This window comes from Streptomyces bullii (genome assembly GCF_042657145.1).
Lineage (GTDB): Bacteria > Actinomycetota > Actinomycetes > Streptomycetales > Streptomycetaceae > Streptomyces > Streptomyces bullii.
The window spans coordinates 387,208-443,912 of sequence record NZ_JBHSNY010000008.1 but is presented as its reverse complement, the minus strand read 5'-3'; the positions used below and the strand labels follow the sequence as shown (position 1 = coordinate 443,912).

Genomic DNA, 56,705 nt, shown 5'->3' with positions numbered 1-56,705 from the left:
CGGATTCGCCGTGCCTGTGGACGACGTTGCGTCAAGGGTCTCCTACGTCACGTGAGTTGTGTGTAAACAATGTGCCCGATGGGGGAGATTTTTCAGCTGAGGATTTGATCTGATCGCGGCCGGGTCACTAGGGTCTGCCTCCGAACCTCCGCTCGGTGTTCGCTCGCAAGGGGTGAGTGACGGCGGAGGGTACCGCCCACCGGCGTGTCGGTAGGCGGCTGGAGGAAGAAGGAGCTCGCCTCCGTGGCGTCCCACCGTCGTCCCAAGCAGCCGAGCCGCACGCGTGTGACCGTGCTGTCCACCGCTGCCGCCGCTGCCGTCGCCCTTGGTTCGCAGGCCGCCAACGCCGCGCCCAGCGAGAAGCCGAGCAAGGACGAGGTCAAGGCCAAGGTCGACAAGCTCTACGAAGAGGCGGAGCACGCGACCGAGAAGTACAACGGTGCCAGGGAGAAGCAGGAGAAGCTCCAGAAGGAGATCTCCACGATCCAGGACAACGTCGCCCGCGGCCAGGAGGAGCTCAACGAGCTCCGCGACAGCCTGGGTCTGGCGGCCGCCGCCCAGTACCGGACCGGCACCATAGACTCCTCCGTCCAGCTCTTCCTGTCCTCGGATCCGGACGACTACCTGGACAAGGCCTCCACCCTCGACCAGCTCAGCAGCCAGCAGGTCGAGGCGCTGAAGAAGGTCCAGGAGAAGCAGCGCGAACTCGCCCAGCAGCGCGCCGAGGCCTCCGAGAAACTCAAGGACCTGGCCTCCACCCGCACCGAGCTCGGCAAGAAGAAGAAGGAAGTCCAGGGCAAGCTCGCCGCCGCGCAGAAGCTGCTCAACACCCTCACCGCGGCGGAGAAGGCGGCCCTCGCCGCCGAGGAGGACCGCGCCAGCCGGGCCAGTGAACGCGACGCCCTCACCGGCGACGTCCCGCCCGGCTCGGGCCGTGCCGCCGCGGCCTACGCCGCCGCCCAGAGCAAGCTCGGCTCGCCCTACGTGTACGGCGCCACCGGCCCGTCCTCCTTCGACTGCTCGGGCCTGACCTCGTGGGCGTACGCCCAGGCCGGCGTCTCCATCCCGCGCACCTCCGAGGCCCAGTCCCAGATCGGCACGAAGATCTACTCGGTCAGCGACCTCAAGGTCGGCGACCTCGTGTTCTTCTTCAACGACCTGCACCACGTGGGTCTGTACGCGGGCAACGGCCAGATCATCCACGCCCCCCGCACCGGCACGGTCGTGCGGTACGAGTCGATGAACACCATCGGCGGTCCCTTCATGTGGGGCGTCCGCGTCTGAGCCGAAGGCCGTCCCCTCCGGGCGGCTCCCCGATCAGGACACCCGGTGCGCCGTTCGGGCGAATCCCGCTGTGGCGCCGTGATCCCACGCCCCGCCGATGACCTGCGTCAGCGGCGGGGCGTCACCGTGTGTACGCACCGCGGTCTTTGGTCGGAACCCCACGGCGGGGCTACTGTCTGCCGCGTTTCCAGTCCGTCAGCGAAGGGGAGCGGCTTCCGTGGGGTGCCATCGCCGCCGTGAAACGTCCGGTTTCGACCGGGGCGCCAGTGTCGCGGCCAGTGTCATGTCTCTCGCGACCGCCCTGCTGGGCGCCGTACCGGCGCAGGCCGAGCCGTACGACGACACCCGTGCCGAGGTGGACCGCCTCTACGAGGAGGCCGAGAAGGCGACCGAGGCCTACAACGAAGCCGACGAGCGCGCCGACGCCCTGCGCGAGCAGGTCGGCGTCGCCCAGGACCGGATCGCCCGCCAGCAGGAGCGCATCAACACCATGCGGGAGTCGCTGGGTGCGCTCGCCGGTGCCCAGTACCGTGCCGGCGGCATCGACCCCGCCCTGGAGCTGCTGTTCTCCGACGACCCGGACGACTACCTCGCCAAGGCCTCCACGCTCGACCGGATCAGTGACCACCAGGCCGGTGCGCTGCGGGACTTGCAGACGGCCATGAGCGAACTCGCCGACGAACGCGCCGAGGCCACGCGCAAGCTGGAGGAACTGGAGAAGAGCCGCCGGGCGGTCGCCCTTCACAAGGAGACCGTCGAAAGCAAACTCGCCGAGGCCCGGCGGCTGCTGAACTCGCTGCCCTACGCCGAGCGCGCCGCTTACGACCGCGTCACCCGCTCGGGCCGCACCGACCTGCCCGGCCTCATGGGTGCCGCCCCGGCCTCCGGCCGCGCGGCCGGTGCGATGGCGGCGGCCCACTCCGCACTCGGCAGGCCGTACGTCTGGGGTGCCAACGGACCCGGCGGCTTCGACTGTTCGGGCCTGACACAGTGGGCGTACGCGCAGGCGGGGGTCTCCCTGCCGCGGACCTCGCAGGCCCAGCGGTACGCGGGACGGCAGGTCCCGCTGTCCGAGGCGCGCCCCGGCGACCTGGTCTTCTACGGGGCCGACGCCGACCACGTGGGGATGTACGCGGGCAACGGCCAGGTGATCCACGCGCCGTACCCCGGAGCGCCCGTGCGCTACGACCCGGTCGGGATGATGCCGGTCTCCTCGGTCACCAGAATCTGACCTGCCCGTACCCTCGAGAGGTGGCTGGTCGAGGGCGGGTGTCGGGATCCGGAGCGGCGGCGCTGTGCCTGCTGCTCGTCTCCCTCGTTTCCCTGGTGTCCTGCGGCGGGCGGACCGCCGCCGGCGGCGCCACCGCCGAGGTGCAGCGCACGCTGGACCGGCGGGCTGCGGCGGTCCTCGACCGCGACCGGGCGGCCTTCGTGCGCACGGGTGCGCTGAGCTGGTTCGGCAACCTCGGCGACGTCCCGCTCGCGGACTGGTCCTACCGCCTGACCGCCCTGCACCGCACCGGCGACCGGGCGACGGCCGACGCCGAACTGCGCTACCGCATCGAGGGCTACGACAAGGCCCCGGTCACTGTGGGCCGCACCCTGAGCCTGAGCCGGGGCGAGGACGGCCGGTGGGACGTCGACGCCGACCGGCCCGCCGAGAAGTCCGCGCAGCAATTGTGGGACCAGGGCGAGGTGGTCGCCGTACGCGGGGCGCGCAGCCTCGTCCTGGGGGTGGGGCAGTCCGGTGAGGCCCTGCGTGGCTACGCGGACCTGGCCGACCGGGCGGTGCCCGCCGTGTCGGACGCCTGGGGCACCGACTGGTCCCGGCGGGTCGTGGTCGTCGTACCGAGATCGCTGGAGGGGATGGCGGGGCTGCTCGGCTCGCCTGCCTCCTCCTACCGCGGGATCGCCGCGGTCACCACCGGCGAGGTCGGCGCCCCGGCGCGGGCGCCCGCGGACCGGATCATCGTCAACCCGGACGCGTACGGGCTGCTCGGCTCGCTCGGCAGGCAGGTCGTCCTCACCCACGAGGCCACCCATGTCGCCACCCGCGCCCACACCGGTCCCGCCACTCCGCTGTGGCTCTCCGAGGGGTACGCCGACTGGGTCGGCTACCGGGGCAGCGGGCGGGCACCGGCCGAGGCCGCGCCCGAGCTGGCCCGCGCGGTGCGCCAGGGGCAGGTGCCGGCGCGGCTCCCGCAGGACCGGGACTTCGGTTTCTCCGGCGACGCGGGCCGGCTCGCGCGGGCCTACGAGGGTGGCTGGACGGCCTGCCGGCTGATCGCCGACCGCTGGGGCGAGGCGCGGCTGGGCGAGTTCTACCGGGCCGTGGGGGCGCACGGGAAGCGGGCCGGGGCGGTGGAGGACGCGATGCGGGAGGTGCTCGGCACGACGCCCGAGGACTTCACCGGGCGGTGGCGGGAGTACCTGCGGACGCAGCTCGGGTGAGTCGACCCGCCTGTTCCAGGTGGTCGATGGCCTCCCTCAGCCACGCCCGCTCCGCCTCGCCCGTCGCCCGCGCGACCCGCTGATGGCCTGCTTCATCGCGCTCGGCGGCGTCTTCGAGGGCGGCGGGGGCCCCGGCGCTGCTGCGCGTGACACTGCTCGGCATGGCGGTCCAGCTCCCGCTGGCGCATGGCCTGACAGGGCTGGGGCTGCCGGGCGTGGGCTTGGCGCTGGCGCTGGCCATGGGGGCGCAGTGCGCGGCGGCGGGGTGGCTGTTCCGGCGGGCGGTGCGTCAGGAGGAGACCGGGGTCTCGCTGGTGCGGGTCGTCTGAGGGGGCAGGGGAGCGGGGGCCTCGCGGGGAACCGTGGCGCGCCACAGCTCTCGGGCCGCGGCGACCGTGGCGGCCATCAGGAGGCCGTTGCGGACGACCAGGAGCGTGATGCCGAGCGGATCGCTGGCCACCACGTGAGCGAACCAGATCGGGAACTCCAGCACCGTCACGAACGCCGCCGCCAGGACCAGACCGACCGGCAGCCGCATCCGGCTGCTCCGGAAGCCCAGGCAGACCGCCGCCAGGCCGACCAGCCACACCATGTACTGCGGGCTGATCACCCGGCTCGTGGTCGTGAACATCAGCACCGCCACGAACGCCGCGTCGGCGACCGTGTGCGCCTCGAAGCGGGTGGCCAGCATCCGCCACAGCAACAGCCAGCCGAACGCCGCCCCGGTGAGGAACAGCGCGGCCGTGCTCACCACGCTCACGTACGGGCCGAGGAACTCCACCGAGCCGTAGTTCAGCAGCACCTCGCCGTCCCAGCCGTGGTGCCGGGCCACGTGGAAAACCAGTGCGCCCAGCGACTCCACCTCGGTGCCCCGGTCGCGCTGGAAGGTCAGGAAGGCGAACGCGCCCGGCATGACCACGGCGAACCCGGCCGCCACAGCGACGGCGGTCACCACCGCCGCCAGCCAGGAGCCGCGCCGCCGCGCGGCCAGGAGCAGCAGCGCCGGCCACACCTTCAGCAGCGCCCCGAAGGCCGCCAGCGCCCCCATCGCCCGGGGGCTGCGGGCCCCGGCGAGCAGCGCGGCCACCGCCACCGCCGTGACCATCACGTCGTAACGGGCGTACACGGTCGGGCCGAGCAGCGGGACCCCCGCGACCCACACCCAGGCACCGCGCAGCGTCCTGTCCGGGCGCCGGCCCGCGGACAGCAGCAGGGCCAGGACCACCAGGTCGGCCAGGAGGGCCAGGACGTAGAAGGCGGTCGCGTAGTCCAGGAAGGGCAGCAGCGCGGGGGAGAGGATCGCCAGGGCGGCGGCCGGCGGGTACTGCCAGGTCACGTCGTTCCGCGGGAACGTTCCGGTGCGCAGGACGTCGTACCAGCCGTGGTAGATCACCGACACGTCGCTCGTGACGTCCGGGCCGGGGAAGACGTACACCTTGAGGACGAACAGCAGGAGCAGCAGTCTCGTCAGCCCCCAGGTGACCAGCAGCCATGCCAGGGACCGCCCCGCGCCTGTCGTCTTCACGTGATCCCCGCCCGTCCGCCTGCCGCCTCGATGGGCCCATGATGTCCCGGACGGCTGTGCGCGTGCCACAAGGGCTCCTGCCCCGGGCGGCGCACGGCGGTTTCGGTAGGGTCGGCGGCGATGCACAAGACCCTGATCGTGACGAACGACTTCCCGCCCCGGCCGGGCGGCATCCAGGCCTTCCTGCACAACATGGCACTGCGGCTGGACCCCGACCGGCTGGTCGTCTACGCCTCGACGTGGAAGCGGAGCCGGGAGGGCGTCGAGGCGACCGCCGCCTTCGACGCCGAGCAGCCCTTCACCGTCGTCCGCGACCGTACGACGATGCTGCTGCCGACACCGCAGGCCACCCGGCGGGCCGTCGGGCTGCTGCGGGAGCACGGGTGCACGTCCGTGTGGTTCGGGGCGGCGGCGCCGCTCGGGCTGATGGCGCCGGCGTTGCGCAAGGCGGGCGCCCGCCGGATCGTGGCCACGACCCACGGGCACGAGGCGGGCTGGGCCCAGCTGCCGGCCGCGCGGCAGCTGCTGCGGCGGATCGGCGAGTCGACCGACACGATCACCTACCTCGGCGAGTACACGCGGTCCCGGATCGCGACCGCGCTGACCCCCGAGGCCGCCGCGCGGATGACGCAGCTGCCGCCCGGGGTCGACGAGAAGACCTTCCACCCGGGGTCGGGCGGTGACGAGGTCCGGGCCCGGCTCGGTCTCACGGACCGGCCGGTGGTCGTGTGCGTGTCCCGGCTGGTGCGGCGCAAGGGGCAGGACACCCTCATCCGGGCCATGCCCCGGGTCCTGGCGGCCGAGCCGGACACCGTGCTGCTGATCGTCGGCGGCGGACCGTACGAGAAGGAGCTGCGCAGACTCGCGCACGAGACCGGCGTGGCCGGTTCCGTACGCTTCACCGGCCCGGTGCCCTGGTCCCAGCTGCCCGCCCACTACGGCGCCGGGGACGTCTTCGCCATGCCGTGCCGGACGCGCCGGGGCGGGCTCGACGTCGAGGGCCTCGGGATCGTGTACCTGGAGGCCTCGGCCACCGGGCTGCCCGTGGTCGCCGGGGACTCCGGCGGCGCGCCCGACGCCGTGCTCGACGGGGAGACCGGCTGGGTGGTGCGCGGCGGCTCCGCCGAACAGGCCGCCGACCGGATCGTCACCCTCCTCCAGGACCCGGAACTGCGCCGCAGGATGGGGGAGCGGGGCCGGGCCTGGGTCGAGGAGAAGTGGCGCTGGGACCTGCTGGCGGAGAAGCTCCGGACGCTGTTGTAGGGCCACTAGGCGGAACCGGGAAATCCGCACATGCTGCGCACATGGCACTGAAACTGATGCAGCGTCAGCTGACAAGGCGTCACATCCTCGGTACGGCGGCCCTCCGGACGGCCGCCGCCCTCGGCTTCACCCGGATCGGTCTGCAGTCCGCCCGCGCCGCCGAGCCCGACCCCGTCGACCGCGCCCCCGCGATCGTCGTCGGCTCCGGCTACGGCGGCGCGGTGGCCGCCGCGCGCCTCGGCCAGGCCGGCATCCGCACCCTGGTGCTGGAGATGGGCCGGCTGTGGAACACCCCCGGCCCGGACGGCACGGTCTTCTGCTCCACCAGGGCCCCCGACCAGCGGTCCATGTGGTTCCGCACCCGGACCGAGGCACCCCTGGCCACCTTCCTGTGGCTGGACGTCGTCAACCGGGACATCAGCCCGTACCCGGGCGTACTGGACCGGGTCCACTTCGACGCCGTGTCCGTGTACGTGGGCCGCGGCGTGGGCGGCGGTTCGCTGGTCAACGGCGGCATGGCGGTGACACCGCCGAAGGCGTACTTCGCCGAGCAGTTCCCCGGCGTCGACGCCGACGAGATGTACGGCACGTACTTCCCGCGCGCCCGCGCCGCGCTCGGCGTCAACACCGTCGACCCGGCCTGGTTCGAGGCGACGGAGTGGTACCGCTACACCCGCGTCTCCCGCGAACACGCTCGAAGGACCGGCCTGCGGACCACCTTCGTGCCCAATGTGTACGACTTCGTTCACATGGCGCGCGAGGCAGCCGGCACGGCGACGAGGTCGGCCCTCGCCGGCGAGGTCGTCTACGGCAACAACCACGGCAAGCGCAGCCTCGACAAGACCTACCTCGCCGCCGCGCTCGGCACCGGGAACGTCACCCTCCACACCCTGGAGCGAGTGCGGGCGATCAGCAGGGCGCGCGACGGCACGTACGTCCTGACCGCCGACCGCGTCGACCTCACCGGCAGGGTCGTCGAGACCCGCGAGTACGGCTGTACGTACCTCTTCCTCGGCGGCGGCAGCCTCGGCACCACCGAACTCCTGCTGCGGGCCCGGGAGACGGGCGCCCTGCCGGACCTCGACGCGAGCGTCGGCGCCGGCTGGGGCACCAACGGCAACGTGATGCTGGGCCGGGCCAACCACCTGTGGGACACGGTGGGCGAGAACCAGTCGACCATGCCGGTCATGGGCATCGACGACTGGGCGAACGCCTCGAACCCCGTCTTCGCCGAGATCGCCCCGCTGCCCACCGGACTGGAGCACTGGGTCAGCCTGTACCTGGCGATCACCAAGAACCCGGAGCGGGCCTCCTTCTCCTACTCCGGCGGCTCGATGAGGCTCGGCTGGACCGCCGCCCAGAGCGCGGTGTCCGCCGCCATGGCCAGGAAGCTGTTCGACCGGATCAACGCGGCCAACTCGACGATCTACCGCTACGACCTGTTCGGCTCCTCCAGCAGGGCCTTCGCCGACGACTTCACCTACCACCCGCTCGGCGGCTGCGTCCTCGGGAAGGCGACGGACGCCTTCGGACGGGTCAAGGGGTATCCGAGGCTCTACGTCACCGACGGCTCGCTCGTGCCCGGGTCGATCGGCGTCAACCCGTTCGTGACCATCACCGCGCTCGCCGAACGCACGATGGCGCGGGTCCTCGCCGAGGACACCGCGCCATGAGACGGCCGTGCGCTACTTCGCGTAGATCGCCTCGATCTCGTTCGCGAAGTCCTTGGCCACCACGTTCCGCTTCAGCTTCAGCGACGGCGTCAGGTGGCCCGACTCCTCCGTGAACTGGGAGGCCAGAATGCGGAACTTCCGCACCGACTCCGCCTTCGACACCGCGGCGTTGCCGTCGTCGACCGCCGCCTGGATCGCCGCGAGCAGGTCCGGGTCCTCGCGCAGCGACGCCGCGGTGGCTCCGGCCGGCTTGCCGTGCTCGGCGCACCAGCGGCCCAGGAACTCCTCGTCGAGGGTGACCAGCGCGCCCACGAACGGCCGCCCGTCACCGACCACCATGCACTCCGCGACCAGCGCGTGCGCGCGGATGCGGTCCTCGAGCACGGCCGGGGCGACGTTCTTGCCGCCCGCCGTCACGATGATCTCCTTCTTGCGGCCGGTGATCCTGAGGTAGCCGTCCTCGTCGAGGGTGCCGATGTCACCGGTGTGGAACCAGCCGTCCGCCAGCGCCTCCGCGGTGGCGCCGGGGTTGTTCCAGTACTCCTTGAACAGGTGCTCGCCGTGCAGCAGCACCTCGCCGTCGTCGGCGATGCGGACCACCGAGCCGGGCAGCGGCTGGCCGACCGTGCCGATCTTCTGCCGGTCCCAGGGGTTGAAGGCGGTGGCCGCGCAGGACTCGGTCAGGCCGTAGCCCTCCAGGACGGTGAAGCCGATGCCGCGGAAGAAGTGGCCGAGGCGCTCGCCCAGCGGGGCGCCGCCGGAGATGGCGTACTCGCCGCGCCCGCCGAGCACCGCGCGCAGCTTGCTGTACACGAGCTTGTCGAACGCCTTGTGCTTGATCCTCAGGCCGAGCGACGGTCCCGACGGGGTGTCCAGCGCCTTGCTGTAGGCGATGGCGGTGTCCGCCGCCTTGTCGAAGATCCTGCCCTTGCCGTCGGCCTGCGCCTTGGCGCGTGCCGAGTTGTAGACCTTCTCGAAGACACGCGGCACGCCGAGGATCAGCGTGGGCCGGAAGGTGGCCAGTTCGTCGGTGAGGTTCTTGATGTCGGGAACGCAGCCGAGCTTGATCGGCGCCATCATCGGCGCGATCTGCACCAGCCGGCCGAAGACGTGCGCGAGCGGCAGGAAGAGGAGCACCGAGCACTCGCCCGTGCGGAACAGCGGACGCAGCCGCTCCACGATGTTGCCGCACTCGGCGAAGAAGCTGCGGTGGGTGAGGACACAGCCCTTGGGGCGGCCGGTGGTGCCCGAGGTGTAGACGATGGTCGCCGGGTCGTCGGCCTTGGCGATGTCGCTGCGTTCCTCGACCGTCGCGTCGGTGACGTCCTGGCCGAGCCGGCCCAGCTCCTCCAGCGCGCCGGCCTCGATCTGCCAGACGTGCTTCAGGGCGGGCAGCCGGTCGCGGACCGACTCGACGGTGGCGGCGTGGGCGCCCGTCTCGACGACGCAGGCGGTCGCGCCGGAGTCCCCGAGGATCCACTGCACCTGCTCCGGCGAGCTGGTCTCGTACACCGGGACGGTGACCGCGCCCGCGCTCCAGATGGCGAAGTCCAGCAGCGTCCACTCGTAGCGGGTACGGCTCATCAGACCCACCCGGTCGCCCGGCTGGACCCCGGCCGCGATCAGCCCCCTGGCGGCCGCCCGCACCTCGGCGAGGAAGGCCGTGGCCGTCACGTCCTGCCAGGTGCCGCCGACCTTGCGGGCGATGACGGCGACGTCCGGGTGCTGCGCGGCGTTTCTGCGGACGATGTCGGTCAGATTCCCGTCCGCAGGGACCTCGTACAAAGCCGGAAGGCTGAACTCGCGCAAGACTGCTGCTCCTCATAGGGCGCCGGCGCCACGACGTTGTGTGATGCGACGGTGCGGTCCACGGCTCGGGCAAGTGCTCCGGGATTCACATGTCGCTTCACATGTTGAAATCCTGAGCACGACTGGACTGCCCGGACGTTACCCGCCGGTATGGCTTCTTCGACAGGGGGTCCCGGCGAGATGTTCGCTGCGTCACACAGATGGGTGTTCCTTCGCGCACAGTAGTCCAGGGCCCCGAAAACTGGCCAGTAACCGCAGGTCTCGACGGCTCTGTTCACGTTTGGCGCACACGCCTACCCTTGATCGTCATGGCACCCACACCAGCCGGAAACCGCAGGACGCGCGTACATGTGGTCAGCGACGTGCACGGCAACGCCCGTGACCTGGCCAGAGCCGGCGAGGGCGCCGACGCCCTGATATGCCTGGGCGACCTCGTCCTGTTCCTCGACTACGCCGACCACTCGCGCGGCATCTTCCCCGACCTGTTCGGCGTCGAGAACGCCGACCGCATCGTCGAACTGCGCACCGCCCGCCGCTTCGAGGAGGCGCGCGAGTTCGGCAGGCGGCTGTGGTCCGGGATCGGACAGGACCGCGCCGCCGTGATCGAGAAGGCCGTGCGCAAGCAGTACGCCGAGCTGTTCGCCGCGTTCCCCACCCCGACGTACGCCACCTACGGCAACGTCGACATGCCGCCGCTGTGGCAGGAGTACGCCGGGCCCGGCATCACCGTCCTTGACGGAGAGCGCGTGGAGATCGGCGGCCGGGTGTTCGGCTTCGTCGGAGGCGGGCTGCGGACACCGATGCGCACGCCGTACGAGATCAGCGACGAGGAGTACGCGGCGAAGGTCGAGGCGGTCGGGGAGGTCGACGTGCTGTGCACCCACATCCCGCCCGAGGTCCCGGAGCTGGTGTACGACACCGTCGCGCGCCGCTTCGAGCGCGGCAGCCGGGCGCTGCTGGACGCGATCCGCCGCACACGGCCCCGCTACGCGCTCTTCGGCCACGTCCACCAGCCGCTCGTGCGGCGGATGCGGATCGGGGCCACCGAGTGCGTCAACGTCGGGCACTTCGCCGGCACCGGCACGCCGTGGGCGCTGGAGTGGTGACGGCGGCGGTGACCGGACCGGTGACGACCGCAGGTGGGGGTGGAGTCGGCCGGTCACGTGCGCGGTAGCCTTCACGCTGCACCCACGCGTGCACCACGACCTCTTACCGGCCCGCATCTGGAGGAGCCACGGCGATGGCGGAACACACCAGCTCGAGCATCACGATCGAGGCGGCACCGGCCGACGTCATGGGGGTGATCTCCGACTTCGCCCGCTACCCGGAGTGGACCGGCGAGGTGAAGGAGGCCGAGGTCCTCAAGACCGACGGCCAGGGCCGCGCCGAGCAGGTCCGCCTCGTCATGGACGCCGGCGCCATCAAGGACGACCAGACGCTGGCGTACACCTGGACCGGTGAGCACGAGGTCTCCTGGACGCTGGTGAAGTCCCAAATGCTCCGGTCGCTGGACGGCACGTACCTCCTCAAGCCGGCGGGGCAGGGGACGACCGAGGTGACGTACCGGCTCACCGTGGACGTCAAGATCCCCATGCTCGGCATGATCAAGCGCAAGGCGGAGAAGGTCATCATCGACCGGGCGCTGGCCGGGCTGAAGAAGCGGGTGGAGTCGGGCGGCAAGTAGCCGCCCGGGCCACGCCCGGTGCGCGCGGGTAGCGTTCACCCTCATGCGCACCCTCCTGATCACCGGCCCGGGCGGCTCCGGCCGTACGACCGTCGCCGCCGCCACGGCCCTGCGGGCGGCCCGCGAGGGCACCGCCACCCTCGTGCTCACCGCCGACCGCACCGACACCCTGGGGGCGGCACTGGGCGTCGGAACGGGGGCCGCCCCGGTGCGTGCCGCCGAGAACCTCACGGCCTGGCGGCCCGACGCCACCGCCGGGTTCCGCGACGACCTCGCCGCCTTCCAGGACCGCGCCACCGCCGCCCTCGACCTCCTCGGCGCCTCCCGGCTCGACCCCGAGGAGCTCACCCCGCTGCCCGGCGCGGAGGAACTCGCCCTGCTGCGCGCCCTGCGGGACGCGGCGCTGTCGGAGGCCTACGACCTGCTCGTCGTCGACCTTCCGCCCGTCCCGCAGGCGCTCGCCCTCCTCGCGCTCCCCGAAGAACTGCGCCGCTACCTGCGCCGCCTGCTCCCGCCGGAACGGCAGGCGGCCCGCGCCCTGCGCCCCGTCCTCGGCCGGCTCGCCGGAGTCCCCATGCCGGCGCAGTGGCTGTACGAGACGGCCGCCCGCTGGGACGTGGAGCTGGCCGCCGTCGAGGCGGTCGTCGCCGACCCGGGCACCGTCGTACGGCTGGTCGCCGAGCCCGGCCCGGCCGGTGCCGACGCCGTGCGCACCGCCACCCTCGGCCTCGCCCTGCGCGGCCTGGCCGTCGAACGCCTCGTCGCCGCCCGCGTGCTGCCCGAGGACGCCCCGGACGGCTGGCTCGCCGGGCCCGTCGCCCAGCAGCGCAAGGTCCTGGAGGAGTGGCGGATGGCGTACGACGTCCAGCCCGTCGCCCACCTCGGGCGTGACCCGCGCGGCCTCGACGACCTGGCCGCGCTCGCCGTGCCGGGCGTCGACCGGGACGTGGCCCCCGTCGAGTGGCCGGTCACCGACCGGCTCGCCGAGGACGGCGTGCTCGTCTGGCACCTTCCGCTGCCCGGCGCCGTCCGGGACGACCTCGACCTCGTCCGGCGCGGCGACGAACTCGTGGTGACCGCCGGGCGGTTCCGGCGGATCGTCCCGCTGCCGTCCGCCCTGCGCCGCTGCACCGTCGCCGGGGCGGGCCTGCGGGAGGGCGAGCTGCGCATCCGGTTCGCACCGGACCCGGGGTCGTGGCCGCGGCCGGCCTGACCGCGCCGGGCTGCCGCCTCTCTGCGCGGCCGGCAGCGGCGGCCCGGCTCCGGTGACCCGGCGCGGGGCCCGCGGACACGGTGAATCCCGCAGGACCGTTCGGGTAACGTCGTAGGGACGAACCGTAGTCAGGAGTCCGTCATGAGCGAAGAGCTCCCTCCGTCCGACGCCGTCGAGCCCGACGCGGACGACGAGGTGCGTGCGGCGAGCGATCCCGACGCCTGGTCCACCGCGTGCGCCGAGGACCTCGAGGCGGAGAAGGCCCGCCGCCGCACCCAGTACGGACCGCCCCCCGGCTCGGCCGCCGAGGAGCTGAAGAAGCTCGTCGACGCGGTCGCCGACAAGCTGTCCGGGGTGCAGTCGCCGCTGCTCGGGGCGGTCGCCGGGCCCGCCGCGCAGGAAGTGGTGCGGCAGGTCGTCCAGCAGGCCAAGGCCGCCGTGGAACCCGTCATCGAGCGCAACCCCGACGTCTTCGACCACCTCGCGGCGGCCGGCAACGAGCTGCTCGCCGCCTACCGCTCCGCCGTCCAGGCGCAGGAACAGCGCTGGACCGCCCGCCGGTACGACACCGACGAGCGGGACGGGCGCGACGACCGGGGCGAGGGCACGGGACCCGGGGAACGCATCGACCTGGACTGACCCCGCGCCTAGACCCGGACCGACACGTCGACCTGGCCCTACACGTCGACCCGGACCGCCGTCTCCGGTCCTCTCGGTCTCCCTCCGGCAGGCGCGTCCCATGACGCCGCCGGGCCCGTCCACCGGGCGGACGACGGGTACCCGAGGGCAGGGCCTCGGGTACCGTTGGCCGTAGCGGGGCTCGACCGAAACTGAGGGATTCATGGGACTCACCATCGGCGTCGACATCGGCGGCACGAAGATCGCGGCCGGCGTGGTCGACGAGGAAGGCAACATCCTCTCGACCTTCAAGGTGCCGACCCCCACCACGCCCGAGGCCATCGTGGACGCCATCGCCTCGGCGGTGGAGGGCGCACGCGCGGGACACGACATCGTCGGCGTGGGCATCGGCGCCGCCGGCTACGTCAACCGCCAGCGCTCGACGGTCTACTTCGCACCCAACATCGACTGGCGCAACGAGCCGCTGAAGGAGAAGGTCGAGGCCCGCGTGGGCCTCCCGGTCGTGGTCGAGAACGACGCGAACGCGGCGGCCTGGGGCGAGTACCGGTTCGGCGCCGGCAAGGGCCACCGCAACGTCATCTGCATCACGCTCGGCACCGGCCTCGGCGGCGGCATCATCATCGGCAACAAGCTGCGCCGCGGGCACTTCGGCGTGGCCGCCGAGTTCGGCCACATCCGGATGGTGCCGGACGGCCTGCTGTGCGGCTGCGGCTCGCAGGGCTGCTGGGAGCAGTACGCGTCCGGCCGCGCCCTGGTGCGGTACGCCAAGCAGCGAGCCAACGCCACCCCCGAGAACGCCGAGATCCTGCTCGGCCTCGGCGACGGAACCCCCGACGGCATCGAGGGCAAGCACATCTCCATGGCCGCCCGCCAGGGCGACCGGGTGGCCGTCGACTCCTACCGCGAGCTGGCCCGCTGGGTCGGCGCGGGCCTGGCCGACCTGGCCTCCCTCTTCGACCCGTCCGCGTTCATCGTCGGCGGTGGCCTGTCCGACGAGGGCGAGCTGGTCCTCGGCCCGATCCGCAAGTCCTACAAGCGCTGGCTGGTCGGCGGCAACTGGCGCCCGGTGGCCGACGTCCTGGCCGCCCAGCTCGGCAACAAGGCGGGCCTGGTGGGCGCGGCGGACCTGGCCCGGGAGCCCGACCCGATCATGTGACGCCCGTGTCCGGGGCGCGGGGACCGGCGCGACGAGCCACGACGAACGGCCGGTCGCGCACGAACCTCGCGCCCCGAGCGCTTGGGCGGCCGGACCCGGCTCGCGTCGTACATTGACGGCATGCCAACGCTCCCGCCGCTTCCCAACTCCCGCACGGAGCCCGACGGTTCCGCCGTCATCCGGGTCCTCGGCTACAACATCCGTTCGATGCGCGACGACACCGCCGCCCTCGCCCGCGTCATCAAGGCCTGTGCCCCCGACCTGGTCCTGGTCCAGGAGGCCCCCCGCTTCTTCCGCTGGCGCAAGAAACTCGCCCGGCTCGCCCGCGCCGCCGACCTGGTCGTCCTCACCGGCGGCGCCACGGCCGCGGGACCGGCCGTCCTGTGCTCGCTGCGGGTCACCGTCGAGCGGACCGAGGACGTACTGCTGCCGCTCACCCCCGGCCTGCACCGGCGCGGCTTCGCGACGGCCGTCGTACGGTTCGGCGATGCCCGGCTCGGCGTGCTCAGCTGCCATCTCTCGCTCCAGAAGGACGAGCGGTACGAGCAGGGCGGCATGCTCCTGGACCGGCTCGCCGGGATGGGCGTGGAGCACGCGGTCGCGGGCGGCGACCTCAACGAACGCCCGGACGGCCGCACCTTCCGCCGCCTGGCCGACGGGCTCCAGGACTGCTGGGCCGCCGCACCCTGGGGCGGCGAACACACGTCGACGCCCACGGACCCCCACCAGCGCATCGACGCGATCTTCGCGACCAAGGGCATCGAGGTACTCGGCTGCGGAGTACCCCTCGGCCACCCCGGCGTGACGCTCGCGGACCTGAAAGCGGCCACGGACCACCTGCCGGTACTGGCCGCCTTGAGGATCCCCGCCGCGTAGTCAGACCACCGCGCCCCGGCCCGGGTCGTCGTCGTCCTCGTCGTCCGGCTTCATACGCATCACCAGGGTGGCGATCCCGCCGAGGAAGCCGCCGATGCACACCGTGGCCAGCCACCAGGTCATGTCCCAGCCGAGCAGCACCGCCAGCAGGAGCAGCACGGGCGCCCCGAGGACCCCGAGCCAGGCGAACTTGGCGGTGGCGTCGGCCTCCGGCAGGGGCGGCGGCTCCGGCGGTACGAAGTGGCCCTCGTCGTCCTCGGAGAAGTCGTCGTCGGACGGCTCGGGCGCGGTGTAGTCGCGCGGGCCGACGCCGGGCGCGAACGCGATGGAGCTGCCCAGCGGCCTGGCCGCCGAAGGCGTGTCTCCCGCGCGCCCCTTGTCCCCCTTGTCCTGCCCGTTGCGGCTGTTGTCGCCGTCCTGCCCGTCCTGATCGCCGGTGCCGGGGCCGTCGTCGTTGGTCTCGGCCTCCAGCAGCGCCAGGTCCTCGACGGACTTGAAGGGCTTGGCGCCCGGCGGGTCCGGCGGTTCCTCGCCGTACCCGGCGACGATCGCCGCCCAGGCGGCCTCCTCGTCGAACGGGACGCCCTTCTCGTCCGGCTCGCGGTCCTCGCGGTCGGAGTCGTGCTCAGCCACCTGCGGTCGTCCCTTCCATGCCGAGAGCGGGCTCTGTGCCGAAGCCGGGTGCGAGCCGGCCGATGAACGCGAGGCTCTCCTCGAAGATCCGGTCCGCGTCATGGTCCAACGTGGCGACGTGGTAACTCTGTTCCAGCAGGATCTCCGTGACGTCCGTCGACGAGACGCGGCTGAGGACCCGGGCCGAGTCGGCCGGCGGCACCACATGGTCGCGGGGGCTGCGCATCAGCAGCAGCGGCTGCGTGACCTGCGGCAGCTCGCGGTCCACGATCCGGAAGAAGGTCCGCAGCGAGTGCGCCGCGTGCAGCGGCACCCGGTCGTAGCCCAGCTCCTCGCTCGACGGCTTCGCGATGTCGTTCGCGATCCCCTTCGTCGCCGGCACCAGGTGGCGGACCACCGGGAGGGCGTACGCGGCCAGACCGTGCACCTTGTTCGCCGGGTTGACGACCATGACCCCGCTGATCGCGTCCCCGTGCCTCGCGGCCAGCCGCAGGGCGAGCGCCCCGCCCATGGACAGCCCGGCAACGAACACCGTCGCGCAGCGCCCGCGCAGGGCGCGCAGCTCGCGGTCCACCTCCGCGTACCAGTCCTGCCAGCCGGTGAGCCGCAGGTCCTGCCAGCGCGTGCCGTGCCCGGGCAGCAGGGGCAGTGAGACGGTCAGACCGCGCGCGGCGAGGTACTCCGCCCAGGGGCGCAGCGACTGCGGCGAACCGGTGAAGCCGTGGCAGAGCAGGACGGCGACCTTACCGCCCTCGTGGCGCAGCGGCTCGGCTCCGGCGAGGAGCGGCACCTTCGCTCTCCTGTTCATCAAGAGGCCGCCGAGAGGGACGGCATGTGGCGTGCAGGACCTTCACCGTACGCGACCGCACTGACACCGACCAGGGCCGTAGGCGCCTTTGGCGGCGGGGCGGGTTAAGGTCTGATCGACAGACACAGGAGGCACTCGGTTGTTGTACGGCGCGATGAAGGTCACCATCGGGGGGCCGCTGAAGCTCGCCTTCAGGCCCTGGGTGGAGGGCCTGGAGAACGTCCCCGCCGAGGGCCCCGCCATCCTGGCGAGCAACCACCTGTCGTTCTCGGACTCGTTCTTCCTGCCCGCGGTCCTCGACCGCAAGGTCACCTTCATCGCCAAGGCCGAGTACTTCACCACGCCCGGCGTGAAGGGCCGGCTGACCGCCGCCTTCTTCAAGGGCGTCGGCCAGCTCCCCGTGGACCGCTCCGGCGCGCGCGGCGCGGGCGAGGCCGCGATCAGGAGCGGTATCGAGGTGCTGGAGCGCGGTGAGCTGTTCGGCATCTACCCGGAGGGCACCCGCTCGCCCGACGGCCGGCTCTACCGCGGCAAACCGGGCGGCCTCGCGCGCGTGGCGCTCGCCACCGGCGCGCCCGTCATCCCGGTCGCCATGATCGACACGGAGAAGATCCAGCCGCCCGGGAAGGTCGTCCCGAAGCTGATGCGGCCTGGCATCCGGATCGGCAAGCCGCTGGACTTCAGCCGCTACCAGGGCATGGAGCATGACCGGTTCGTGCTGCGCGCGGTGACCGACGAGGTCATGTACGAGATCATGAAGCTCTCCGGCCAGGAGTACGTCGACATGTACGCGACGGCCATGAAACGGCAGCTCGCGGAGCAGGCGAAGGCCGAGAAGGAAGCGGAGAAGGCGGCGAAGGCCGCGCTCGCGCGGGCGGAGAAGGAACAGGCCAAGAAGGAACGGTCCGAGGGGGCCTAGACAGGGCCGTCAAGGCCGGGGTGGGGGACGACGTGGCCAAGCGCGAGAGAGTCATGCGGATGTCGGTCGAGCAGCCGCTGTGGCGCGCGCTCGCCGCCTACCGGGTGCTCACGATGCTGTACGCGGTCGGGCTCTTCACCACCGCCTACGACGAGTTCGCCCGTCCCTGGCTCGCCGTCGCCTACTTCGCGGTGCTGTTCGTCTGGACCCTGGCCACCCTGCCCCGGGTAGCGAACGCCGCCAGCTGCACCAAGCGGTTCCTGGCCGCCGACCTCACCATCGCGCTCGTCGGCATCCTGCTCACACCCATCGCCGACGCGCACGCGCGCGTGCAGGCGGGCGGCCCGACACTGCCGTCGATATGGACGGCGGGTGCCGTGCTGGCCTTCGCCATCAAGGGCGGCTGGCGCTGGGCGGCCCTCGCCTCCACCCTCGTCGCCGTCGCCAACCTGGTCGAACGCGGCAGCCCCGCCCGCGACACCGTCCACAACGTGATCCTCGTCTGGGTCGCCTCCATCGCCATCGGCTACGTCGTCGAGGTCGCCCGCGCCTCCGAGCGCACCCTCGCCCGAGCCCTGGAGATCGAGGCCGCGACGCGCGAGCGGGAGCGGCTCGCCCGGGACATCCACGACAGCGTGCTCCAGGTACTGGCGATGGTGAAGCGGCGCGGGGCCGCGCTCGGCGGCGAGGCGGCCGAGCTGGGCCGGCTGGCCGGCGAGCAGGAGGTGGCGCTGCGCACGCTGGTCTCCGGCGGCCTGGTGCCCGTCTCCCGGGTGTCGGAGGACGCCGCCGAGGGCGCGGTCGTACGGGCCGTGGACGAACCCGAGACGGACGGCCCGGTCGACCTGCGCGCCCTGCTCGCCCCCTACGCCGGTGCCCGGGTCAGCCTGGCCGAGCCCGGCGCGCCCGTGCCCCTGGCGCGGCCGGCCGCGCGGGAGGTGGCGGCGGCCGTCGGGGCCGCCCTGGACAACGTCCGCCAGCACGCGGGGGAGCACGCGCGCGCGTGGATCCTGGTCGAGGACGAGCCCGACGAGGTGATCGTCACCGTACGGGACGACGGACCCGGCATCCCCGAGGGACGACTCGCGCAGGCCGAGGGCGAGGGACGGCTCGGCGTGGCCCTGTCGATCCGCGGGCGGCTGCGTGACCTGGGCGGCAGCGCCGAGCTGGTCTCGGTGCCCGGGCAGGGCACGGAGGTCGAACTGAAGGTACCGAAGGACGCGACGGACGTACGGGGGAAGGCGGAGAGCCGATGACGGACATCACTCAGGACGGGCCGGGTTCGATCAAGGTCATGGTGGTCGACGACCACCCCATGTGGCGCGACGCCGTCGCCCGCGACCTGGCCGAGTCCGGCTTCGAGGTGGTCGCCACCGCCGGCGACGGCGACCAGGCCGTGCGCCGCGCCAAGGCCGCCGTTCCCGACGTGCTGGTGCTGGACCTGAACCTGCCCGGCAAGCCCGGCGTCCAGGTCTGCAAGGAGGTCGTCGCCGCCGACCCGGCGCTGCGGGTGCTGGTGCTGTCGGCGAGCGGGGAGCACGCCGACGTGCTGGAGGCGGTCAAGTCCGGCGCGACCGGCTACCTGCTGAAGTCGGCCTCGACGGAGGAGTTGCAGGACGCGGTGCGCCGCACGGCCGTCGGCGACCCGGTCTTCACCCCCGGCCTGGCCGGGCTCGTCCTCGGCGAGTACCGCCGTCTCGCCTCCGAACCGGCCCCGGCCCAGGACACCGACGAGCCCAAGGCGCCCCGTCTGACCGACCGTGAGACCGAGGTGCTGCGCCTGGTCGCCAAGGGCCTGAGTTACAAGCAGATCGCCGAACGGCTCGTCATCTCCCACCGGACCGTGCAGAACCACGTCCAGAACACCCTCGGCAAGCTCCAGCTGCACAACCGCGTGGAGCTGGTCCGGTACGCGATAGAGCGCGGACTGGACGACGAGTGAACCGGCGGGTGCGGCGGTGAGTGACCTGTCCCACCGCTAGCGTGGAAGCAGCAGGACACTGCGGCGAAGGGACACACCCATGCGGGTCGGAGTACTGACCGGGGGCCGTGACTGCCCCGGGCTCAACGCCGTCATCCGGGCCATCGTCCGCAAGGGCGTCCAGGAGTACGGCTACGACTTCACCGGCCTCCGCGACGGCTGGCTGGGGGCGATGGAGGACGACGCGGTTCCGCTGGACATCCGCGCGGTACGCGGGATCCTGCCGCGCGGCGGTACCGTCCTCGGCTCCTCGCGCACCGATCCGTTCAAGCAGGAGGGCGGCGCCCGCCGCATCAAGGAGAACCTCGCCGCGCGGGAGATCGACGGGCTCATCGTGATCGGGGGCGCGGACACCCTGGGAGTGGCCGCGCGGCTGTGGGCCGAGCACGGGGTGCCGTGTGTCGGCGTGCCGAAGACCATCGACAACGACATGTTCGCCACGGACCGCACCCTCGGCTTCGACACCGCGGTCAACACCGCGACAGCGGCGATCGACCGGCTGCACACCACCGCCGAGTCCCACATGCGGGTGCTCGTCGTCGAGGTGATGGGCCGCAACGCCGGCTGGATCGCGATCCACTCCGGGCTGGCCGGCGGCGCGAACGTCATCCTCATCCCCGAGCAGCCCTTCGACCTCGACCAGGTGTGCGCCTGGGTCACGTCCCGCTTCCGGGCCTCGTACGCGCCCATCGTGGTCGTCGCCGACGGGGCCCGGCCCAAGGACGCCGACCTGGTGCTCAGGCACGACGCGCCGGGCAACGCCGAACCGGTGCCCCTGTCCGGGGTCGGCGAGTGGCTCGCCAGGGAGATCGAGAAGCGCACCGGCAAGGAGGCCCGTACCACGGTCCTCGGCCACCTCCAGCGCGGCGGCACCCCCAGCCCCTTCGACCGCTGGCTGGCCACCCGCTTCGGCCTGCACGCCATCGACTGCGTCCGCGACGGCGACTTCGGCACGATGGTGGCCCTGCGCGGCACGGACATCGTCCGTGTGCCGATCGCGGAGGCGACCGCCCGGCTGAAGACGGTCGACCCGAAGCTCTACGAGGAGGTCGGGGTGTTCTTCGGCTGAGACGGCCCGGCAGGGCGGGGCGGGGGCCGCACCCCGCCCGCATGTCCCGGCGTACTCGGCGCCGAACCGCGTAGTCGGCCCGCACCCCCCGAAGAAGGGACGCCCCGTGGAGATCCTCGCCTTTGGTGTGCAGGCCGACGAGAAGCCGCTGATCGAGCACGCCTTCCAGGCCCACCACGACATCCGCAGCCTGGACGTCTTCCTCAACGGGGACACCGCCCCGATCGCGGCCGGCCACGAGGTGATCTCCACCAGCGTGAACTGCGATCTCGGCCCGGGCGTCCTGGAGGCCCTCGCCGCCGGCGGCACCCGGATGGTCGCGCAGCGCTCCACCGGCTTCAACAACATCGACCTGGCGGTCGCCGAGCGCCTCGGCATGACGGTCGCCCGCGTGTCGTACTACTCGCCGTACGCGGTCGCCGAGTTCGCCTGGACGCTCGCGATGGCGGTCAACCGCCGTGTCGTCCGCGCCTCCACCCGCACCCGGGACTTCGACTTCCGTCTGGACGGTCTGATGGGCCGTGACCTGCACGGCCGCACGGCCGGCGTCCTCGGCACCGGCAAGATCGGCGAGGCGTTCACCCGGATCGCGCACGGCTTCGGCATGAAGCTGCTCGGCTGGGACATCGCCGACAACCCCGCCTGCATGGAGCTCGGCATGACGTACGTGCCCAAGGAGCAGCTCCTCGCCGAGTCCGACCTGGTGAGCCTGCACGTCCCGCTGATGCCGGAGACGTGGCACCTGCTGGACGCCGCCGCCCTGCGGACCATGAAGGACGACGTGATCCTGGTGAACTCAAGCCGCGGCGGCCTGATCGACACGGCCGCCCTCGTCGTGGAGCTGCGCGCGGGCCGCTTCGCCGGCGTCGGACTCGACGTGTACGAGGCGGAGGCGGGCCTGTTCTTCCTCGACAAGTCCCTCCAGGCCGTCGAGGACGACACCCTGGCCCGCCTCGTCACGTTCCCCAACGTTCTGGTGACGTCCCATCAGGCGTACTACACGGCGGAAGCCGTCGGCCACATCGTCGACGCCACGGTGCGCAACGTCCTCGACTACACGGCGGGCCGCCGCTCCGAGAACGTGCTGGTGCCCCGCATCTGACCCATCAGCTCCTGCACGACCGCCGCGCCGTTCAGCGTCAGCACCGACTCCGGGTGGAACTGCACCCCGGCGAAGCCCGGCCCGCGCAGGGCGTGCACCTCCCCGTTGCCCGCCCGGCTGACCTCGACACCGTGCGCGGCCAGCTCGGCGGCGGCCTCGTCGTCGCAGCGCGCCACGAAGCTGTTGTAGAAGCCCACGGTCTCCTGCCGCCCGAACAGGTCGACGACGGTCTGCGCGCCCTGGTACGGCACGTCCTTGCGGACGATCTCCAGCCCCAGCTCGGCCGCGATCAGCTCGTGCCCGAGGCAGACGCCGAGGACGCCGTGCCGGTGCTCCCGGACGACCTCGGCGGTCAGCTCCCGCAGCAACCGCATCTTGGGATCGTCCGCGTCCGACGGGTCCCCCGGCCCGGGACCCAGCACCACGGGCCCCTCGTGCCCGAGCACCGCCTCCCGCAGCCCCGGCGCGTCGTACCGCCGGACGGTCACCTCCAGGCCGCCGGAGCGCAGCACGTGCGCGAGCATCGCGGTGAAGGTGTCCTCCCCGTCGACGACCAGCGCGTGGCCGTCCAGGGCGTCCGGCCGCTCCTGCATCCGCAGCCAGAACGGCGCCAGCGAGGACCGCCGCCCGTCCAGCGCGGCCCGCACCCGCGGGTCGTCGGCCAGCCGGGGCCGCACGGCCTCCTCGCGCGGGCGGGACGGACGCACGCCCAGGGCCGCCAGCACCCCCGCCGCCTTGGCGTGCGTCTCGGCGACCTCGCCCGCCGGGTCCGAGCCCCGCACGAGCGTGGCGCCGACCGGCACCCGCAGCCGCCCGTCCGCGTCGATGTCGGCGGTGCGGATCAGGATGGGGGAGTCGAGGGTCTGGGCCCCGCCGGAGTCCTTGCCGAGCAGCGCCAGGGCGCCCGCGTAGTAGCCGCGTCCCCCGACCTCGTGCCGCTCGATGACCCGGCAGGCGTTCTGCACCGGCGAGCCGGTGACGGTCGCCGCGAACATGGTCTCCATCAGCACCTCCCGGACGTCCAGCGAGGACCGGCCGCGCAGCTCGTACTCGGTGTGCGCGAGGTGCGCCATCTCCTTCAGCCGGGGCCCGACGACGACCCCGCCCATGTCACCGACGGTGCACATCATCTTGAGCTCCTCGTCGACGACCATCGACAGCTCCTCGATCTCCTTGCCGTCGGCGAGGAAGTCCAGCAGGTGCTCGGGGGTCGGCCCCTCGGCGGGATAGCGGTAGGTGCCGCTGATCGGGTTCATGACGACCGTGCCGCCGGACATCCGCACATGCACCTCGGGACTGGCTCCGACCAGTGTGCGGTCCCCGGTGTGCACGACGAACGTCCAGTACGCGCCGCGCTCGCCCTCCAGCAGTCGCCGGAACAGCGCCAGCGCGTCAGCCCGCCCGAAACCGGGGATCCCGCCCTCGTACGTCCGCCGGATGACGAAGTTCGCGCCCTCGCCCCGCCCGATCTCCTCGCGCAGCACCCGCCCGACGATCTCGGCGTACTCCTCGTCGGCGACGTCGAAGCCGCCGCCGACGACCCGCACGGGATGCGCCGGAAGCCGCGACAGGGCCTGCTCCAGGGGCACCTCGTGCGTCTCCTCGGGGGTCAGGACCAGCAGCGGCGTGCCGTCGTCGCGGACGTCGAAGCCGCGCTCGCGGATCTGCCGGAAGGGGACGAGCGCCAGGCCCTCCTCGGGGAGGGCGGCCAGACGGTCACACCCGGCCACCGGGCCGAGCAGCACCTCGACCACGTCCTGGTCGTGTCCCGGGGTGCGGCGGCGGAGCAGGGCGAAGGGGCGGGGGTCGTGCGCGAGCTGTGCCAGGTCCATGGTTCCTCTTCCGTCGATGTTCGGTGAGGAACGGCCCCGGTCACGGAAACGCCGAAGGCCGCCCCTCGGGCGGCCTTCGCGACGTTCTCGGGTACGCGCAGTCAGTGGGCCGCCGGAGAAGCGGTCCACCACCAGCTCTGGATCGAGTGCGCGAACATGCGACGCACTGTACCCGATGTCCGCACCGTGTACCCCGTGTCTCACTTGATGGGCAGTGGCCGGAAGGCCCGTCACGACCCCGTAGTGTTGAGGCGTGACCGTGAACGCTAAGACCAGCGCGAGCGCTGGCAACACCTGGCGAAACCTGCCCGCGGCGCAGCAGCCCGAGTACCCCGACCCCGAGGCTCTGCGCGCAGTGATCGCGGACCTCGAGTCGTATCCGCCGCTCGTCTTCGCGGGCGAGTGCGACCAGCTGCGCGCCCGGATGGCGGCCGTCGCCAAGGGAGAGGCGTTCCTCCTCCAGGGCGGCGACTGTGCCGAGGCGTTCGACGCGGTGTCCGCCGACCAGATCCGCAACAAGCTCAAGACGCTGCTCCAGATGGGCGCCGTACTGACGTACGCCGCGTCCGTACCCGTGGTGAAGGTGGGCCGCATCGCCGGCCAGTACTCCAAGCCGCGCTCCAAGCCCACCGAGACCCGCGACGGCGTGACGCTGCCGACCTACCGGGGCGACTCCGTCAACGGCTTCGACTTCACCGAAGAGGCCCGCGTCCCGGACCCCGAGCGGCTCAAGCGCATGTACCACGCCTCGGCCTCCACGCTGAACCTGGTGCGCGCCTTCACCACCGGCGGCTACGCGGACCTGCGCCAGGTGCACGCCTGGAACCAGGACTTCGTGAAGTCGTCCCCCTCCGGGCAGCGCTACGAGCAGCTGGCCCGCGAGATCGACAACGCGCTGAACTTCATGCACGCCTGCGGGGCCGACCCGGAGGAGTTCAAGACGGTCGAGTTCTACTCCTCGCACGAGGCGCTGCTGCTCGACTACGAGTCGGCGCTCACCCGCGTCGACTCGCGCACGGGCCAGCTGTACGACGTCTCCGCGCACATGGTGTGGATCGGTGAGCGCACCCGGCAGCTGGACCACGCGCACATCGAGTTCGCCTCGCAGATCCGCAACCCGATCGGCATCAAGCTCGGCCCGACGACCACGGCCGAGGAGGCGCTGCAGTACATCGAGCGCCTCGACCCGGAGCGCGAGCCGGGCCGGCTGACCTTCATCGTCCGCATGGGCGCCGACAAGATCCGCGACAAGCTCCCCGAGCTGGTCGAGAAGGTCACGGCGTCCGGCGCGGTGGTGGCCTGGGTGACCGACCCGATGCACGGCAACACCTTCGAGGCCGCCTCCGGGCACAAGACCCGCCGCTTCGACGACGTGCTCGACGAGGTCAAGGGCTTCTTCGAGGTCCACAAGGAGCTCGGCACCCACCCGGGCGGCATCCACGTGGAGCTCACCGGTGACGACGTCACCGAGTGCGTCGGCGGCGGCGACGAGATCTTCGTCGACGACCTGCACCAGCGCTACGAGACCGCCTGCGACCCGCGCCTGAACCGCAGCCAGTCGCTGGACCTGGCGTTCCTCGTCGCCGAGATGTACAGGGACCAGTAACCGGGTCGCCTGTTACAGGACTGTCCCTGAAAGTGGAGTGGGGCGCGGATCACATACGATCCGCGCCCCACTCCACTTTTGCGGCTCCTGAGCGACGGGTAAGGTTAGGTTAGCCTCACCGATCAAGGGTCGGGATGGCACGACCCAGATCCCGTCCGGAGGTGAGCCGCGTGTACGTCTGCAGTTGCTTCGGCATCACCGAACAGCAGGTCAAGCAGCACGCGGAGAACGGTGCCTGTACACCCCGGCAGATAGCCTCCGCCTGCAAGGCGGGCACGGACTGCGGATCGTGCGTACGCCGGATCCAGGCCCTGCTGGGCAGGGGTGCGTGTCCGCGCCGTGAGCTGGCCGACCAGGGACAGCCGGTCCTGGCCGAGCTGGAAGGGCTCGAAGAGCTGGAAGAGGCGGCGGCCTAGCTGTCCGGCTGCTCGATCAGCTGCGCGAGGTACAGCGCCTCGCCGAGCTTCTCGATCAGCTCCAGCTGGGTGTCCAGGTAGTCGATGTGGTGCTCCTCGTCGGCCAGGATGTCCTCGAAGATGTTCGCGGACGTGATGTCGCCCTTCTCGCGCATCACCTTGATGCCGCGCCGGAGCCGGTCGATCGCCTCGACCTCGATCTGCCGGTCGGCCTCGAACATCTCCTTGACGGTCTGCCCCACACGGACGTGGAAGAGCCGCTGGTAGTTGGGCAGTCCCTCCAGGAACAGGATCCGGTCGGTGAGCACCTCCGCATGCTTCATCTCGTCGAACGACTCGTGCCGGGTGTACTTGGCGAGCTTCGTCCAGCCGAAGTTCTCCTGCATCTTCGCGTGCAGGAAGTACTGGTTGATGGCGGTCAGCTCACCGGTGAGCTGCTCGTTGAGGAATTCGATGACCTCGGGGTCGCCCTGCATCGCAGAGGCTCCTTCCAGCCGGTGTGTACGGGCGGGTTGCGCCGCATGATTCCACCGGGAACGAAGATCGTCCAGTAAGTCTGTACTTAGTAAGTTAGGGCATGCTTAGTCAAATTGGTCCGTAATGCCCGAATCTGAGTGGGCCCGGTCCTGTGCATCCCGCGGGGTCTGTCAGGATGGAGTCATGGGTCAGCCGGTGGAACGCGGATGGGGAGCGCGTGAGTCAGGAGGAGCGGCACAGCCCGAGCTTCCGCCGGGACAGCGCCTGCAGCGCGGCTGGCCGGTCACGCACTACGGGCCCGTGCCCCGGTTCCGGCCCGAGCGCTGGGAGTTCCGGGTCTTCGGCGCCACGGCCGACGGCGGGAAACACTGCTGGTCCCACGAGGAGTTCACGGCCCTGCCGCACACCACCGTCGTGGCCGACCTGCACTGCGTCACGAAGTACAGCATGCTCGGCGCCGAGTGGGGCGGCATCCCCGCCCGGACCATCCTGGAGATCGCGCCGCCCGCGCCCGAGGTCACCCATGTGATGGTGTGGGCGGAGTACGGATTCAGCTCCAACATGCGGCTGTCCGACTTCGCCTCCGAACGCACCATCTTCGCCACCCACAAGGACGGCGAACTGCTGACCGCCGAGCACGGCTTCCCGCTGCGCTTGATCGTCCCCCACCTGTACGCCTGGAAGGGCCCCAAGTGGGTCCGCGGTGTGGAGTACATGACCGCCGACCGGCGCGGCTTCTGGGAGGAGCGCGGCTACCACAACATCGGCGACCCGTGGAAGGAACAGCGCTACTCGTACCAGGAGGAGCCCGGGGACGGCCCCGAGCTCTGAGCGGTACGGCTCAGCTCTCCCGGAGCTTCTTCAGCCGCTCCACGTCCGCCGCGTGTCCCTCCTTGCCGCCGGGCGTCTCGATGATCAGGGGGACGCCCTCCGTCGCGGGATGGTTCATCAGCGCCCGGAACGGGTCCTCGCCGATGTGCCCGGCGCCGATGTTGGCGTGCCGGTCCTTGTGGGCGCCGACCACGTCCTTGGAGTCGTTGGCGTGGATCAGCTTCAGCCGGCCATCGCCGACCGTGTCCACCAGCAGGTCCAGCGTCTGGTGCATGCCGCTGGGTCCGGTCAGGTCGTGCCCCGCCGCGAAGACATGGCAGGTGTCCAGGCACACGCCCAGCTTGGGGTGGGCGTCCAGCGCCTCGAAGTAGGGCCCGAAGTCCCACGTCCGCGAGCAGAGCGAGGCGCCCTGGCCCGCCGTCGACTCCAGCAGCAGATACGGGTCGTCGTCGTGGGTCAGCTCGTCCAGCAGTGGCAGCATGTACTCCCGTACCTGCTTCAGGGCCACCGACCTGTCCCGGCCGCCGGTCGCGCTGCCCGTGTGCACGACCACACCCAGCGCGCCGATCTCCCGCCCGCGCCGCAGCGAGTGCCGCAGCGACTCCACCGACCGCTCCACCGTCGCTTCGGTGTGCGAGCCGAAGTTGATCAGGTACGGGGCGTGGACGTACGCCGGGACCGACTCGGCCTCGCACGCCGCGCGGAACGCCTCGTCCTGCTTCGGATTGCCGGCCGGCGTGGCCCAGCCGCGCGGGTTGGCGACGAAGACCTGCACCGTCTCGGCCCGCAGGTCGCGGGCGTAGGACAGGCCGACGGAGTGGAGACCGCCGGCCACGGGGACATGGCCGCCGACGGGATTGCGCGGGCGGCCGGACTGCTGACTGTTCACCCGTTCAGGGTGTCATGCGGACGGACGTGTCCGGACGGGAGATCCGTGTGATGTCCGCGTCGGCGGTCGGGACTCGTCAAATGCCGTGCGGGTGTCGTGCCGTGCGGTGGTGTCCGGGCGGGTGTCGTGCCGTGCGGTGCCGCCTGTTGCTGCCGTCCGGTCCCGGTGGCGGCCGGTGCTGATGCCGTCGCGTGCGGTGGCGTCCCGTCCAGTGCTGTTCGGTCCCGTGTCGTTTCCGTGCGGTGGCGGCCCGTCCAGTTCCGTCGGTCCGGTGTTGTCCGGGCCGGTGCCTTTTCCGTGCCGTGTCGTCCCGTGTGGTGGCGGCCCGTCCAGCGTCGTCCCGGCCGGTGGCCCCCCGTGCGGATCTAGCGGATCTCGATCGTGATCGTCGATCCCTTGGGCGCGGTGTCCCCGCCCTCGACGGACTGGCCCCTGACGGTGTCGCCGAACAGGCCGAGCAGACCGCGGTCCTCGTCGACCTGGAAACCGGCGGCCTCCAGTTTCCGCGTGGCGTCGTCGACGCTGTCGCCGACCACGTCCGGCACCTCGATCATCTCCGGGCCCTTGGACAGCGTCAGCGTGACCGTGTCCCCTTCGGCGGCCCGGCTGCCGCTGCCCGGGGTCTGTCGGGCGACCTGGCCCTTGTCGTGCTCCGAGTTGACGCGCTCGGGGGCCACCTTGACCTTCAGGCCGGCGTCCTCCAGCTCGGCCGTGGCGCCGGCCAGGTCCTCCCCGGTCACGTCCGGGACGTCCACCGGACGGCCCTTGCTGACGGTGAGCGCGACGGCCGAGCCGGCCCGCACCTTCGTGCCCTGCTCGGGATCGGTGGAGATCACCATGCCCCTGGGCACGTCCCCGCTGAACTCCCGGGTCACCATGCCCGGCTCCAGTCCCTCGTCCTTCAAGACCTCCCGCGCCCTGTCCAGCCGGTAGCCCTGCAGGTCGGAGACGCGCACGGTCTGCGGTCCCTTCGAGATCGTGAGGGTCACCGCGTCGTTGCTCCGGATGCGGGCGCCGACCTCCGGGTCCGTGCTGATGACCGTGCCGCGCCGCACGGTGTCGCTGTAGGCGTGCCGGACCGAGCCGACCTCGAGCCCGGCCCGGTCCAGCCGGTCCCGGGCCTGCTGCTCGGTCTTCTCCAGCAGCGGCGGCACCTGGGTGAACTGGCCGGAGTTGATGTACCAGATGCCCGTGCCGACGCCGAGCACCAGCAGGACGGCGACCACGATCGCGAACGGCCCGCGCCGGAGACCCGAGCGGCGCCGGGGCGGCGGCGGAGGAGGCGTCTGGAACCGGCTGGTGCGGTGCAGCGGCGGCGCGCCGGCGTCGTCCGGCTCCTCGGCCTCGTTGACCGGCAGCAGCCGCGGCACGGTCAGCGCGCGCGGGATCACGCTCGTACGGTCCTCGGCGTTGTCGTGCTCCGCGGAGAGCGCCTGCGGCGGCACCGCGTCCAGCTGGTCCGCGCTGAGCCGGCCGCGCGCCTCGCGGAGCCGCGCGAGCAGCGCCACCGCGTCGTGCGGGCGGACGTCCGGGGTGCGCGCGGTCGCCGACGCGACCAGCTCGTCCAGCTCGTACGCCATACCGGGCACGATGGCCGACGGCGGCGGCACGTCCTCGTGCAGATGCTTGTAGAGGATGGTGGCGGGGGAGTCGCCGTCGTGGGGCTTGTCGCCGGTGAGGGTCTCGAAGAGCATGACGCCGCACGCGTACACGTCGACCCGGGGGTCGGCGGTGCCGTGCTCTATCTGCTCGGGCGCGAGGTACGAGACCGTGCCGAGCACGGTCCCGGTGGTGTTCGTCACCGTGTCCACGGCCCGTACCAGACCGAAGTCGGCGACCTTGACCCGCCCGTCGTCCCCTATCAGGACGTTCTCCGGCTTCATGTCCCGGTGCACGAACCCGGCGCGGTGCGCCGCGCCGAGCGCCGCCAGCACCGGCTCCAGGATGTCCAGGGCGGCCCTCGGCTGCAGCGCCCCGCGCTCGCGCAGCACGTCACGCAGCGTGCAGCCGGCCACGTACTCCATGGCCAGGTACACGTACGGCCCGTCGGTCCCCTGGTCGAAGACCTGCACCACGTTCGGGTGCGCCAGCCGGGCCACCGACTTCGCCTCGCGGATGAACCGCTCGACGAACGTGCCGTCGGCCGCGAGCGTAGGGTGCATCACCTTGAGCGCGAGGACGCGGTCGAGCCGGGTGTCCACGGCCCGGTAGACCGTGGCCATCCCGCCGACCGCGATCCTCGCGTCGACGCGATACCGGCCGTCGAGCAACTGCCCGACCAGAGGGTCCTGAAGGGTCGTGTCCACGCAGGCGAGTGTACGAGCAGCCGCCGACAGCGCTGACCGTTCCGCCTGCTTGGGGACGTAATGCAGCAGAGCTGTGACTGACGCGCTACTGGAACGCCGGGCGCTCGGGGTCCAGGTCCGCGCGGCCCTCCGTCGGTGAGGACGCCTCCGCGAAGTGCCGCCGGGGAATCCGCCCCGCCCGGTACGCCAGCCGTCCCGCCTCCACCGCGTGCTTCATCGCCTCGGCCATCAGCACGGGCTCCTGCGCCCGGGTGACCGCCGAGGCGAGCATCACACCGGCACAGCCCAGCTCCATCGCCAGCGCCGCGTCGGAGGCCGTGCCGGCTCCGGCGTCCAGGATCACCGGCACGCGCGCGTGCTCCACGATCAGCTGGAAGTTGTGCGGGTTGCGGATGCCGAGCCCGGAGCCGATCGGCGAGCCCAGCGGCATGATCGCGGCACAGCCCACGTCCTCCAGTTTCCGGGCCAGCACGGGGTCGTCGTTGGTGTACGGCAGGACCGTGAACCCGTCGTCGACCAGGGTCTCGGCCGCGTCCAGCAGCTCGATAGGGTCCGGCAGCAGGGTGCGCTCGTCGGCGATGACCTCCAGCTTGATCAGGTCGGTGCCGAGCGCCTCCCGTGCCAGGCGGGCGGTGAGGACGGCCTCTCCGGCGGTGAAGCAGCCGGCCGTGTTCGGCAGCAGGCGGATGCCGAGCCTGTTCAGGACGGACAGCACGGAACCGTGCACCGAGGGGTTCACGCGCCGCATCGCGACGGTCGTCAGCTCCGTCCCGGACGCCACGAGCGCGCGCTCCAGCACGTCGAGGCTGGGCGCCCCGCCCGTGCCCATGATCAGGCGGGACGTGAGGGACGTACCGCCGAGGACGAACGGATCGTCGGCCATGGTCAGCCTCCTTGGACGGCGGTGAGGACTTCCACGCGGTCTCCCTCGGCCAGCGCCGTGGCAGCCCACTGCGCGCGCGGGACGACGGTTTCGTTGAGGGCGGCGGCGACTCCGGAGGGCGCCCTGGTGAGGGACCGCACCACCGCGTCGAGGGCCGTGCCGGGCTCGATCTCCTGCGGCTCCCCGTTGACGTGGATCTTCATGCGGGCTGCTCCGTGAGGGCCGCGGCGGTGCTGAAGCGCCTGGGGGTGAAGGGGCGCGCCTCCTCCGGGAGTTCGCCGGTCGTCAGGACGTGTGCCATGACGTCGCCGGTGACCGGGGTGAGCAGGACGCCGTTGCGGTAGTGCCCGGTGGCCAGCAGCAGCCCGTCCAGCCCGGTCGGGCCGAGCAGCGGCGCGTTGTCGGGGGAGCCGGGCCGCAGCCCCGCCCGTGTCTCGGTGAGCGGCAGCTCGGTGATGCCGGGGACCAGTTCGTGCGCGTCGCGCAGCAGCTCGTACACGCCGCCCGCGGTGACCGTCGTGTCCCAGCCCATCTCCTCGCTCGTCGCGCCGATGACGAGTTCGCCGCTCTCCCGCGGCACCAGGTAGACATGGCTGCCGCGCACCACGGCCCGCACGGTGCGGCTCAGGAACGGCGTCCCGTGCGCGGGCATGGTCAGCCGTACGACCTGCCCCTTCACGGGCCGCACGGGCGGCACGACGTCCCGCGGGACGCCCGCCAGCCGTCCGCTGAGGCTGCCCGCGGCGAGGACCACCTGCCCGGCGCCCAGCTCGGTGCCGTCGGCCGTGACGACCCCCGCGGCCCGGTCGTGCAGGACGGTGAGCCGTTCGGCCCGGACGCGGTGGAAGACGACGCCCGCCCGCTCGCACGCGGCGACCAGCGCCCCGGCCAGCCGCCGAGGGTCGATCTGGTGGTCGCCGTCGACCCGCAGCCCGCCGCGCACGCCCGGCGCGAGCATCGGCTCCAGGCGCCGGCACTCCCGCCCCGACAGCCACTGCGAGTCCAGTCCCGACCGCTGCTGCAGGGCGTGCAGCTCGCGCAGATGGGCCCGGTCGTCGGCGTCCAACGCGACGGCGAGCGTGCCGCTGCGGCGGTAGCCGAGGTCGTGGCCGGTGAGGTCGGTGAGCTCGGCGGCGAAGTCCGGGTAGCGCCGGGCCGAGGCCACGTTGAGGCCCAGCAGGGTCTGCTCCCCGTAGTGCAGCTCCGTGACGGCGGCCAGCATCCCGGCCGCCACCTGTGCGGCTCCGCCGCCCGGCTCGGGGTCCACGACAGCGGTGACGAACCCGCGCTGCGCGGCCCGCCAGGCCGTGACCAGGCCGATGATTCCGCCCCCCACGACGAGGACGTCTGACGTGCGCGTAGGCGACATGGGCGTCCAGCCCCTCCCTTCGCCGGCATGACCCGGATCAGGTTCGTACGGTCGGAGGCCGCCAGCCTCCCTCTCAGCCCGGTGCGTCCGGGCTCCCGCGAGTGCTTTACGTCGGCCACCCTAGCCCGAGCCTCCGTGGCTCGGTAAGAGCAGGGCCGGCGGCGCCAGGGGTGTGGAGCAGGTCACTGCACACGAACGCTGACTGACAGTTTGTCAGTTGTCTATGGTGATCAGGTGAGCGAGCAGACGCAGGAACAGGGCCCGGGAGGGGCTGGTCCCACGGCGCGGCGCGTGGTCGTGGCGGGCGCGGGCATGGCCGGCGTGCAGACGGCGGTCGCCCTGCGGGAGCAGGGCTTCACCGGCACCGTGCTCCTCATCGGCGCGGAGCCCCACCAGCCGTACGACCGGCCGCCGCTGTCCAAGGCCGTGCTGCTCGGCAAGGCCGAGGGCTCCGCCTTCGACGTCGACTTCGAGGCGCTCGGCATCGAACTGCGGCTCGGCTGCGAAGTGCTGGGCCTGCGCCCCGGCGACCACGAGCTGGACACCGAGGCCGGGCCCGTGCCCTACGACGTCCTGGTCGTGGCCACCGGCGCCGAGCCGATCCGGCTGCCGGGCGCGGAGGGCGTGCCCGGGGTGCATCTGCTGCGCACCCTGGACGACGCCGAACGGCTGCGGCCGGTGCTCGCCCGGCAGCACGACATCGTGGTCGTCGGCGCGGGCTGGATCGGCGCGGAGTTCGCCACCGCCGCGCGCGAGGCGGGCTGCGCGGTCACCGTCGTGGAGGCCGCCGAACGGCCGCTCGCGGGCGCGCTGCCCGCCGAGGTGGCCGCACCCATGGCCGCCTGGTACGCCGACGCCGGTGCCGTGCTGCGGACGCACACGCGCGTGGAGCGCGTCGAGCCCGGCGCGGTGGTCCTGGACGACGGCTCCCGGCTGCCCGCGGGCGCGGTCGTCGTCGGCATCGGTGCCCGCCCCGCCACGGCCTGGCTCGCCGGCTCCGGGATCGAGCTGGGCGCGCACGGCGAGATCGTGGCCGACGAGCACCTGCGCAGCTCGCTGCCGGACGTCCACGCGGTCGGCGACTGCGCCTCCTTCCCGTCGGGACGGTACGGCGAGCGCCTGCTGGTGCACCACTGGGACAACGCCCTTCAGGGGCCGCGCACGGTGGCCGTCAACATCGTCGGCCGGGCCACCGGCGAGGCGCCGGCGGTCTACGACCCGGTGCCGTACTTCTGGTCGGAGCAGTTCGGCCGTTTCGTCCAGTACGCCGGCCACCACGCGACGGCCGACCGGACGGTGTGGCGGGGCGACCCCTCCGGCCCGGCCTGGACGGTGTGCTGGCTCCGCGCGCGCCGTCTGGTCGCGCTGCTGGCGGTGGGCCGGCCCAGGGACCTGGCCCAGGGGCGCCGCCTGATCGAGTCGGGTGTGCCGGTGGATCCCGAGCTGCTGGCGGATCCGGCGAGGCCCTTGAAGGCGGCCACGGCGTAGGTGCGGGGGACGGCGCGTCCGCCGGGTGGACCGGCCTGACTTCCGACTGTCAGTGCCGGATGGCAGGCTAGTTTCCGTGACCGAGATTGACGCAAAGATCGATGCTCTCGTCCCCGGCTGGCTCACTCTCCCCGACATCGCCGAAAAGCTCGGCGTCGAGGTGACGCGTGTGCGGCAGCTGGTCAAGGAGGGCCAGCTCATCGCCGTACGCCGTGGTGAGAACAAGGCGCTGCACGTCCCCGCGGACTTCATCGACGGGGACAGGGTCGTCAAGGGCCTGTCCGGAACCCTGACGCTCCTGCGGGACGACGGCTTCACGGTCGAAGAGATGCTGGAGTGGCTCTTCACGCCCGACCCCAGCCTGCCGGGCACGCCCGCGCAGGCGCTGCGCGAGAATCGCGGCACGGAGGTGAAGCGCCGCGCCCAGGCGCTCGCAGTCTGACCCGAGCCGACCGAAGACCGTCCGGTACTGTCCGAGCAGGGCCGGATCCGAACAGCCGTCCGGTGTACGGGCCGCGGTTCCCGCGGGCCACGGTCCCGAGCCGTCCCGCGCCCGCCGCGCCCGTACGCCGGAGGCAAGGCCCTGCCGCGGCCGTGCCGCAGAACAAAGACGGCCGTGCCGCCGACTGCCGCGGCCGGTCCGCCGACAGCGCGGCCGTGCCTCGGCAACCGGAGCGCGGCCGCACCACCGACAACGGGGGGACACGCCCATGCCCGACACCGCCGCCTCCGCGCGCGCCCGGCTCGCCGGCGCCCGGGTCTACCTCTGCACCGACGCCCGCAAGCGCCAGGGCGACCTCGCGGAGTTCCTGGACGCGGTCCTGGCGGGCGGTGTCGACATCGTGCAGCTGCGCGACAAGGGCATGGAGGCCGCCGAGGAGCTGGACCACCTGCGCGTCTTCGCCGAGGCCTGCGCCCGGCACGGTAAGCTCCTCGCGGTCAACGACCGCGCGGACGTCGCCCACGCCGCCGGCTCCGACGTCCTGCACCTCGGCCAGGGCGACCTCCCGGTCCCCGCGGCCCGCGCGATCCTCGGCGACGGCGTCCTGATCGGCCGCTCCACGCACGCCGAGTCGGAGGCGGCGGCCGCCGCCGTCCAGGAGGGCGTGGACTACTTCTGCACGGGCCCGTGCTGGCCGACCCCCACCAAGCCCGGCCGGCACGCCCCGGGCCTGGACCTCGTCCGCTCCACCGCCGCCCTCGGCACCGACCGCCCCTGGTTCGCCATCGGCGGCATCGACCTCGGCAACCTCGACCAGGTCCTGGAGGCGGGCGCCCGCCGGGTCGTCGTCGTACGGGCGATCACGGAGGCGGACGACCCGGGCGCGGCCGCGGCCGAGTTCGCGAAGCGGCTGCGGCAGGTCTGAGGCGCCCCCCTGCGGCAGGCCGTACGGACACCGGGTTGGCTCGTCTGTGTCCAAGGGATGGACAGCAGTGCGACAATTCGGGCAAATTACCACCGTCCGGTTGGGGGACCGCCGCCCCCTGACTAACCTGCCGGTATGGCCCTCGGAACCGCATCCACCAGGACTGATCGCGCACGCACCGTGCGCGACATGCTCGCCGCCGGCAAGACGACGTACTCGTTCGAGTTCTGGGCCCCCAAGACGGAGAAGGGCGAGCGGAACCTCTGGAACGCGCTCCGCAGGGTCGAGGCCGTCGGCCCCGACTTCGTCTCCGTGACCTACGGCGCGGGCGGTTCCACGCGCGCGGGCACCGTCCGGGCGACCGAGCAGATCGCCTCCGACACCACGCTCACCCCGGTCGCGCACCTCACCGCGGTCAACCACTCCGTGGCCGAACTGCGCAACATCATCGGCCAGTACGCCGACGCCGGGATCCGCAACATGCTCGCCGTGCGCGGCGACCCGCCCGGCGACCCCATGGGCGAGTGGATCCCGCACCCGCGGGGCCTGACCTACGCGGCCGAACTCGTCCGGCTCATCAAGGAGTCGGGCGACTTCTGCGTCGGCGTCGCCGCCTTCCCCGAGATGCATCCGCGCTCCGCCGACTGGGACACGGACGTGACGCACTTCGTCGACAAGTGCCGGGCGGGCGCCGACTACGCGATCACGCAGATGTTCTTCCACCCGGAGTCCTATCTGCGCCTGCGTGACCGAGTGCACGCCGCCGGCTGCGAGACCCCGGTCATTCCCGAGGTCATGCCGGTGACCAGTGTGAAGATGCTGGAACGGTTGCCAAAGCTCAGCAACGCCTCGTTCCCGGACGCCTTGAAAGAGCGGATCCTCACAGCGAAGGACGATCCGGCGGCGGTACGCTCCATTGGCATCGACTTCGCCACGGAGTTCTGTGCGCGGCTGCTGGCCGAGGGGGTCCCCGGGCTGCACTTCATCACGCTCAACAACTCCACGGCGACGCTGGAAATCTACGAGAACCTGGGCCTGCACCACCCGCCGCAGGCCTAGACCGGCCGCACCGGTGTACGACACACTGCGTAGCGGCCACTGGGAGAGGGGCGTACATGGGCTGGACGGTCCTCTACATCGCGTTCGGCATCGTCGCGCTGTGGCTGCTGGGCGAGGTGCTGCTGCAGTACAAGGCGCGTCTGCGCTGGCGGCTGCTCGCCTTCGTCGGCTTCCTCGGTGTCGTGGTCGGTGTCCTCATGCCGTCCGTCGTCGTCATCGGACTGGGGGCGGCCGCCTTCGCGGTCGGCCAGACCTATGTGACGCTGTCGTTCCGCCGGGGCTTCTCGGCCGGCTGGGCGATGTCCGCGCCCGCGCTGGGCGGTCTGGGCGCCAGCAAGCGCCGTCGCGGCGAGCGGGGCCGCCAGGAGCCCACCCTGGAGGTCTCCGGCCTGGAGGCGGCCGAGGGCGACTACGGCGACGACCACACCCAGGGTGGCGATGGCATGCCGTACGGCCAGGACGACGACTACGACCGCGACGACGTCTTCGCACCCGCCCGGCCCGGCCGGCCGACGGACGCCGAGACCACCACGGTGTACGAGCCGCATCCCCTGCCCGACGACACCGGCCACTACGGCGTGTACAGCGAATCCGGCTACGCCCAGGACCAGCACGCGGCGGCCGCCCGGACCGCCGACCAGGCCTACGCCTACGACTACTCCGGCTACGGCCAGCAGGGCTACGGCTACGACGCCGCCGGCCAGCAGCAGTACGCGGCCTACTCCGACCCCTACATCGGCACCCAGTCCTACGGCGGCTCGTACGACCAGGGCTACGGCGGCCAGCAGTACGAGCAGCAGGGCTACGGCCAGGGCCAGTACGGCACCGGCGGCTACGGCGAGACCCCGCCCGGCGGCGTCTGGGTCCCCCAGCAGCGCACTACCGACGACCCGTACGGCGGCGAGCTCCCGCCGGAGCAGCCGTACCCGTACCAGGACAACGGGCAGCAGACGCAGGGGAACGGGTACGACGAGCAGTACCGGTTCTGAGGGACCGGATGCCGCGTCACCGCGAGCCGCGGAATTCCGGCCCTTCCACGATCAGCCCGGCGACCAGGGCGCCCGACATGCCCGCGTGCGGCAGGCCGCCGCCGGGGTGAGCCCAGCCGCCGACGGTGAACAGGCCCTCGACGCGCGTGCTGTTCGACGGGTGCAGCAGACGTCCGCCGGCCGCGGCCAGCGCCGGTGCCGGGACGGCTCCGCCCTCCGCGCCGGTCGCCTCCGCGACGTCGTCCGGGGTGCGGATCTCGTGCCAGAGGAGCCGGTCGCGCACGCCGGGTATCGCGCGCTCGGCCGCGGCGATCACGTACTCGGCGTGCCGCTCGTCGGCCTGTGACCCGGCGGGCACCACCGTGCTGAGCGTGACCGCCTCGTGGCCGGGGTCCGGCACGAGGGCCGGATCGTCGGGCCGCAGGACCGAGACGGTCGGGTGCGCGACCGGGCCCGGAGTCCGGCCGGACAGCGCGTCCAGCTCCGACTCGCGGTCCGGTGTGTGCACCACTGTGCGGTGCGCGGTGCCCTCGGGCTGGCCGCCGCGCAGGGCCAGCAGCACCGTGAGACGGCTGGCCGTCCCGCGCTGCGCGGGCACCTCGCCGTCGCCCCGTACCGCCGTGCCCCGGGTGAGACGGTGCAGCGCGGCGGGCGCGACACCGGCGACCACGAAGTCCGCCTCCGCCACCGTCCCGTCGGCGAGCTCCACCCCGGCCACCCGGCCGTCCTTCTCCAGCACCCCGGTGACCTCGGCGCCGAAACGGAACTCGACCTTACGGGCGACGCAGCGCTCGTACACCGCACGCGCCAGCTCACGCAGACCGCCTCGCACGTACCAGGTGCCGAAGGCATGCTCCATGTAGGGCAGCACCGCCGCGCTCGCCGGGGTCTCCCGGGGATCGAGGCCGTACGCGAGCGCGTGGCTCTCCAGCAGCGCGGCGAGCCGGGGGTCGCGCAGTTCCCAGGCGCCGATCTCGGCGAGCGTGGCCGCGCGGCGGGTGCGCAGCAGCCGCTTGTGGGGGACCGCCGGGTAGGGCTCGCGCTCGGCCAGCACCTGCCAGTTCGGCCACAGCGGTTCCTCCAGGAGGGGCCGGCGGGTCCGGTCCCAGGCCTCGCGGGCGCGCACCAGGAAGTCGCCCCAGCGCTGCCCGGCGCCCGGCCCGAGCGCCTCGTCCAGGGCCGCGACGACGCCCGCGCGGGAGGCGTTGGGCAGCGCGGCCCGCGTGCCGTCCGGGAACACGTGCCGTACCGAGGGGTCGACCTGCACCAGCTCGACGCACGCCTCCAGCGGCTCCTTGCCCGTTTTGACGAACAGGTCGCGGTAGACCGCCGGCAGCGGCAGCAGCGCGGGTCCGGTGTCGAAGGAGAAGCCGTCCCGCTGGAAGCGGCGCACCGCTCCGCCGTACGTCTGCGTCCGCTCGTACACCGCCACCCGGTGGCCCGCGACGGCCAGCCGGGCGGCGGACGCCAGTGCGCCCATCCCGGCGCCGATCACCGCAATCCGTGCCATGCCAGGGACTTTATCGGCCCCCTCGGACAGTCCACGCCCGGGCCGGTGACCAGCGGTGTTCCCCGCTGTCGGAGGGACGGTACGGCCGGGGGAGTACGGGCGCGGACGCGCTCGTGACCAGGCGGTGGCGCAGCGCGCTGAGGGCGCGTGCGCACGACTGAGTATCCGTACCTAGTCGGCGAGATGAGTACGCGCGCGGATGGGGCACGACCTGCGCGAAGGAGAGAGTGGAGACACGGAGAGGGGCACGGCTCCGGTACCGGCGACACGGGGCGCCGGAACGGTCCGGCCCGCGATCCGCTCCTTCCGTCGGCGACGCCGGCGGGAGCGAGGCACGGGGGATCCCGGGGGACGACCGAGAACGGGGGTCCACGGGGGGACGTACGGGGGATGTACGGGGGAGCAAGGAAGGCGCCGGTCCGACGGTGGCCCGCGGGGGACGCGGCCACATCGGACCGGCGCTTTCGCGTGCGGTCCTCTCAGCGGTGGCCGCTCACCCGGCCCTGCAAGAGCCGGGACAGCGCCGCGTGCACGTCGTCGAGGGAACGCTCCGGCTGGAAGGACTTCCAGTCCAGCGCCGCCACCAGCACCATGCCGACCAGCGCGGCCGCCGTCAGCGGCACGTCGATCTCCTCGCTGAACTCGCCGTTCGCCACCCCCTCGCGCAGAACGCCCTCGACGACCGCGACGGCCTCCTGCCGGACCACCATCAGGGTCGACTGCCAGGCCCGGTTGGTGCGCCACAGCTCGGCCACGTACAGCTGCGTGAAAGCCGGGTAGCGGTCGATGAAGACGAGGCCCGCGCGGACCATCGCGTCCAGGGCGTCCACCTTGCCGCCGCCCTCCTTCGCCGTCTGCTCGGCCGCCTCCTGGAGGGAGGCCGTCAGGAGGCCCACGCCGTGTCGCAGCAACTCCTCGAAGAGGACGGACTTGCTCGCGAAGTTGTAGTAGACCGTGCCCTTCGCCACCCCGGCCCGCTCGGCGATCTCGTCCACGGTGGTGGCGGAGAAGCCCTGCTCGGCGATGAGCGTGACGGCCGCCTCGTAGAGCTTCTGCCGGGTGGCCTCACGGCGGGTGCTGCCGCCCGACGCGGCACTGCTGCGTTCCATGGCCCCGATTGTCACAGCAACCGCCTCCCCGGATGTCCGCCAGGTCACAGGCTCAGCTCCGGATGCAGCCGGTCCAGCGTCCACACCTGCCGGCGACGGGCCGCCACCGCGGTCAGCGCCAGGGCGCCCGCGGTGAACGCGGTCAGCACCACGCACGCGTGCCACACCGGTTCCAGGCCACCGCCCGTGATGAGCCTCCTGAGGGCGTCGACGACGTAGCTCATCGGCAGGAACGGGTGCAGCGCGTTGAAGAAGCCGGGGCTCGTCTGCACGGGATAGGTGCCGCCCGCCGACGTCAGCTGGAGCATCAGCAGGGCCAGCACGAGGATCCGGCCGGCCGCCCCGAAGCGCGCGTTCAGCCACTGCACGATCGCCGCGAAGCACGCCGTCACCAGGATCAGGAAGGTCACCGTCCCCGCGGCCCGCGCCATCTCCAGACCGACCGCCCAGTGCAGCACCGACATCAGCGCCACGGTCTGCAGCACCCCGATCGCCACCACCGGCAGCCAGCCCGCGAGCGCGATCCGCCACGCCGAGGCACCCGCGGCGAGCGCGCGCCGGTTCATCGGCGTGATCAGCATGTACGCCACCATCGCGCCCACCCACAGCGACAGCGGGATGAAGTACGGGGCGAACCCGGTGCCGTAGTTGGGAGCCTTGTGCAGATCCCGGGAGACGAGCTGCACGGGGTCCGCCATCACCTCGGTGCGCCGGTCACGGTCCTGCTGGTCGTAGTCGGGGATCTGCTCGGCGCCGTCGTGCAGCCCGCCGGCGAGCCTGCCGGAGCCGTCCACCAGCTTGTACATCCCGCCGTTCAGGTTCTCGGCGCCCGTCTTCAGCCGGCCGACGCCCTTGTCGAGGTTCACGGCTCCGGTTGTCGCGGTGCCGAGCCCCGTGTGGAGCTTCTTCGCGCCGGCGGCGACCTTGGCGGCCCCGTCGTTCAGTTTGTTGATCTTCTTGACGGCGTCGTCGAGGTCCTCGGACAGGTGCGGCGCCTGGTCGGCGAGCGCCCGGGCCTGCTTCTGGAGGGCGGCCAGGTTCTTGTCGAGCTTCTTGACGTCACCGTCGTGGTCGGCGATCAGCGCATTCAGGTCGTCGGCGATGAGGGCCACGTCGGCCGCGGAGTCCTTCGCCTTCTTCAGGTCGGAGCAGGCGGCGTCCGCCAGGACGGGCTCCGCACAGCGCCTCTGGTAGATCTCGTCGAGCGTGTCGGACGCCGCGTGCGCGCCCCTGGCGGCCGTCGGCGCCCGTTCCACCAGGGTGTCGAGGTTGTCGCGGATCGCCTCGGACCCGTCCGCGACGAGCCTGGCGGTGTCGCCGATGGTCTGCTCGTTGTCCTTCAGGAAGGGGCCCACCCTGGCGTCGACCCCGTTGACCTTGTCGGCGAGCGTCCGCGTGCCCTCGGCGACCCGCCATGAGCCGTCCTCCAGATCGCCGGCGCCCTTGTGGAGCTTTTTCAGGCCCTCGGACAGCTCGCCGCTGCCGGCCTTGGCGTCCTTCAGCCCGTCGGCGAGGTCCTTGGAGCCCTTCTCCGCCTTGCCGATGCCGCCCTGGAGCCGGTCGGCGCCCTTGGCCGCCTTCACGGTCTCGCCGTGGATGTCGGAGAAGGAGAGGAAGATCTTGTCCAGGAAGGACCGCGACGTCTTCGTGGACGCGGCCTGCCGCACCTCGCTGAAAACCGTCCGGGAAATCTGCCCGACGATGTAGTTGTTGGCGTCATTCGTCCGCACCTGGAGCGCCCCGGTCTGCGGGGAGTCGCCCGAGCTGGAGGCGATCCGCCTGCTGAAGTCGGCCGGCATCGTGAGAGACAGGTAGTAGGTGCCGTCCTCGACGCCCTCGCGCGCCTCGGCCGCGCTCACCTCGTGCCACTCGAAGGTCCGGCTGTCGCGCAGCCCTTCGGTGATGTCGTCGCCCGCATTGATCTTCCTGCCGTCGACGGTCGCGCCCTTGTCGTCGTTCACGAGCGCCACGGGGACGCGGTCCAGCCGACCGTACGGGTCCCAGAAGGACCACAGGTACAGGGCTCCGTACAGCAGCGGCAGCACCAGCAGCGCGACGAGGGCCGCGCGCGGCAGCTTGCCCCGGCCGAAACGGCGGAGCTCAAGAGCGGCCAGTTTCGGCGAGCGCATCGGGCGTCTCCTTTGCTTGGTCGGGGGCGTCAGTGGCGTGAGGGGCGTCGGCATCATGAGCGTCGTGGCCGTCGGCGGCTTCGGCCGTTTCGGCTGCTTCGGCGGCCTCGGCGGCATGGTCGTGGGGGCTGCCGTCGTGGGGCTCGGTTGCCGTGGTGGACACGACCACCGCCCCCTCGGGGGCCTCGTTGCACACCGCCAGCACCGTCGTCCCGGCCTCGGCGACGGACCGCAGCAGGGTCCACACCTCCGCCCGCTCGGCGGCCGAGAGCTTCAGGTCCGCGTCGTCGACGCCGAGCAGCCGCGGGCGACCCAGCAGGGCCAGGGCGATGGACAGCCGCAGCGCCTCCAGGCGCTCCAGGTCCCGTACGACGGTGCGCGCGCCCTTGGGCAGCGCCGCGCGGTCGAGGCCGGCTGCGGCCAGCGCGGAGTCGATCCGCCGCCTCTCCTCGCTCCTGCGCTCGACGCGCGGCCGCAGCAGTCCACGCGGCGAGTCGCCGAAACGGCGCTGCAGCAACGCCCGCTCGCGCAGATGCTCCCCGACCGTGAGGGCCGGATCGAGGTCGGTGACACCGGCCACGTGCGCCAGCGCGCTGACGCGGCGCACCGCCGCCATCCGCTTCGGCAGCCGGGCCTCACCCACGACGGCCGTCCCCTCGGTGGCCTTCATGCGTCCGGTCAGCGCGAGCAGCAGACAGGTGCGGCCCGAGCCGGACGGTCCCTCGACGGCGATCAGCGCGCCGGGCTCCGCGTCGAGACGGACCCCGCGGAACGCCCAGCCGCGGGGCCCCTCGACACCGAGGTCCCGGGCCGTGACAGCGACTCCGCCCACGGCTCACCCACCCCCTGAACTTGAACCTCGAATTTTTTGAACTGACTGGTCAGTGCAAAAACTAGCCCGGACGCGCGATCGAAGCAAAGCCGCAGGTCAGAACGGATTGTCAGTGCCATACCTCACGATGGGCACATACGGCACCTCGTAGCAGGGCGTGCCGTCACGCAGACGACAGGAGGTTCGTCATGGCCAGCTACCACGCAGCAGCCGCCCGTCGGCGCCGCGCCACCGGCCCTGCCCCCTCACTGACCGGCCCGGCGAGCGACGTGCACCCCGTGCTGCGCCGGGCCACGGCCCCGCCCGCCGCCCTCGACCTGCTCGCCCAGGCTCGCGCCGGACTCGACGAGGCAGCCGGCCTCCAGACGCCCAACGAGCGGTACGCGACGGCTCACCTCGCCGCGCTGCGCACCGCCGCCGCCGTGCTCGCCGCCCGAGGGCGGCCGGAAACCTCACCCCGAGCCCGGGCCAAGATCAGGAGCGCCTGGGAAGTGCTCCCCGAGATCGCTCCCGAACTCACCGAGTGGAGCGCGCTGTTCGCCTCCGGCGCCCGTCGCCGGGCCCGGGCCGAGGCGGGCATCCAGGGCGCGGCCACCAGCCGGGACGCCGACGACCTGATACGGGACGTGTCGATGTTCGTCCGCCTGGTCGAGCGCATGCTGGTCCTCCAGCCGGTGCTGCCCCAGCCACGCCCGGACGCGGACCAGCGGGAGCGGCGCAACACGGACCGCGACATGCCGGACGCGGGCTGACGGGCGGACACGGACGGGCCTCGGACCGGCGATGTGAGGGGTAGGAGGGGCGACCAGGGGAGCGGTGCCGCCGTCGGAGCCAGGGACGGACGGCGCCGACCAGCGCCACGGGCGACACGGGTACAGGGGTCACACGAGAGGGTGGCGCGGACCGCCGGCGAGGCGGGGATCGGAGGTTCCGGCGGGTCACGCCGAAGGGCTGTCCGGACCGGCGGGGCGGTGGGCTGATCAGCGACCCGGGTGACACGAGACGGTGGCGCGGCCCCCGGCGGCGCGGATTGGAGGCTCCGGCGAGGCGGGGATCGGAGGCTCCGGCGAGGCGGGGATCGCAGGCTCCGGCGCGTCACGCCGGAGGGCCGTGCGGGCCGGCGGCGCGGCGGGCCGATCGGCCCGGTGGGCGGGTGCGGACCGTTGCACACCGCAGTGACCAGGTGAGGCGTCGAAGGCAATAGGGTGGAGGGCGCCTGAGCCTTCCCGCCGACAGCCGGCGGGGGAGGCGACCCGTTCGCTCCGCCGTACAACAGGCGGTGCCGCGCCGAGGAGTCAACTGCCGTGTCGGACCCGATGCGACCCCGCGCCTCTCTCCGTACCGCCGTGGTCTGGGAGGTCCTCCAGGACGCCCTGGACCGCCGGGTCAAGGCCACGGGGCGGCAGGCGCTGGACGTCCTCGACACCGGGGGCGGCAGCGGCAAGTTCGCGGTGCCCGTCGCCCGCCTCGGCCACCGGGTCACCGTCGTCGACCCCAGCCCGAACGCCCTGTTCGCGCTGGAGCGCCGCGCCGCCGAGGCCGGCGTGGCCGACCGGGTCCAGGGCGTGCAGGGCGACGCCCACGGACTGTTCGACGTGGTCGAGCGCGGCGGGTACGACGTGGTGCTGTGCCACGGCGTCCTGGAGTACGTGGACGACCCGGCCGAGGGCGTCCGCAACGCGGTGGCCGCGCTGCGCGCCGAGGGCGTGCTCAGCCTGCTCGCCGCCGGTCTGGGCGGAGCCGTACTGGCGCGAGCCCTCGCCGGTCACTTCAAGGAGGCCAAGCAGGCGCTCGACGACCCGAACGGACGATGGGGCACGGGTGACCCCATGCCGCGCCGCTTCACCGCCGACCAGCTCACCGCACTGGTCGAGGGAGCCGGCCTGAGGGTCGGTGCCGTGCACGGCGTGCGGGTCTTCGCCGACCTCGTGCCCGGTGTGCTGGTCGACACCGAGCCCGGCGCGCTGGAGGCGCTGCTGAAGCTGGAGGAGGCGGCGGCGGAGCTGCCGGCCTTCCACTCGGTGGCCACGCAGCTTCACGTGCTCGGTGAAACCGAAGCGACCCACGAGACATGAGCCCGACCGACGAGGCATGAGCGCCTCTGAGGCCGAAAGCGACTGAGAAGTTGAGTGCCTCCTGTGAGAAGGGGCGATCAGCGAGGCGGGCGTGACCTCTGAGGCCGAAGCGACTGGTGAGGCCTGAGTGCCTCCTGTCACCCCGGGTACCTACTGAGACGATGCCACTGATCAGCGCGTCGGCTGCGGATGGAGTACGCCACAGGCCCCCCGAACGGCGGCTTGGCGCCGTATGATCGAGGGAGACCGTCCGGCATGACGGGTCGGCCGTCGGGGAATGGAAGCCTCAGCGGGCCGGGCCATTCATGGCGGATTCCGGTTGGCCAATTGGCGCAGAGGGGCGGGTTTCACGGGGGCGATTCCCTGCCTATCCTGAAGAGACCCCCCAGGGTCGCCCCGGCGACTGCACGATGAGGAGGACTCCGTGCCGCTCTCGGAGCACGAGCAGCGCATGCTCGAGCAGATGGAGCGAGCGCTGTACGCCGAAGATCCCAAGTTCGCGTCGGCGCTTGAGGGAAGCGGGCTGCGTACGTACACCCGGCGGCGGGTCTACCAGGCGGTCGCGGGCTTCCTCGTTGGTATTGCGCTCCTCATGGCCGGTATGGTCGCCAAGCAGGTCTGGCTCAGCGTCGTGGGCTTCCTCGTCATGCTCGGTTGCGCGGTTCTCGCCGTGACCGGCTGGCGCAAGGCTCCCAAGCCGGGCGAACAGGCAGCCGGTGCCCCGCACGCCCGCCGTCAGGGTCGGCAGCGGCGCTCCATGATGGACCGCATCGAAGAGCGCTGGCAGCGCCGCCGCGACGAACAAGGCCACTAGCCGCTCCGCGAGCCGCGCTCCGCGACCTGCGTGAACACGTACGTCAGGGGGTGACCACCACCGGTGGTCACCCCCTGACGCATGCCCGGCCGGCTGACCGGAGAAGCAACCTCTGGGGTCTGAGCCTCGCGAAGCTCCGCCTCCGCGGCGTGCGGCGGGCCCCCGCCGCGAAGGCCGACTGCATCAGCGCCCGCCGCGCGGCCCTCCGGTAGGACCGGCCCGCTGGGGCGGCATCGGACCGGGCCGCAGGCACCACACGGTCGGCTCCCAGTCGCCCCACATGACGGGGGCCGAGCCCACCGGCCCGGCCCCCGGAAACCACGCCCCTCGGTGCGGCACCCCCGGGCACGGCGCACCTCCCGCAGGCCGCCCGCCCGGGAGGCTTCTCAGCTCTGCTGCCCCGACGGCTTCCGCCACCATGGGGGCCGAGCCGCCAGAGCGCGTTCTCTGACGCCCGCCCACCACGCCGAAGCCCTCCACACCACCCGCACGGTGGAGCGGGGCGCGAACAACGCGCGGAGCTGCCCGGCCCGGCCGGCCGACGCCCGCAGACCCGCCGTGACGAGGTGGACATCGTCCGTGAGGCCCACCGTCGGGCGGGGGCGGGGTGCGTACAGGACCTGCTCCACAGCGTCCGCCACCCGGTGCGCGGACGCCGCCGCCGTCGGATCGAGGGTGCCTAGCCGGACGATGCGGGCGGCCGCCTTGCGCGGTGTCAGTGACTCGTCCGGCGCGATGCCGAAGTCCCACGCGGTGTCGGACAGCTCCTGCCAGACCGCCAGGGTGTGCACCGCCGTGTCCGCGTCCGTGCGACCGTGCGCGCCCAGCCGGACGGCACGGGTCCGCAGCCGCCACAGCAGCGGCGACAGCGGCAGCAGGAGGGCCATCAGGCCGCCGAGCACCCAGGCCGGCACCGTGTACCACTTCGATCCGTCGGTGTCCGTGGGCAGCGCCGCCTGCGGGGACTCGCTGGAGCAGCCGCCGTCCAGCTTCTTCTGCTCCGCCGTGCAGCTCTCGCTCGCCGACGGCGCGGCGGACGGCACCGAGGACGCCGTTTGGGACGGCTGCGCCTGGTTCGGCAGCGAGCTGCCGGGCGTGTCGGGCAGTGTGTACGACGGAATCGAACCGCGGGTCGGGGTCGGCTCGAAGCGGGTCCAGCCCACCCCCTCGAAGTACAGTTCCGGCCAGGCGTGCGCGTCCCGCAGCCCCACCGAGATCGAACCGTCCCCCTGCGGGGTGCCGGGCGCGAAGCCCACCGCCACCCGGGCCGGTATGTCCAGCGAGCGGGCCATCGCCGCCATCGCGAAGGAGAAGTGCACGCAGAAACCCTGCTTGTCCCGCAGGAAACGGGCGATCGCCTGCGAGCCGCTGCCGACGTCGACCTGGGTGTCGTACTCGAAGCCTCCGGTCACGGCGAAGTAGTCCTGGAGCTTGACCGCTTTGTCGTAGGAGTTCGTCGCGCCCTCGGTGACCTGGCGGGCGGTCCTGGACACCACCTGCGGCAGCGAGTCGGGCAGCCTGGTGTACTCCCGCAGGACGGCCGCGGACGGCTGCGGCGCCGAGGCGAGCTGCTCCGGCGTCGGCTGCACGTCCAGGCTCTTCACCTGGTACGTCAGGCCGCGGGTGTTCTGGCCGTGGTCGCCGACCAGCGTCATCCCCACGGGCTCGTAGCGCCAGTTGCCCCGGATGGTCACGCCGCTCGGCGGGTAGGGCATGGGCAGCCAGTCCTGGGCGTACCAGTCGGCCGCCGAGATCGTGGTGTCGAACTCCTTGCGCTTGACGTCCGGTCCGAGACCCACCGGCGTCGGGAACGTGCCGTCCGGGACGGGCTCGATACGCCGCTTGGACGGCTTCCACGTGGTGCCGTCGAAGTCGTCCAGCGACACGATCCGCACGTACAGGTCCGAGACGTCGCCGCCGTTCCTCGTGCGCAGGGACAGGACCTGGCGGTCCTCGTCCACGTTCAGGCTGTCGCGCAGCGACACCAGCGGGTTGACCGCGGAGATCGTGCCGCCGCCCCCGCTGCCGGAACCCACGCCCGCCCCGGCGGCGTCCAGCAGACCGCCGTTCATCGCGGGCAGGCCGAGCGGCACCACCAGGGCTATGCCCAGCGCCACCGCGCCGATGCGACGCCCGGTGCGGACCGGAGCGGTCGCGCCGCTCGGCTCCCCGCCCCCGCCCGACGCGCGCGGCGCCGCGCCGAAGACCCGGCCCCACTGGGAGAGCCGGTCACGTCCCTCGGCGAGCAGCAGCATCAGATAGCCGGCCGCCGCCACCACGAACCACAGCCAGTCGGCGCCGCCGTCGGACAGACCCGCGGCCACGGAGTACAGCGCGAGCAGGGGCAGCCCGGCCGGAGCCGCGCTGCGGAACGTCACCGCGAGGGAGTCCACCAGCAGCCCGATCACCAGGACCCCGCCGATCAGCATCAGCCGGATGCCGTCGGACGACAGCGGCGCCGGGATCGCATAGCGCGCGATGTCGTCGGAGCCCTGCTGCAGCAGATCGGCGAAGTGCCGCAGGGCCTGCGGCCCGGGTATCAGCCCGAACAGGGCCTGCTGACGGGCGAACACCACCGTCAGCAGCAGCACCGTGACGACGGCCTGCGCCGCCACGGTCAGCGGCCGGGCGAGCGGCACCCGGCGGGCCGCCATGCCCATGCCCGACTGCACCGCCAGCAGGAAGGCCGCCTGAAGGATCCAGCCGGCCGGTTCGACGAGGGGCAGCAGGGCGCACGCCGCCATCAGCGTGGCCGCCCACGCGCCCAGCGCCAGTCGTGTGCGCCCGCTCATCACGGTGACCCCCCGTCGATCGTCCCGCCCGCCGCGGCCAGGCCCGTGCGCTCCCGGTCCGCCTGCCGCCACAGCTCGTGCAGCGAGGCGCCCCGCGGGACGCTCAGGGCCGTCCAGCCCGCCTCGCGCAGCATCCGCAGCCGCTCCGCGCCGCTTGTGTCCAACGGACCGGGCACATCCGTCGGTTCCCGCACCCAGGCGGCGCTGTCCAGCAGGAAGGCGACCGCGCCCGAGCTGCGCTGCCGCATCCGGGCCACCACCGCCGCCTGCTCCTCGTCCAGGTCGCCGAGGAAGGCCACCAGCAGCCCCTCGCTCCCCCCGCGCAGCACGTCGTACGCACGGGACAGGCCCGCGCCGTCGGAGTGGTCGATCACCGCGAGGGTGTCCATCATCAAACCGGCCGCGTCGGCCGACTCCTGGCTCGCGCCCGCGAACCCGTCCCCGCCCTCACCGGGCACCGCGTTGCCGGTGTCCGTCAGCAGCCGCACCGAGAAGCCCCGCTCCAGCATGTGCACCAGCACGGACGCGGCACCCGAGACGGCCCACTCGAAGGCCGAGTCCGGGCCGGCGCCCTCGAAGGCTGTCCCGCGCGTGTCCAGCAGGACCGTGCACCGGGCGCGCTGCGGCTGCTCCTCACGGCGCACCATCAGCTCGCCGTAGCGGGCCGTGGAGCGCCAGTGCACCCGGCGCAGATCGTCGCCGTAGCGGTAGCCGCGCGGGATCACGTCGTCCTCGCCCGCCAGCGCCAGCGAGCGCTGCCGCCCCTCGCCGTACCCCTTCGCCTCGCCGCTCAGCCGCACCGGCGGCAGCGGCTCGGTGCGCGGGATCACCGTCAGGGTGTCGTACGTCGAGAAGGACCGGGTCAGCTCGCACATGCCGAACGGGTCGGTCAGGCGCAGCTGCAACGGGCCCAGCGGGTAGCGTCCGCGCAGGTCGGAACGGACCCGGTAGGACACCTCGCGGCGCCCGCCCGCCTCCACCCGGTCCAGCACGAAGCGGGGGCGCGGGCCGAGGACGTACGGCACCCGGTCCTGGAGCATCAGCAGGCCCGTGGGCAGCCGCGAGACGTTCTCCATCCGCAGATGGACCCGGGCCTCCGAGCCGGCGGGCACGCGTGCGGGGGACAGGCGGCGACTGCCGGCGACCCGGTAGCGCGTGCGGTACAGCACGGTCGCGCACACCAGCGGCAGCACCGCCAGCAGCAGGCCGACCCGCAGCAGGTCGGTCTGCCCGAGCACATAGGCGCAGACGGCCGCCGCGACACCGGCGGCCAGGAAGGAACGCCCTCGGGTGGTCAGACCGGTCAGGGCGGTGCGGATCCCGCTCTTGTCACCGTGGTCGCCGTCCACCGGTCCCGGACCCGGGGTGGTCATCACAGCCTCCGCGGCGGCTGCTGCGGATACGCCGGCGTACCGCGGTCGAAGCCGCCGAAGCCGCTCTGCTGGGGCGCCGCGGGCACCGGGGTGCGCTGGAGGATCTCCTGGACGACCTGCTCCGAGGTCCGGCGGTTGAGCTGCGCCTGGGCGGTGGGCAGCAGCCGGTGGGCCAGCACGGCCACGGCGAGCGCCTGCACGTCGTCCGGCAGTGCGTACTCCCGGCCGCTGAGGGCGGCGGACGCCTTCGCCGCGCGCAGCAGATGCAGCGTCGCGCGCGGGGAGGCGCCCAGTCTCAGGTCCGGGTGGTTGCGCGTGGCGCCGACCAGGTCCACGGCGTACCGACGGACCGCATCGGAGACGTGAACCCCGCGGACCGCCTCGATCAGCTTCACGATCTCGTGCGCGTGCGCCACCGGCTGGAGGTCCTCCAGCGGCGAGACGCCGCCGTGCACGTCCAGCATCCGCAGTTCGGCCTCCGCGCTGGGATAGCCGACCGAGACACGGGCCATGAAGCGGTCGCGCTGAGCCTCGGGCAGCGGATAGGTGCCCTCCATCTCCACCGGGTTCTGCGTCGCGACCACCAGGAACGGGCTCGGCAGCTCGTAGGTCTTGCCGTCGATGGTGACCTGGCGCTCCTCCATCGACTCCAGCAGCGCGGACTGCGTCTTGGGCGAGGCGCGGTTGATCTCGTCGCCGATCACCACCTGCGCGAAGATCGCGCCCGGTTTGAACTCGAAGTCCTGGCGCTGCTGGTCCCAGATGGACACACCGGTGATGTCCGACGGCAGCAGGTCCGGCGTGAACTGGATACGCCGCACCGAACAGTCGATGGACCGCGCCAGCGCCTTGGCCAGCATGGTCTTGCCGACCCCGGGGACGTCCTCGATCAGCAGATGTCCCTCGGCGAGCAGCACGGTCAGCGAGAGCCGTACGACCTCGGGCTTGCCCTCGATCACGCCCTCCACCGAACCCCGCACGCGCTCGACCACGGCGGTCAGATCAGTGAGGCTCGCTCGATCGTCATAGGTCGTCACCCGGCCCTCCTCGGCCCGTTACTTTCTCCGGGCCGACGCTGTCGATGCGCAGCCGGCCCACCCCGAAACACGGACACCACACGTGAAAAGTTCCGCGTGACGCCACTCCCGCATTCTTGCTGCCGTTACCGATTCGTGTCACTCGCCTGTGGACAACTGACGGCGACCTGTCCGGTCTTACGGTCTTTTCGCCGCGGGAATGACAGGAATTCGACAGCAAGCCGTTTCGGGGCGGGCGGACGGATCAGGCCGGGTCGACCTCGCGCAGCAGGCCCGTCCTCACGTCGAAGACGAAGCCTCGCACATCGTCGGTGTGCAGCAGGAACGGCGAGGTGCGCACCCGCTGCATCGACTGCCGAACGTCCTGGTCGACGTCCCGGAAGGACTCCACGGCCCAGGCCGGGCGCTGGCCGACCTCCAGCTCCAGTTCGGTGCGGAAGTCCTCGGTGAGGCTCTCCAGGCCGCAGCCGGTGTGGTGGATGAGCACGACGCTCCGCGTGCCGAGCTTGCGCTGGCTGATGGTCAGCGAGCGGATCACGTCGTCGGTGACGACACCGCCCGCGTTGCGGATGGTGTGGCAGTCACCGAGCTGGAGGCCGAGGGCGGCGTGCAGGTCGAGTCGGGCGTCCATGCAGGCCACGACGGCGACGTTCAGCACGGGACGGGCGTCCATCCCGGGGTCGGTGAAGGCTTCGGCGTAGCGCCTGTTCGCCTCCACGAGCCGGTCGGTGACGGTGCCGCCGGTTATGGCGGCTTCGGGGCCTGCGGGAACCGATGCAGAAGTCGTCATAACCATGACGGTACTGGTCACGCGCGGTTCCGGCCTGCTGTGAGAGGGGACAAAGAACGTCATCGGCTCTTGTTGTGAGGTAACCCACAGGGGCGCTGTGCCGCGGGTCGCGACGCGCAGGCCGGTTGATTGACCGCGCGACACCGTGGACTAAAGTGACGCCAAGCGGGAGGCGAGGCTCTCCTCGGAGACTCTCCCCGCTGGACGATTTCCCCCGGAGACCTGGGCGACGTTCCGGAGATCTCCCCACGTGCGCGGCGCGTACGTACGGCTCGGCCTCCTCCCGCTCCCGGTCGGCTGACGCTTCCGGCGCCGGCAGGCCTCCCCTTCACGAGCGGGCGGGGACCCGGCGGTGCGTGCGGCCCGCCGGATCTGAGAGGGCCCCTTGAGCCAGAGTCGACACGTCCCGGTGATGCTCCAGCGGTGCCTGGACCTGCTGGCACCCGCCCTGGAGCGGCCGGACGCCGTGGTCGTCGACTGCACACTCGGCCTCGGCGGCCACAGCGAGGCTCTGCTCCGGCGGTTCCCCGAGGTGCGCCTGGTCGGCCTCGACCGCGACAAGGAGGCCCTGCGCCTGTCCGGCGAGCGGCTCGCCCCGTACGGCGAGCGCGCCACCCTCGTCCACGCCGTGTACGACGAGCTGCCCGAGGTGCTGGAAAAGCTCGGCATCGCGCGCGTGCGGGGCGTCCTGTTCGACCTCGGCGTGTCCTCGATGCAGCTCGACGAGGCCGACCGCGGCTTCGCGTACGCCCAGGACGCCCCGCTCGACATGCGCATGGACCAGACGACCGGCATGAGCGCCGCCGAGGTCCTCAACACCTATCCGCCGGGCGAGCTCGTCCGGATCCTGCGGGCGTACGGCGAGGAGAAGCAGGCCAAGCGGATCGTGGCCACCATCGTGCGCGAGCGCGCGAAGGAGCCGTTCAGCACCAGCGCCCGGCTGGTCGAACTGATCCGCGACGCGCTGCCGCAGGCCGCCAAGCGCACCGGCGGCAACCCGGCCAAGCGCACCTTCCAGGCCCTGCGGATCGAGGTCAACGGCGAGCTCTCCGTCCTGGAGCGGGCCGTCCCGGCCGCCGTGAAGGTGCTGGACGTGGGCGGGCGGATCGCCGTGCTGTCGTACCACTCCCTGGAGGACCGGCTGGTCAAGCAGGTGTTCGCGGCGGGGGCCGCCAGCACCGCGCCGCCCGGGCTGCCCGTCGTCCCCGAGCGCTACCAGCCCCGGCTCAAGCTGCTCACGCGCGGTGCCGAACTTCCCACCGAGGAGGAGATCGCCGAGAACCGGCGTGCGGCCCCCGCCCGGCTGCGCGGCGCCGAGCGCATCAGGGAGGACGTCGAGTGAGGCCCGCGAAGGGGAGCGTGAGTGAGTAGCAAACCCGAACTGAAGGGAAGGGCGGCCCGTCTCGCGCGGCTCCTCCCGACAGGGCCCGGACAGGCGGCCCGCACCCCCTTCGTACTCCTCGTCGTGCTCCTCCTGGGCGGTGGCCTGATCGGCCTGCTGGTGCTGAACTCCGCGCTCAGCGAGGGCGCCTTCAAGCTCGACGACCTCCAGCGGGAGACAAAGAACCTCACCGACGAGGAACAGGCCCTGCAGCGGGACATCGACGCCTACTCCGCCCCCGACGCCCTCCAGCGCCGCGCCCGCGAGCTCGGCATGGTGCCCGGTGGCGACCCCGCCTTCCTCGACCCCGACGGCAGGGTGAAGGGCGTACCGAGTCCCGCTGCCGCCGCGCGGCAGGGCTCCGCGCCCAACCCGCTGCTCATGGCGCCCGAGGCGATGATCACCGCCACGCTCCCGCCGCCGCCCTCGACACCCGCCGCGCCGAGTCCGGCGCCCCCGGCGCCCGCGGCCACCCCCACCCCCGCCACGAGCCCGACTCCGACCCCGACTCCCGGCAGGTGACGGAAGTGTCCGACAGGGAACCGCCGCGCCGCCGTGTGCCCGGCCCCGCCCGGCCCGCCCGCTCCGGCGGCGGGCGCCGTCCCGGCCCCGGAGCCCGCCCGGCCCGCCGTCCCGGCCCGCCCCGCCCGGCGCCCCCACGTCTCATCCGGCTGGGCAACCCCCGCCCCCGGCTGCGCCTGGTCGGCGTCGCCTTCACCCTGGTCCTGATCGCCTTCGTCGTGCGGCTCTTCCAGGTGCAGGCCGTCGACGCGAGCACGTACGCGGCCAAGGCCGAGCGGAACCGGTACGTCGGCCAGGTGCTGGCCGCCGAGCGCGGCGAGATCACCGACCGCAACGGCATCGCCCTGGCGACCAGCGAGGACGCCTACGACATCACCGCCGACCCCACGATGTTCGCCCCGGACGAGCTGAAGATCGCGGACGGCCCCGAGCAGGCGGCGGCCCTGCTCGCGCCCATCCTCGGCCAGGAGCAGGAGACCCTCGTCAGGAAGCTGCGGCCGAAGAACAAGAACCTGCGCTACGTCAAGCTCGCCGGACGTCAGACGCCGCAGGTCTGGAAGCAGATCAAGGACCTCAAGAGCGCGCTCGCCACCAAGGCGGACCAGGACAAGTCCGCCGTCAACGTCCTCGCGGGCGTCTTCTCCGTCCCCACCAGCAAGCGCGTGTACCCCAACGGCGACCTCGCCGCCGGGATACTGGGCTGGGTCAACGGCGAGGACAAGGCCGGCGGCGGGGTCGAACTCCAGCTGAACAAGCAGTTGGCGGGCAAGGACGGCAAGATCCGCTACGCCCAGTCCGGGGGCCGGCTGGTGCCGACCGCGGGCGGCTCCACCGAGACGCCCGCCGTGCCCGGCAGCGACGTAGAACTGACCATCGACCGCGACATCCAGTGGGCCGCGCAGAACGCCATCACCGAGCAGGTGAAGAAGTCCAAGGCGGACCGCGGCTACGTCATCGTCCAGGACACCCGCACCGGCCAGATCCTCGCCATGGCCAACTCGCCCGGCTTCGACCCGAACGACCTGTCCGACGCCCAGCCGGAAGCGCTCGGCAACGCCGCCCTCCAGGACGCCTACGAGCCCGGCTCCACCGCCAAGGTCATGTCGATGGCGGCCGTCCTGGAGGAGAACGCCGCCACGCCGATGACGCACGTGGTCGTCCCCAACCGGCTGCACCGCGGCGACCGGCTCTTCAAGGACGACGTCGACCACCCGACGTGGTACCTCACGCTCAACGGCGTGCTCGCCAAGTCCAGCAACATCGGCACCATCCTGGCCACCGGCCAGCTCGGCAAGACCCAGCGGCAGGCCAACAAGGTCCTGTACGACTACCTGCGCCGGTTCGGCCTCGGCAGTTACACCGGGCTCGGCTTCCCCGGCGAGACCAAGGGCATCCTCGCCCCGCCGGACCAGTGGTCGACCTCGCAGCAGTACACGATTCCTTTCGGCCAGGGCGTGTCCATCAACGCCATGCAGGCGGCGTCCGTCTACTCGACGATCGCCAACGGCGGCGTACGCGTCGAACCCACGCTGGTGCGCGGCACAAAGGGCCCCGACGGGCGCTTCACTCCCGCCCCGAAACCCAAGAAGACCAGGGTGATCAGCGAGAAGACGGCGACGACCCTCGCCCGGATGCTGGAGTCGGTGGTGGACGACGAGGAGGGCACCGGCACCAAGGCGCGTATCCCCGGCTACCGCGTGGCGGGCAAGACGGGTACGGCCAATCGCGTGGATCCGGCCACCGGCAAGTACCACGGCTACACGTCCTCGTTCGCCGGTTTCGCGCCCGCCGACAAGCCCCGCGTCACCGTCTACTGCGCCATCCAGAACGCCACCGAGGGCAGCTACTTCGGCGGCCAGATCTGCGGACCGATCTACAAGCAGGTCATGGAGTTCGCCCTGAAGACCCTCCAGGTCCCGCCGACCGGCGCCGCGCCCGCGAGGCTGCCCGTCACGTTCAAGCCCTGACGCACGCCCTGACCCGGGCCGTGCCGCACGCCCCGATCAGCCCCGAGCACCTCCGAGCAACCAGGACCGCCCCGTGACAACGATCACCCCCGATCCCGGGAACCAGCACACCCCCCGCCCCTCACTTCGCTCCCAGGCGGGTACGCCCGGTACGCTCACCGCCGTGCCACACGCTGATCAGTCCCAAACCACCCAGAAGGGTCATCCCGTGACATATTCGGGACCGCCCCGGCCGGCGCGCGTCTCCGCCACACCCCTCGCGGAACTCGCCGGTCAGCTGGGTACCGAGCAGCCGGAGCGCGCCGCCGAGATCACGGGCATCACCCATGACTCGCGCGCCGTCCGCCCCGGCGACCTGTACGCCGCGCTGCCCGGCGCCCGCGCGCACGGCGCGGACTTCGTCACCCAGGCCGCCGGCTTGGGCGCGGTCGCCGTGCTCACCGACCCGACGGGCGCCGAGCGCGCCGCGGCGACCGGCCTGCCGGTCCTGGTCGTCGACGACCCGCGCGGGCGGATGGGCGAGCTGGCGGCCACGATCTACGGCCACCCCGGCCGCGACCTGCTCCAGATCGGCATCACCGGTACCTCCGGCAAGACCACCACTGCCTACCTCGTCGAGGGCGGGCTCAGGACCGCGAAGTCGACCGGCCTGATCGGCACGGTGGAGATGCGCATCGGCGACGAACGCATCAAGTCCGAGCGCACCACCCCCGAAGCCACCGACCTGCAGGCGCTGTTCGCCGTCATGCGCGAACGCGGCGTCGAGGCGGTCGCCAT

Annotated in this window: 51 protein-coding genes, 1 pseudogene and 1 riboswitch (1 of these 53 running past the window's edge); of the genes and pseudogenes, 32 read left to right on the top strand and 20 right to left on the bottom strand. The window is 72.4% G+C overall.

Annotated elements, in window-relative coordinates:
* Positions 1-243: 243 nt before the first annotated feature.
* From ACFPZJ_RS24915 to ACFPZJ_RS24900, 4 genes and pseudogenes are all read left to right on the top strand, one after another.
* Positions 244-1,284, top strand: coding sequence for a C40 family peptidase (locus ACFPZJ_RS24915; protein WP_381025654.1), 1,041 nt, complete (start codon positions 244-246; stop codon positions 1,282-1,284).
* Between the two features lie 217 nt (positions 1,285-1,501).
* Complete coding sequence (locus tag ACFPZJ_RS24910) at positions 1,502-2,515, top strand: C40 family peptidase (RefSeq protein ID WP_381025651.1); 1,014 nt, start codon at positions 1,502-1,504, stop codon at positions 2,513-2,515.
* Between the two features lie 20 nt (positions 2,516-2,535).
* Positions 2,536-3,735: a hypothetical protein gene (locus ACFPZJ_RS24905; RefSeq protein ID WP_381025648.1), complete on the top strand. Its 1,200-nt coding sequence runs from the start codon at positions 2,536-2,538 to the stop codon at positions 3,733-3,735.
* A 79-nt stretch (positions 3,736-3,814) separates the two neighbouring features.
* Positions 3,815-4,064, top strand: a pseudogene (locus tag ACFPZJ_RS24900) (MATE family efflux transporter); the annotation flags it as partial.
* On the opposite strand, the gene ACFPZJ_RS24895 reads toward ACFPZJ_RS24900, so the two are convergent.
* Positions 4,025-5,260 carry a glycosyltransferase 87 family protein gene (locus tag ACFPZJ_RS24895; protein ID WP_381025645.1) on the bottom strand — a complete coding sequence of 412 codons (1,236 nt, stop codon included), beginning with the start codon at positions 5,258-5,260 and terminating at the stop codon, positions 4,025-4,027. The pseudogene ACFPZJ_RS24900 and the gene ACFPZJ_RS24895 overlap by 40 nt on opposite strands.
* Positions 5,261-5,380: 120 nt before the next feature.
* Between ACFPZJ_RS24895 and ACFPZJ_RS24890 the strand changes: the two genes are divergently transcribed.
* Both ACFPZJ_RS24890 and ACFPZJ_RS24885 read left to right on the top strand, forming a co-directional pair.
* Positions 5,381-6,523 carry a glycosyltransferase family 4 protein gene (locus ACFPZJ_RS24890; protein ID WP_381025644.1) on the top strand — a complete coding sequence of 381 codons (1,143 nt, stop codon included), beginning with the start codon at positions 5,381-5,383 and terminating at the stop codon, positions 6,521-6,523.
* Positions 6,524-6,564: 41 nt separating this feature from the next.
* Positions 6,565-8,196 carry a GMC oxidoreductase gene (locus ACFPZJ_RS24885; RefSeq protein ID WP_381025641.1) on the top strand — a complete coding sequence of 544 codons (1,632 nt, stop codon included), beginning with the start codon at positions 6,565-6,567 and terminating at the stop codon, positions 8,194-8,196.
* A 12-nt stretch (positions 8,197-8,208) separates the two neighbouring features.
* Here the strand turns inward: ACFPZJ_RS24885 and ACFPZJ_RS24880 are convergent, their stop codons facing one another.
* Positions 8,209-10,005, bottom strand: coding sequence for an AMP-dependent synthetase/ligase (locus ACFPZJ_RS24880; RefSeq protein ID WP_381025639.1), 1,797 nt, complete (start codon positions 10,003-10,005; stop codon positions 8,209-8,211).
* A 308-nt stretch (positions 10,006-10,313) separates the two neighbouring features.
* Here ACFPZJ_RS24880 and ACFPZJ_RS24875 point away from each other — a divergent pair, with 308 nt between their 5' ends.
* The 6 genes from ACFPZJ_RS24875 (at position 10,314) to ACFPZJ_RS24850 (ending at position 15,573) form a co-directional block, all read left to right on the top strand.
* Positions 10,314-11,111 carry a metallophosphoesterase family protein gene (locus tag ACFPZJ_RS24875; RefSeq protein WP_381025636.1) on the top strand — a complete coding sequence of 266 codons (798 nt, stop codon included), beginning with the start codon at positions 10,314-10,316 and terminating at the stop codon, positions 11,109-11,111.
* 134 nt (positions 11,112-11,245) lie between these two features.
* Positions 11,246-11,689: an SRPBCC family protein gene (locus tag ACFPZJ_RS24870; protein WP_381025633.1), complete on the top strand. Its 444-nt coding sequence runs from the start codon at positions 11,246-11,248 to the stop codon at positions 11,687-11,689.
* Positions 11,690-11,732: 43 nt separating this feature from the next.
* Entirely contained in the window at positions 11,733-12,902 is a 1,170-nt protein-coding gene (locus tag ACFPZJ_RS24865; RefSeq protein ID WP_381025630.1) for an ArsA family ATPase, read from the top strand.
* Positions 12,903-13,043: 141 nt separating this feature from the next.
* Positions 13,044-13,541: a DUF5304 domain-containing protein gene (locus ACFPZJ_RS24860; RefSeq protein WP_381025627.1), complete on the top strand. Its 498-nt coding sequence runs from the start codon at positions 13,044-13,046 to the stop codon at positions 13,539-13,541.
* A gap of 202 nt (positions 13,542-13,743) precedes the next feature.
* A complete protein-coding gene (locus tag ACFPZJ_RS24855; protein WP_381025624.1) occupies positions 13,744-14,697 on the top strand; it encodes an ROK family glucokinase in 954 nt (317 codons plus the stop codon).
* 120 nt (positions 14,698-14,817) lie between these two features.
* Positions 14,818-15,573 (top strand): endonuclease/exonuclease/phosphatase family protein, encoded by a 756-nt coding sequence (locus tag ACFPZJ_RS24850; protein ID WP_381025622.1) that lies wholly within the window; start codon positions 14,818-14,820, stop codon positions 15,571-15,573.
* Here ACFPZJ_RS24850 and ACFPZJ_RS24845 read toward each other — a convergent pair whose 3' ends face one another.
* Positions 15,574-16,206 (bottom strand): hypothetical protein, encoded by a 633-nt coding sequence (locus tag ACFPZJ_RS24845; RefSeq protein ID WP_381025620.1) that lies wholly within the window; start codon positions 16,204-16,206, stop codon positions 15,574-15,576.
* Positions 16,199-16,996 carry an alpha/beta hydrolase gene (locus tag ACFPZJ_RS24840; RefSeq protein WP_381025617.1) on the bottom strand — a complete coding sequence of 266 codons (798 nt, stop codon included), beginning with the start codon at positions 16,994-16,996 and terminating at the stop codon, positions 16,199-16,201. Before ACFPZJ_RS24840 ends, ACFPZJ_RS24845 begins: the two co-directional genes overlap by 8 nt.
* A gap of 172 nt (positions 16,997-17,168) precedes the next feature.
* Here ACFPZJ_RS24840 and ACFPZJ_RS24835 point away from each other — a divergent pair, with 172 nt between their 5' ends.
* The 5 genes from ACFPZJ_RS24835 (at position 17,169) to ACFPZJ_RS24815 (ending at position 22,085) form a co-directional block, all read left to right on the top strand.
* Positions 17,169-17,933, top strand: a complete 765-nt coding sequence (locus ACFPZJ_RS24835) for a lysophospholipid acyltransferase family protein (RefSeq protein ID WP_381025787.1) — start codon at positions 17,169-17,171, stop codon at positions 17,931-17,933.
* A 32-nt stretch (positions 17,934-17,965) separates the two neighbouring features.
* Entirely contained in the window at positions 17,966-19,189 is a 1,224-nt protein-coding gene (gene macS / locus ACFPZJ_RS24830; protein WP_381025615.1) for a MacS family sensor histidine kinase, read from the top strand.
* Positions 19,186-19,875 carry a response regulator gene (locus ACFPZJ_RS24825; RefSeq protein WP_381025612.1) on the top strand — a complete coding sequence of 230 codons (690 nt, stop codon included), beginning with the start codon at positions 19,186-19,188 and terminating at the stop codon, positions 19,873-19,875. Before macS ends, ACFPZJ_RS24825 begins: the two co-directional genes overlap by 4 nt.
* Before the next feature lie 79 nt (positions 19,876-19,954).
* Positions 19,955-20,983, top strand: a complete 1,029-nt coding sequence (locus tag ACFPZJ_RS24820) for a 6-phosphofructokinase (protein WP_381025609.1) — start codon at positions 19,955-19,957, stop codon at positions 20,981-20,983.
* Between the two features lie 106 nt (positions 20,984-21,089).
* Positions 21,090-22,085 carry a 2-hydroxyacid dehydrogenase gene (locus tag ACFPZJ_RS24815; RefSeq protein ID WP_381025607.1) on the top strand — a complete coding sequence of 332 codons (996 nt, stop codon included), beginning with the start codon at positions 21,090-21,092 and terminating at the stop codon, positions 22,083-22,085.
* Here ACFPZJ_RS24815 and ACFPZJ_RS24810 read toward each other — a convergent pair.
* On the bottom strand, positions 22,037-23,917 hold the full coding sequence (locus ACFPZJ_RS24810) for an anthranilate synthase family protein (protein ID WP_381025605.1): 1,881 nt from the start codon (positions 23,915-23,917) through the stop codon (positions 22,037-22,039). The genes ACFPZJ_RS24815 and ACFPZJ_RS24810 overlap by 49 nt on opposite strands.
* Positions 23,918-24,018: 101 nt before the next feature.
* Positions 24,019-24,075 carry a trp operon leader peptide gene (locus tag ACFPZJ_RS24805; protein WP_218513217.1) on the bottom strand — a complete coding sequence of 19 codons (57 nt, stop codon included), beginning with the start codon at positions 24,073-24,075 and terminating at the stop codon, positions 24,019-24,021.
* A gap of 95 nt (positions 24,076-24,170) precedes the next feature.
* Here ACFPZJ_RS24805 and ACFPZJ_RS24800 point away from each other — a divergent pair, with 95 nt between their 5' ends.
* Both ACFPZJ_RS24800 and ACFPZJ_RS24795 read left to right on the top strand, forming a co-directional pair.
* The gene (locus ACFPZJ_RS24800) at positions 24,171-25,523 is read left to right on the top strand and encodes a class II 3-deoxy-7-phosphoheptulonate synthase (protein WP_381025602.1); all 1,353 of its coding nucleotides are present in this window, start codon (positions 24,171-24,173) and stop codon (positions 25,521-25,523) included.
* 161 nt (positions 25,524-25,684) lie between these two features.
* Entirely contained in the window at positions 25,685-25,939 is a 255-nt protein-coding gene (locus ACFPZJ_RS24795; protein WP_381025599.1) for a (2Fe-2S)-binding protein, read from the top strand.
* On the opposite strand, the gene bfr is transcribed toward ACFPZJ_RS24795, so the two are convergent.
* A complete protein-coding gene (gene bfr / locus ACFPZJ_RS24790) occupies positions 25,936-26,415 on the bottom strand; it encodes a bacterioferritin (RefSeq protein ID WP_381025596.1) in 480 nt (159 codons plus the stop codon). The two genes, ACFPZJ_RS24795 and bfr, sit on opposite strands and share 4 nt — an antisense overlap.
* A gap of 184 nt (positions 26,416-26,599) precedes the next feature.
* Between bfr and ACFPZJ_RS24785 the strand changes: the two genes are divergently transcribed.
* Positions 26,600-27,247 carry a sulfite oxidase-like oxidoreductase gene (locus tag ACFPZJ_RS24785; RefSeq protein WP_381025594.1) on the top strand — a complete coding sequence of 216 codons (648 nt, stop codon included), beginning with the start codon at positions 26,600-26,602 and terminating at the stop codon, positions 27,245-27,247.
* A gap of 10 nt (positions 27,248-27,257) precedes the next feature.
* Here the strand turns inward: ACFPZJ_RS24785 and ACFPZJ_RS24780 are convergent, their stop codons facing one another.
* The 5 genes from ACFPZJ_RS24780 to thiO form a co-directional block, all read right to left on the bottom strand.
* Positions 27,258-28,136: a deoxyribonuclease IV gene (locus ACFPZJ_RS24780; RefSeq protein WP_381025591.1), complete on the bottom strand. Its 879-nt coding sequence runs from the start codon at positions 28,134-28,136 to the stop codon at positions 27,258-27,260.
* A 365-nt stretch (positions 28,137-28,501) separates the two neighbouring features.
* Positions 28,502-30,442 (bottom strand): Stk1 family PASTA domain-containing Ser/Thr kinase, encoded by a 1,941-nt coding sequence (gene pknB / locus ACFPZJ_RS24775; protein WP_381025588.1) that lies wholly within the window; start codon positions 30,440-30,442, stop codon positions 28,502-28,504.
* A gap of 85 nt (positions 30,443-30,527) precedes the next feature.
* Entirely contained in the window at positions 30,528-31,325 is a 798-nt protein-coding gene (locus ACFPZJ_RS24770) for a thiazole synthase (protein ID WP_381025585.1), read from the bottom strand.
* A gap of 2 nt (positions 31,326-31,327) precedes the next feature.
* Positions 31,328-31,528: a sulfur carrier protein ThiS gene (gene thiS, locus ACFPZJ_RS24765; RefSeq protein WP_381025583.1), complete on the bottom strand. Its 201-nt coding sequence runs from the start codon at positions 31,526-31,528 to the stop codon at positions 31,328-31,330.
* Positions 31,525-32,694, bottom strand: coding sequence for a glycine oxidase ThiO (gene thiO, locus ACFPZJ_RS24760; RefSeq protein ID WP_381025580.1), 1,170 nt, complete (start codon positions 32,692-32,694; stop codon positions 31,525-31,527). The genes thiS and thiO overlap by 4 nt, the downstream gene beginning before the upstream one ends.
* A riboswitch (TPP riboswitch) is annotated at positions 32,692-32,803 on the bottom strand. (Overlaps the previous gene by 3 nt.)
* Before the next feature lie 125 nt (positions 32,804-32,928).
* On the opposite strand from thiO, the gene ACFPZJ_RS24755 reads away from it, so the two are divergent.
* The 5 genes from ACFPZJ_RS24755 to ACFPZJ_RS24735 all read left to right on the top strand — a co-directional run bounded on the left by ACFPZJ_RS24755 (position 32,929) and on the right by ACFPZJ_RS24735 (position 37,597).
* Positions 32,929-34,182 (top strand): NAD(P)/FAD-dependent oxidoreductase, encoded by a 1,254-nt coding sequence (locus ACFPZJ_RS24755; RefSeq protein ID WP_381025578.1) that lies wholly within the window; start codon positions 32,929-32,931, stop codon positions 34,180-34,182.
* Positions 34,183-34,258: 76 nt separating this feature from the next.
* The gene (locus tag ACFPZJ_RS24750; protein ID WP_381025575.1) at positions 34,259-34,624 is read left to right on the top strand and encodes an Rv2175c family DNA-binding protein; all 366 of its coding nucleotides are present in this window, start codon (positions 34,259-34,261) and stop codon (positions 34,622-34,624) included.
* A gap of 268 nt (positions 34,625-34,892) precedes the next feature.
* A complete protein-coding gene (gene thiE, locus ACFPZJ_RS24745) occupies positions 34,893-35,549 on the top strand; it encodes a thiamine phosphate synthase (RefSeq protein ID WP_381025573.1) in 657 nt (218 codons plus the stop codon).
* 135 nt (positions 35,550-35,684) lie between these two features.
* The gene (gene metF, locus ACFPZJ_RS24740; protein ID WP_381025571.1) at positions 35,685-36,608 is read left to right on the top strand and encodes a methylenetetrahydrofolate reductase [NAD(P)H]; all 924 of its coding nucleotides are present in this window, start codon (positions 35,685-35,687) and stop codon (positions 36,606-36,608) included.
* 56 nt (positions 36,609-36,664) lie between these two features.
* Positions 36,665-37,597, top strand: coding sequence for an SCO2102 family sporulation regulator (locus ACFPZJ_RS24735; protein WP_381025569.1), 933 nt, complete (start codon positions 36,665-36,667; stop codon positions 37,595-37,597).
* A gap of 16 nt (positions 37,598-37,613) precedes the next feature.
* On the opposite strand, the gene ACFPZJ_RS24730 is transcribed toward ACFPZJ_RS24735, so the two are convergent.
* The 4 genes from ACFPZJ_RS24730 to ACFPZJ_RS24715 all read right to left on the bottom strand — a co-directional run bounded on the left by ACFPZJ_RS24730 (position 37,614) and on the right by ACFPZJ_RS24715 (position 43,177).
* Positions 37,614-39,107, bottom strand: a complete 1,494-nt coding sequence (locus tag ACFPZJ_RS24730; RefSeq protein WP_381025567.1) for a phytoene desaturase family protein — start codon at positions 39,105-39,107, stop codon at positions 37,614-37,616.
* Between the two features lie 479 nt (positions 39,108-39,586).
* The gene (locus ACFPZJ_RS24725; RefSeq protein WP_381025564.1) at positions 39,587-40,216 is read right to left on the bottom strand and encodes a TetR/AcrR family transcriptional regulator; all 630 of its coding nucleotides are present in this window, start codon (positions 40,214-40,216) and stop codon (positions 39,587-39,589) included.
* A 44-nt stretch (positions 40,217-40,260) separates the two neighbouring features.
* Entirely contained in the window at positions 40,261-42,345 is a 2,085-nt protein-coding gene (locus ACFPZJ_RS24720) for a YhgE/Pip family protein (protein ID WP_381025562.1), read from the bottom strand.
* The gene (locus ACFPZJ_RS24715; protein ID WP_381025560.1) at positions 42,317-43,177 is read right to left on the bottom strand and encodes an ATP-binding cassette domain-containing protein; all 861 of its coding nucleotides are present in this window, start codon (positions 43,175-43,177) and stop codon (positions 42,317-42,319) included. The genes ACFPZJ_RS24720 and ACFPZJ_RS24715 overlap by 29 nt, the downstream gene beginning before the upstream one ends.
* Positions 43,178-43,365: 188 nt before the next feature.
* On the opposite strand from ACFPZJ_RS24715, the gene ACFPZJ_RS24710 reads away from it, so the two are divergent.
* The 3 genes from ACFPZJ_RS24710 to ACFPZJ_RS24700 all read left to right on the top strand — a co-directional run bounded on the left by ACFPZJ_RS24710 (position 43,366) and on the right by ACFPZJ_RS24700 (position 46,066).
* The gene (locus tag ACFPZJ_RS24710) at positions 43,366-43,929 is read left to right on the top strand and encodes an SAV_6107 family HEPN domain-containing protein (RefSeq protein WP_381025557.1); all 564 of its coding nucleotides are present in this window, start codon (positions 43,366-43,368) and stop codon (positions 43,927-43,929) included.
* A 552-nt stretch (positions 43,930-44,481) separates the two neighbouring features.
* Positions 44,482-45,252: a methyltransferase gene (locus ACFPZJ_RS24705; RefSeq protein ID WP_381025554.1), complete on the top strand. Its 771-nt coding sequence runs from the start codon at positions 44,482-44,484 to the stop codon at positions 45,250-45,252.
* Between the two features lie 424 nt (positions 45,253-45,676).
* The gene (locus ACFPZJ_RS24700) at positions 45,677-46,066 is read left to right on the top strand and encodes a DUF3040 domain-containing protein (protein WP_381025551.1); all 390 of its coding nucleotides are present in this window, start codon (positions 45,677-45,679) and stop codon (positions 46,064-46,066) included.
* Between the two features lie 386 nt (positions 46,067-46,452).
* On the opposite strand, the gene ACFPZJ_RS24695 is transcribed toward ACFPZJ_RS24700, so the two are convergent.
* From ACFPZJ_RS24695 to ACFPZJ_RS24680, 4 genes are all read right to left on the bottom strand, one after another.
* Entirely contained in the window at positions 46,453-48,858 is a 2,406-nt protein-coding gene (locus ACFPZJ_RS24695) for a transglutaminase TgpA family protein (RefSeq protein ID WP_381025548.1), read from the bottom strand.
* On the bottom strand, positions 48,858-50,231 hold the full coding sequence (locus ACFPZJ_RS24690; RefSeq protein ID WP_381025545.1) for a DUF58 domain-containing protein: 1,374 nt from the start codon (positions 50,229-50,231) through the stop codon (positions 48,858-48,860). Before ACFPZJ_RS24690 ends, ACFPZJ_RS24695 begins: the two co-directional genes overlap by 1 nt.
* A complete protein-coding gene (locus ACFPZJ_RS24685) occupies positions 50,231-51,268 on the bottom strand; it encodes an AAA family ATPase (protein ID WP_381025542.1) in 1,038 nt (345 codons plus the stop codon). The genes ACFPZJ_RS24690 and ACFPZJ_RS24685 overlap by 1 nt, the downstream gene beginning before the upstream one ends.
* 244 nt (positions 51,269-51,512) lie before the next feature.
* Positions 51,513-52,121, bottom strand: a complete 609-nt coding sequence (locus tag ACFPZJ_RS24680; RefSeq protein ID WP_381025539.1) for a beta-class carbonic anhydrase — start codon at positions 52,119-52,121, stop codon at positions 51,513-51,515.
* Between the two features lie 322 nt (positions 52,122-52,443).
* Between ACFPZJ_RS24680 and rsmH the strand changes: the two genes are divergently transcribed.
* The 4 genes from rsmH to ACFPZJ_RS24660 form a co-directional block, all read left to right on the top strand.
* Positions 52,444-53,400, top strand: a complete 957-nt coding sequence (rsmH, locus tag ACFPZJ_RS24675) for a 16S rRNA (cytosine(1402)-N(4))-methyltransferase RsmH (RefSeq protein WP_381025537.1) — start codon at positions 52,444-52,446, stop codon at positions 53,398-53,400.
* Positions 53,401-53,421: 21 nt separating this feature from the next.
* Positions 53,422-53,961 (top strand): cell division protein FtsL, encoded by a 540-nt coding sequence (gene ftsL / locus ACFPZJ_RS24670; RefSeq protein WP_381025534.1) that lies wholly within the window; start codon positions 53,422-53,424, stop codon positions 53,959-53,961.
* A gap of 5 nt (positions 53,962-53,966) precedes the next feature.
* Positions 53,967-55,928 (top strand): peptidoglycan D,D-transpeptidase FtsI family protein, encoded by a 1,962-nt coding sequence (locus ACFPZJ_RS24665; RefSeq protein WP_381025531.1) that lies wholly within the window; start codon positions 53,967-53,969, stop codon positions 55,926-55,928.
* 208 nt (positions 55,929-56,136) lie between these two features.
* Positions 56,137-56,705: the beginning of a UDP-N-acetylmuramoyl-L-alanyl-D-glutamate--2,6-diaminopimelate ligase gene (locus tag ACFPZJ_RS24660; protein ID WP_381025528.1), read on the top strand. 952 nt of this gene lie beyond the right edge of the window; only the first 569 of its 1,521 coding nucleotides appear in the window; it begins with the start codon at positions 56,137-56,139; the stop codon falls past the right edge of the window.

Coding starts and splice junctions, on each gene's coding strand:
- ACFPZJ_RS24770 (WP_381025585.1), bottom strand. CDS start 31,325: ATGGCCGACGATCCGTTCGTCCTCGGCGGTACGTCCCTCACGTCCCGC.
- ACFPZJ_RS24890 (WP_381025644.1), top strand. CDS start 5,381: ATGCACAAGACCCTGATCGTGACGAACGACTTCCCGCCCCGGCCGGGC.
- ACFPZJ_RS24870 (WP_381025633.1), top strand. CDS start 11,246: ATGGCGGAACACACCAGCTCGAGCATCACGATCGAGGCGGCACCGGCC.
- ACFPZJ_RS24820 (WP_381025609.1), top strand. CDS start 19,955: ATGCGGGTCGGAGTACTGACCGGGGGCCGTGACTGCCCCGGGCTCAAC.
- bfr (WP_381025596.1), bottom strand. CDS start 26,415: ATGCAGGGCGACCCCGAGGTCATCGAATTCCTCAACGAGCAGCTCACC.
- thiE (WP_381025573.1), top strand. CDS start 34,893: ATGCCCGACACCGCCGCCTCCGCGCGCGCCCGGCTCGCCGGCGCCCGG.
- ACFPZJ_RS24860 (WP_381025627.1), top strand. CDS start 13,044: ATGAGCGAAGAGCTCCCTCCGTCCGACGCCGTCGAGCCCGACGCGGAC.
- thiS (WP_381025583.1), bottom strand. CDS start 31,528: ATGAAGATCCACGTCAACGGGGAGCCGCAGGAGATCGAGCCCGGCACG.
- ACFPZJ_RS24825 (WP_381025612.1), top strand. CDS start 19,186: ATGACGGACATCACTCAGGACGGGCCGGGTTCGATCAAGGTCATGGTG.
- ACFPZJ_RS24810 (WP_381025605.1), bottom strand. CDS start 23,917: ATGGACCTGGCACAGCTCGCGCACGACCCCCGCCCCTTCGCCCTGCTC.
- ACFPZJ_RS24785 (WP_381025594.1), top strand. CDS start 26,600: ATGGGTCAGCCGGTGGAACGCGGATGGGGAGCGCGTGAGTCAGGAGGA.
- metF (WP_381025571.1), top strand. CDS start 35,685: ATGGCCCTCGGAACCGCATCCACCAGGACTGATCGCGCACGCACCGTG.
- ACFPZJ_RS24850 (WP_381025622.1), top strand. CDS start 14,818: ATGCCAACGCTCCCGCCGCTTCCCAACTCCCGCACGGAGCCCGACGGT.
- ACFPZJ_RS24710 (WP_381025557.1), top strand. CDS start 43,366: ATGGCCAGCTACCACGCAGCAGCCGCCCGTCGGCGCCGCGCCACCGGC.
- ACFPZJ_RS24865 (WP_381025630.1), top strand. CDS start 11,733: ATGCGCACCCTCCTGATCACCGGCCCGGGCGGCTCCGGCCGTACGACC.
- thiO (WP_381025580.1), bottom strand. CDS start 32,694: ATGTCGCCTACGCGCACGTCAGACGTCCTCGTCGTGGGGGGCGGAATC.
- ACFPZJ_RS24735 (WP_381025569.1), top strand. CDS start 36,665: ATGGGCTGGACGGTCCTCTACATCGCGTTCGGCATCGTCGCGCTGTGG.
- ACFPZJ_RS24680 (WP_381025539.1), bottom strand. CDS start 52,121: ATGACGTTCTTTGTCCCCTCTCACAGCAGGCCGGAACCGCGCGTGACC.
- ACFPZJ_RS24725 (WP_381025564.1), bottom strand. CDS start 40,216: ATGGAACGCAGCAGTGCCGCGTCGGGCGGCAGCACCCGCCGTGAGGCC.
- ACFPZJ_RS24690 (WP_381025545.1), bottom strand. CDS start 50,231: ATGACCACCCCGGGTCCGGGACCGGTGGACGGCGACCACGGTGACAAG.
- ACFPZJ_RS24855 (WP_381025624.1), top strand. CDS start 13,744: ATGGGACTCACCATCGGCGTCGACATCGGCGGCACGAAGATCGCGGCC.
- ACFPZJ_RS24695 (WP_381025548.1), bottom strand. CDS start 48,858: ATGAGCGGGCGCACACGACTGGCGCTGGGCGCGTGGGCGGCCACGCTG.
- ACFPZJ_RS24875 (WP_381025636.1), top strand. CDS start 10,314: ATGGCACCCACACCAGCCGGAAACCGCAGGACGCGCGTACATGTGGTC.
- ACFPZJ_RS24885 (WP_381025641.1), top strand. CDS start 6,565: ATGGCACTGAAACTGATGCAGCGTCAGCTGACAAGGCGTCACATCCTC.
- ACFPZJ_RS24730 (WP_381025567.1), bottom strand. CDS start 39,107: ATGGCACGGATTGCGGTGATCGGCGCCGGGATGGGCGCACTGGCGTCC.
- ACFPZJ_RS24720 (WP_381025562.1), bottom strand. CDS start 42,345: ATGCGCTCGCCGAAACTGGCCGCTCTTGAGCTCCGCCGTTTCGGCCGG.
- ACFPZJ_RS24835 (WP_381025787.1), top strand. CDS start 17,169: ATGAAGGTCACCATCGGGGGGCCGCTGAAGCTCGCCTTCAGGCCCTGG.